At 67.2% G+C, this 57,671-nt stretch carries 45 protein-coding genes and 4 pseudogenes (1 of these 49 running past the window's edge); 31 read left to right on the plus strand and 18 right to left on the minus strand.

Going from position 1 to position 57,671, the window contains the following annotated elements:
• Positions 1-808: 808 nt before the first annotated feature.
• The 6 genes and pseudogenes from V3B30_RS20140 to V3B30_RS20165 form a co-directional block, all read left to right on the plus strand.
• Positions 809-3,148 (plus strand): annotated as a pseudogene (locus V3B30_RS20140) (GH92 family glycosyl hydrolase); the annotation flags it as partial.
• A gap of 96 nt (positions 3,149-3,244) precedes the next feature.
• Positions 3,245-4,294, plus strand: a complete 1,050-nt coding sequence (locus tag V3B30_RS20145; protein ID WP_057499695.1) for a LacI family DNA-binding transcriptional regulator — start codon at positions 3,245-3,247, stop codon at positions 4,292-4,294.
• A 60-nt stretch (positions 4,295-4,354) separates the two neighbouring features.
• Positions 4,355-5,668: an L-fucose:H+ symporter permease gene (fucP, locus tag V3B30_RS20150; RefSeq protein ID WP_262083115.1), complete on the plus strand. Its 1,314-nt coding sequence runs from the start codon at positions 4,355-4,357 to the stop codon at positions 5,666-5,668.
• Between the two features lie 7 nt (positions 5,669-5,675).
• Positions 5,676-6,671 carry a carbohydrate kinase gene (locus V3B30_RS20155; RefSeq protein WP_262083116.1) on the plus strand — a complete coding sequence of 332 codons (996 nt, stop codon included), beginning with the start codon at positions 5,676-5,678 and terminating at the stop codon, positions 6,669-6,671.
• Positions 6,668-7,894 carry an AGE family epimerase/isomerase gene (locus tag V3B30_RS20160; RefSeq protein WP_262083117.1) on the plus strand — a complete coding sequence of 409 codons (1,227 nt, stop codon included), beginning with the start codon at positions 6,668-6,670 and terminating at the stop codon, positions 7,892-7,894. The genes V3B30_RS20155 and V3B30_RS20160 overlap by 4 nt, the downstream gene beginning before the upstream one ends.
• Before the next feature lie 77 nt (positions 7,895-7,971).
• Positions 7,972-10,590 (plus strand): glycoside hydrolase family 2 protein, encoded by a 2,619-nt coding sequence (locus V3B30_RS20165; protein WP_329809769.1) that lies wholly within the window; start codon positions 7,972-7,974, stop codon positions 10,588-10,590.
• Between the two features lie 86 nt (positions 10,591-10,676).
• Here V3B30_RS20165 and mtnC read toward each other — a convergent pair whose 3' ends face one another.
• The 3 genes from mtnC to V3B30_RS20180 form a co-directional block, all read right to left on the minus strand.
• Positions 10,677-11,372, minus strand: coding sequence for an acireductone synthase (gene mtnC, locus V3B30_RS20170; protein WP_329809770.1), 696 nt, complete (start codon positions 11,370-11,372; stop codon positions 10,677-10,679).
• Positions 11,373-11,375: 3 nt separating this feature from the next.
• On the minus strand, positions 11,376-11,933 hold the full coding sequence (locus V3B30_RS20175; RefSeq protein WP_053511800.1) for an acireductone dioxygenase: 558 nt from the start codon (positions 11,931-11,933) through the stop codon (positions 11,376-11,378).
• Positions 11,934-12,019: 86 nt separating this feature from the next.
• Positions 12,020-12,661, minus strand: coding sequence for a methylthioribulose 1-phosphate dehydratase (locus V3B30_RS20180; protein ID WP_262083453.1), 642 nt, complete (start codon positions 12,659-12,661; stop codon positions 12,020-12,022).
• Between the two features lie 251 nt (positions 12,662-12,912).
• Between V3B30_RS20180 and V3B30_RS20185 the strand changes: the two genes are divergently transcribed.
• Positions 12,913-13,287 carry a hypothetical protein gene (locus V3B30_RS20185; RefSeq protein ID WP_262083454.1) on the plus strand — a complete coding sequence of 125 codons (375 nt, stop codon included), beginning with the start codon at positions 12,913-12,915 and terminating at the stop codon, positions 13,285-13,287.
• 65 nt (positions 13,288-13,352) lie between these two features.
• On the opposite strand, the gene V3B30_RS20190 is transcribed toward V3B30_RS20185, so the two are convergent.
• Together V3B30_RS20190 and V3B30_RS20195 are read right to left on the minus strand one after the other, a co-directional pair.
• Positions 13,353-14,780 (minus strand): amino acid permease, encoded by a 1,428-nt coding sequence (locus V3B30_RS20190; RefSeq protein ID WP_262083455.1) that lies wholly within the window; start codon positions 14,778-14,780, stop codon positions 13,353-13,355.
• Positions 14,781-14,862: 82 nt separating this feature from the next.
• The gene (locus V3B30_RS20195; protein ID WP_262083456.1) at positions 14,863-16,338 is read right to left on the minus strand and encodes an amino acid permease; all 1,476 of its coding nucleotides are present in this window, start codon (positions 16,336-16,338) and stop codon (positions 14,863-14,865) included.
• 133 nt (positions 16,339-16,471) lie between these two features.
• On the opposite strand from V3B30_RS20195, the gene V3B30_RS20200 reads away from it, so the two are divergent.
• Entirely contained in the window at positions 16,472-17,086 is a 615-nt protein-coding gene (locus V3B30_RS20200; RefSeq protein WP_262083457.1) for an NUDIX hydrolase, read from the plus strand.
• 78 nt (positions 17,087-17,164) lie between these two features.
• On the opposite strand, the gene serA is transcribed toward V3B30_RS20200, so the two are convergent.
• Positions 17,165-18,406 (minus strand): phosphoglycerate dehydrogenase, encoded by a 1,242-nt coding sequence (gene serA / locus V3B30_RS20205; protein ID WP_014037034.1) that lies wholly within the window; start codon positions 18,404-18,406, stop codon positions 17,165-17,167.
• Between the two features lie 169 nt (positions 18,407-18,575).
• Here serA and V3B30_RS20210 point away from each other — a divergent pair, with 169 nt between their 5' ends.
• The 3 genes from V3B30_RS20210 (at position 18,576) to V3B30_RS20220 (ending at position 22,163) form a co-directional block, all read left to right on the plus strand.
• Complete coding sequence (locus tag V3B30_RS20210; protein ID WP_262083458.1) at positions 18,576-19,964, plus strand: FAD-binding oxidoreductase; 1,389 nt, start codon at positions 18,576-18,578, stop codon at positions 19,962-19,964.
• A gap of 62 nt (positions 19,965-20,026) precedes the next feature.
• Complete coding sequence (locus V3B30_RS20215) at positions 20,027-20,326, plus strand: DUF2388 domain-containing protein (protein WP_100472140.1); 300 nt, start codon at positions 20,027-20,029, stop codon at positions 20,324-20,326.
• A gap of 40 nt (positions 20,327-20,366) precedes the next feature.
• On the plus strand, positions 20,367-22,163 hold the full coding sequence (locus V3B30_RS20220; protein WP_262083459.1) for a DUF4105 domain-containing protein: 1,797 nt from the start codon (positions 20,367-20,369) through the stop codon (positions 22,161-22,163).
• Here the strand turns inward: V3B30_RS20220 and V3B30_RS20225 are convergent.
• Positions 22,141-23,217, minus strand: coding sequence for an ATP-binding protein (locus V3B30_RS20225; RefSeq protein ID WP_100472142.1), 1,077 nt, complete (start codon positions 23,215-23,217; stop codon positions 22,141-22,143). The two genes, V3B30_RS20220 and V3B30_RS20225, sit on opposite strands and share 23 nt — an antisense overlap.
• Positions 23,217-23,933, minus strand: a complete 717-nt coding sequence (locus tag V3B30_RS20230) for a response regulator (RefSeq protein WP_262083460.1) — start codon at positions 23,931-23,933, stop codon at positions 23,217-23,219. Before V3B30_RS20230 ends, V3B30_RS20225 begins: the two co-directional genes overlap by 1 nt.
• Positions 23,934-24,062: 129 nt before the next feature.
• Between V3B30_RS20230 and V3B30_RS20235 the strand changes: the two genes are divergently transcribed.
• The 4 genes from V3B30_RS20235 (at position 24,063) to V3B30_RS20250 (ending at position 29,567) form a co-directional block, all read left to right on the plus strand.
• The gene (locus tag V3B30_RS20235) at positions 24,063-25,223 is read left to right on the plus strand and encodes an efflux RND transporter periplasmic adaptor subunit (protein WP_262083461.1); all 1,161 of its coding nucleotides are present in this window, start codon (positions 24,063-24,065) and stop codon (positions 25,221-25,223) included.
• A 36-nt stretch (positions 25,224-25,259) separates the two neighbouring features.
• Complete coding sequence (locus V3B30_RS20240; RefSeq protein WP_262083462.1) at positions 25,260-28,409, plus strand: multidrug efflux RND transporter permease subunit; 3,150 nt, start codon at positions 25,260-25,262, stop codon at positions 28,407-28,409.
• Positions 28,390-28,782: a nuclear transport factor 2 family protein gene (locus V3B30_RS20245; protein WP_262083463.1), complete on the plus strand. Its 393-nt coding sequence runs from the start codon at positions 28,390-28,392 to the stop codon at positions 28,780-28,782. Before V3B30_RS20240 ends, V3B30_RS20245 begins: the two co-directional genes overlap by 20 nt.
• Before the next feature lie 83 nt (positions 28,783-28,865).
• A complete protein-coding gene (locus tag V3B30_RS20250; protein WP_262083464.1) occupies positions 28,866-29,567 on the plus strand; it encodes an MliC family protein in 702 nt (233 codons plus the stop codon).
• A 164-nt stretch (positions 29,568-29,731) separates the two neighbouring features.
• Here V3B30_RS20250 and yeiP read toward each other — a convergent pair whose 3' ends face one another.
• The 5 genes and pseudogenes from yeiP to V3B30_RS20275 form a co-directional block, all read right to left on the minus strand.
• Entirely contained in the window at positions 29,732-30,298 is a 567-nt protein-coding gene (gene yeiP, locus V3B30_RS20255) for an elongation factor P-like protein YeiP (RefSeq protein WP_005409468.1), read from the minus strand.
• 49 nt (positions 30,299-30,347) lie between these two features.
• Positions 30,348-31,118, minus strand: a complete 771-nt coding sequence (locus V3B30_RS20260; RefSeq protein WP_262083465.1) for an SDR family oxidoreductase — start codon at positions 31,116-31,118, stop codon at positions 30,348-30,350.
• Between the two features lie 100 nt (positions 31,119-31,218).
• Positions 31,219-32,115 carry a hydroxymethylglutaryl-CoA lyase gene (locus tag V3B30_RS20265; RefSeq protein ID WP_008268685.1) on the minus strand — a complete coding sequence of 299 codons (897 nt, stop codon included), beginning with the start codon at positions 32,113-32,115 and terminating at the stop codon, positions 31,219-31,221.
• Positions 32,115-32,222 (minus strand): annotated as a pseudogene (locus V3B30_RS20270) (VOC family protein); the annotation flags it as partial. The pseudogene V3B30_RS20270 and the gene V3B30_RS20265, both read right to left, overlap by 1 nt.
• Positions 32,223-32,224: 2 nt before the next feature.
• Positions 32,225-33,013, minus strand: coding sequence for an enoyl-CoA hydratase/isomerase family protein (locus V3B30_RS20275; RefSeq protein ID WP_100472150.1), 789 nt, complete (start codon positions 33,011-33,013; stop codon positions 32,225-32,227).
• A gap of 119 nt (positions 33,014-33,132) precedes the next feature.
• Between V3B30_RS20275 and V3B30_RS20280 the strand changes: the two genes are divergently transcribed.
• Genes V3B30_RS20280 through V3B30_RS20290 form a run of 3 tightly spaced genes read left to right on the plus strand, consistent with a single transcriptional unit; the run spans position 33,133 to position 35,491 of the window.
• The gene (locus V3B30_RS20280) at positions 33,133-33,387 is read left to right on the plus strand and encodes a FeoA family protein (RefSeq protein WP_100472151.1); all 255 of its coding nucleotides are present in this window, start codon (positions 33,133-33,135) and stop codon (positions 33,385-33,387) included.
• Positions 33,384-35,246 (plus strand): ferrous iron transport protein B, encoded by a 1,863-nt coding sequence (gene feoB, locus V3B30_RS20285; RefSeq protein WP_100472152.1) that lies wholly within the window; start codon positions 33,384-33,386, stop codon positions 35,244-35,246. Before V3B30_RS20280 ends, feoB begins: the two co-directional genes overlap by 4 nt.
• Entirely contained in the window at positions 35,246-35,491 is a 246-nt protein-coding gene (locus V3B30_RS20290; RefSeq protein ID WP_262083466.1) for a DUF6587 family protein, read from the plus strand. The genes feoB and V3B30_RS20290 overlap by 1 nt, the downstream gene beginning before the upstream one ends.
• Before the next feature lie 82 nt (positions 35,492-35,573).
• Here the strand turns inward: V3B30_RS20290 and V3B30_RS20295 are convergent, their stop codons facing one another.
• The 4 genes from V3B30_RS20295 to V3B30_RS20310 form a co-directional block, all read right to left on the minus strand.
• Positions 35,574-36,035 carry a DUF4304 domain-containing protein gene (locus V3B30_RS20295; RefSeq protein WP_100472154.1) on the minus strand — a complete coding sequence of 154 codons (462 nt, stop codon included), beginning with the start codon at positions 36,033-36,035 and terminating at the stop codon, positions 35,574-35,576.
• Positions 36,036-36,215: 180 nt separating this feature from the next.
• Entirely contained in the window at positions 36,216-36,797 is a 582-nt protein-coding gene (locus V3B30_RS20300) for an NAD(P)H-dependent oxidoreductase (protein WP_262083467.1), read from the minus strand.
• Between the two features lie 55 nt (positions 36,798-36,852).
• A complete protein-coding gene (locus V3B30_RS20305) occupies positions 36,853-37,248 on the minus strand; it encodes a MerR family transcriptional regulator (RefSeq protein WP_262083468.1) in 396 nt (131 codons plus the stop codon).
• A 4-nt stretch (positions 37,249-37,252) separates the two neighbouring features.
• Positions 37,253-38,032: a 3-oxoacyl-ACP reductase gene (locus tag V3B30_RS20310; protein ID WP_262083485.1), complete on the minus strand. Its 780-nt coding sequence runs from the start codon at positions 38,030-38,032 to the stop codon at positions 37,253-37,255.
• Between the two features lie 120 nt (positions 38,033-38,152).
• On the opposite strand from V3B30_RS20310, the gene V3B30_RS20315 reads away from it, so the two are divergent.
• From V3B30_RS20315 to V3B30_RS20345, 7 genes are all read left to right on the plus strand, one after another.
• The gene (locus V3B30_RS20315) at positions 38,153-38,824 is read left to right on the plus strand and encodes a 4-hydroxy-tetrahydrodipicolinate reductase (protein ID WP_262083486.1); all 672 of its coding nucleotides are present in this window, start codon (positions 38,153-38,155) and stop codon (positions 38,822-38,824) included.
• A 315-nt stretch (positions 38,825-39,139) separates the two neighbouring features.
• Complete coding sequence (carA, locus tag V3B30_RS20320) at positions 39,140-40,267, plus strand: glutamine-hydrolyzing carbamoyl-phosphate synthase small subunit (RefSeq protein ID WP_094001949.1); 1,128 nt, start codon at positions 39,140-39,142, stop codon at positions 40,265-40,267.
• Positions 40,268-40,415: 148 nt separating this feature from the next.
• On the plus strand, positions 40,416-43,658 hold the full coding sequence (carB, locus tag V3B30_RS20325; protein ID WP_262083469.1) for a carbamoyl-phosphate synthase large subunit: 3,243 nt from the start codon (positions 40,416-40,418) through the stop codon (positions 43,656-43,658).
• Positions 43,659-43,666: 8 nt separating this feature from the next.
• Positions 43,667-44,131 carry a transcription elongation factor GreA gene (gene greA / locus V3B30_RS20330; RefSeq protein WP_026347191.1) on the plus strand — a complete coding sequence of 155 codons (465 nt, stop codon included), beginning with the start codon at positions 43,667-43,669 and terminating at the stop codon, positions 44,129-44,131.
• Positions 44,132-44,135: 4 nt separating this feature from the next.
• A complete protein-coding gene (locus V3B30_RS20335) occupies positions 44,136-45,053 on the plus strand; it encodes a phosphoglycerate mutase (RefSeq protein WP_262083470.1) in 918 nt (305 codons plus the stop codon).
• A gap of 162 nt (positions 45,054-45,215) precedes the next feature.
• A complete protein-coding gene (gene recJ / locus V3B30_RS20340) occupies positions 45,216-46,973 on the plus strand; it encodes a single-stranded-DNA-specific exonuclease RecJ (RefSeq protein WP_262083471.1) in 1,758 nt (585 codons plus the stop codon).
• A gap of 145 nt (positions 46,974-47,118) precedes the next feature.
• Positions 47,119-50,028, plus strand: a complete 2,910-nt coding sequence (locus V3B30_RS20345; RefSeq protein ID WP_262083472.1) for a VIT domain-containing protein — start codon at positions 47,119-47,121, stop codon at positions 50,026-50,028.
• A gap of 101 nt (positions 50,029-50,129) precedes the next feature.
• On the opposite strand, the pseudogene V3B30_RS20350 reads toward V3B30_RS20345, so the two are convergent.
• A pseudogene (locus V3B30_RS20350) lies at positions 50,130-50,261 on the minus strand (acyltransferase); the annotation flags it as partial.
• Between V3B30_RS20350 and V3B30_RS20355 the strand changes: the two are divergent.
• The 6 genes and pseudogenes from V3B30_RS20355 to lysS all read left to right on the plus strand — a co-directional run.
• Positions 50,257-50,594: pseudogene (locus tag V3B30_RS20355) on the plus strand (LytTR family DNA-binding domain-containing protein); the annotation flags it as partial. The pseudogenes V3B30_RS20350 and V3B30_RS20355 overlap by 5 nt on opposite strands.
• A gap of 16 nt (positions 50,595-50,610) precedes the next feature.
• A protein-coding gene (prfB, locus tag V3B30_RS20360; RefSeq protein ID WP_014037064.1) for a peptide chain release factor 2 occupies positions 50,611-51,736 on the plus strand; the annotation gives its coding sequence in 2 pieces (ribosomal slippage) (positions 50,611-50,685 and positions 50,687-51,736; 1,125 coding nt in all).
• Positions 51,737-51,781: 45 nt separating this feature from the next.
• A complete protein-coding gene (locus tag V3B30_RS20365) occupies positions 51,782-52,564 on the plus strand; it encodes a helix-turn-helix transcriptional regulator (RefSeq protein WP_019661470.1) in 783 nt (260 codons plus the stop codon).
• 675 nt (positions 52,565-53,239) lie between these two features.
• Positions 53,240-54,625 carry an NAD-dependent succinate-semialdehyde dehydrogenase gene (locus V3B30_RS20370; protein WP_262083473.1) on the plus strand — a complete coding sequence of 462 codons (1,386 nt, stop codon included), beginning with the start codon at positions 53,240-53,242 and terminating at the stop codon, positions 54,623-54,625.
• Between the two features lie 63 nt (positions 54,626-54,688).
• Entirely contained in the window at positions 54,689-56,329 is a 1,641-nt protein-coding gene (locus V3B30_RS20375; RefSeq protein ID WP_262083474.1) for an acetolactate synthase large subunit, read from the plus strand.
• Between the two features lie 185 nt (positions 56,330-56,514).
• Positions 56,515-57,671 carry the 5' portion of a lysine--tRNA ligase gene (gene lysS, locus V3B30_RS20380; RefSeq protein WP_100472166.1) on the plus strand. Its footprint extends 355 nt past the window's final position, so only the first 1,157 of its 1,512 coding nucleotides appear in the window; it begins with the start codon at positions 56,515-56,517; the stop codon falls past the right edge of the window.

Here is a 57,671-nt window from a genome sequence, read left to right on the forward strand (position 1 = left end):
GGATTGCGGGGACGCCGTAAACCCGTCCATGGGGGCTTGGCCGCGGCATCCATGCCGCGGACACCCCGCAATCCGACACCGCCCCGCCTTCGACAGTTTCCAGGTGACGGTTGGATTGTCCTGGGGAAAGGCATGGCGGACGGCATGGGGTCAGATCCGTTTTCCTCTGGAAAACGGATCTGACCCCGATTGATTTCGTTATCTGACAGAGATTCATCCACGCATGGCGTGGATCTACAGCAGATCGCGAGAAATCGTCGAAGGCGGGGGGGGGGGGGGGGGGGGGGGGGGGGGGGGGGGGGGGGGGGCGGCCCCCCCCCCCCGCGCGGGGGTTAGGGGGGGGCCCCGCCCCCCGCCCCCCCCCCCCCCCCCCCCCCCCCCCCCCCCCCCCCCCCCCCCCCCCCCCTACCCACGGATAGCCAGCTGTTGCTAGTGCTCCGGCTGTTGCCTTGGCTCGGAGCAGGTGCAGGGCGCAGTCCTGCCGAACACCCCCTCTGATGCTGCGCCGCAGAATGCATTCGGCTGAACCTGCATGCTCTACTTGAATCGATCTAAATTCACGGCCTCGTGGGTCGGGCGTCATTCCAGGGGGAGCTGTCTGCCAGTTGAGGCGGGGCTCAGCGGAACGGTGCCGGATGGCCCCGGCCGCCTGCCTTCGTGTCATCGACTACAGGAACCCGACATGCGTCCAGTGCCGTCCGCTCCCGCCGTCCCATTGTCTTCGCGCCCGCTGGCGCGCCTGGCCTGCCTGCTCGCACTGTCGGCGTCGCCGATGCTGCTGCAGGCCGCGCCGGCTGCGCTGGAGCGCGAGGTCAACACCTTCATCGGCAGCAAGGACGACGGCAATACGTTCCCGGGCGCGTCGGCACCGTTCGGCCTGATCCAGGTCAGCCCGATCGGCAGCCACTATTCGGGCTGGCGCTATGACGACGAGAAGATCCGCGGTTTCGGCCATTCCTTCATCTCCGGCGCCGGCTGCTGGGAGCAGGGCGGCCAGGTGTCGGTGCTGCCGGTCACGGGCTCGATCGGTCCGGGCGGCGATTTCGATACCGGCAACGCCAAGCAGTTCGATCACAAGGCCTACGCGGCGTCCTACACCCACGACGGTGAGGTCGGCCAGGCCGGCTACTACAAAGTGCGCCTGACCAGCTACGGCGGCATCGATGCCGAGGCCACCGCGCGCACCCGGGCCGCCGCCGAACGCTACACCTTCAGCCAGCGCAGTGGCGATGGCCACGTGCTGGTCAATGTCGGCCAGGCCAACGAGCGCCATTCGGTGATCGGCAGCGTGGTCGATGTGGTGGGCGACCGCGTGGTCGAAGGCAAGCTGGTCACCAAGAGTTTCTGTGGTGGCCATCAGTACACCACCTGGTTCCGCATCGAGTTCGACCGCCCGTTCAAGGCGCATGGCACCTGGGGCGAGGGCGGTGGCCTGCCGGGCGCGCGCCACAGCATGGAAGGCGAACAGAAGCCGAACGGTGCCTGGCTCAGCTTCGACCTGGCCAACGGCCAGTCGGTGACGGCGGTCAGCGCGATCTCGCACGTGGATGCCGAAGGCGCGCGCACCAACCTGCGCGCGGAAGGCATGCAGGGCGGGGCGCTGCTCGGTTTCGACCGCATGCGTGCGCTGTCGCAGCAGTCCTGGCGCGAGCAGCTGGGCCGGGTGCGTGTGCAGGGCGGTACGTCTGATGACCGCACCGTGTTCTACAGCGCGGCCTACCACGCGCTGCTGCAGCCGATGACCGGCAACGATGCCGACGGCCGCTATCGCGGCTATGACGATGGCATCCACCGCGCCGATGGCTGGACCTATTACGAGTACTTCTCGCTGTGGGATACCTACCGTGCGCAGAACCAGTGGTTGGCACTGACCCGCCCGGACGTGGCGCGCGATATTGGCCGTACCCTGCTGGCGATCGACGAGCAGGGCGGCTGGTTGCCGCGCTGGGGCTATGCCAACTTCGAGACCAACATCATGACCGGCGATCCGGTCACGCCGTTCATGGTCGACCTGTGGCGCTTCGGTGCGCTCAAGGGCCGTGAATCGCAGGCATGGGATGCGCTGCGCCGCAATGCTTTCGGCACGCCGCCGCTGAACTCGCGGATGGCGGGCCGTTCCGGCAACCCGACCTACCTGGACAAGGGCTATGTGGTCTACGACCGCGCGTTCCCGTCCAAGGGCATGGACGTCGATCCGCACCACGGTGGTTCGGCCACGCTGGAGTATGCGCTGGCCGACTGTGCGCTTTCGCAGATGGCCGATGGCCTGGGCCACGCGCAGGACGCGGCGACGCTGCGTGAGCGCGGCCGCAACTGGCGCAAGGTGTGGGACCCGCAGGTGCGTGACGCCGAGACTGGCTTCACCGGTTTCCCGCGCCCGCGTACTGAGGACGGCCAGTGGTACACGCCGGCCGATGGCCACTACAGCCCGCGCTCGCACCATGGTTTCCACGAAGGTACGGCGTGGCAGTACCAGTGGCTGGCGCAGCAGGACGTGCCGGGCCTGGTCGAAGCGATGGATGGCCGCGAACAGGCCGGCCGCCGCCTTGATGCGTTCTTCGCGATGGACGCGCTGCAGGCCGATCCGCTCAATGCCGCCCGCAAGGCGTGGGTGGTCGGGCCGTACAGCTACTACAACCAGTTCCGCTACAACCCGAACAACGAACCGGACCTGCACTCGCCGTGGCTGTACACACTGATCGGCCAGCCGTGGAAGACCGCAGCGGTGGTGCGTGCCGCGCAGCAGTTGTTCACCAATGCGCCCAACGGCGTGACCGGCAACGACGACCTCGGCACGATGTCGGCCTGGTACCTGTTCAGCGCCATCGGCGTGTACCCGGCGGTGCCCGGCAGCGGCCAATTCCTGCTGCACACGCCGCGCTTCAGCAAGGTGGAAGTGGACCTGGGCAATGGCCGCACGCTGCGCATCGACGCGCCGGGCGCCGATGGCCGACGCCTGCAGTACGTGCAGGGCGTGAAGGTCGATGGCCAGGCGCATGCGCCGGTGTGGCTGGACTGGAGCCAGCTGCAGCAGGGCCCGCGCCTGCAGTTCGCGCTCGACGCGAAGGCGCCGGAGCAGGGCTGGGGCACGGCGGTGAAGGACCTGCCGGTGTCCTGGTGCGCGGCACCGGGCAGCCAGCTGCGCTGAGCCGGACTGTGCCGTTCGCGGTGACCCAGCGAACGGCACGGCACGACACGGCCCTGATCCATTAGGCTTGAGCCTCCAGCGGAGTCCGGGAAGACGATGAACGACAACGGCAGCAGTCCCAGCAAGCGCGCCGGCAAGGCGGTGACGGTGACCGACATCGCGCGTGCGATCGGCGTGTCACGGGCCACCGTGTCGCTGGTGCTGCGCGGCAGCCCGCTGGTCAACGTCGATACCCGTGCCAAGGTCGAGGCCGAGCTGCGTCGCCAGCGCTATGTCTACAATCGCGCGGCGGCCAACCTGCGTCGTCGCACCTCGTCGAGCATCGCGCTGGTGATCAACGATCTGTCCAACCCGTTCTTCGCCGAATTCGCGTCCGGCGTGGACGAGGCGCTGGGCGGGCGCGGTTACGTGACCCTGCTCGGCAGCACCGGCGAATCGCCGGAGCGTCAGCAGGCGGTGCTGTCCACGTTGATGGAGCACACACCGGCCGGCCTGATCCTGTCGCCGGCCGAAGGCAGCGACACCACGCTGCTGCGGCAGGCGTTGGGCGCCAATGCCAACGTGCTGCTGTTCAACCGCGAACTGGAAGGGGCCGATTGGGACTTCCTCACCCTGGACAACCAGCACGGTGCCTATCTGGCCACCCGCCACCTGATCGAGCGCGGCCATCGCCAGATCGCCTTCTTCGGCGGCCACGCTGCATCGAGCTCGTGCCACCAGCGCCGTGCCGGTTTCCAGCAGGCGCTGGCCGAGGCCGGCCTGTCGCTGCCACCGGGCTGGATGATCGAATCGGCACCGAACCGCCTGGAAGCCGCGGCGCGCACCGATGAGCTGTTTGCCGACGGCCATCGCCCGAGTGCGGCGGTCTGCTACAACGACACCGTCGCGCTGGGCCTGATGCTGGGCTTGAACTCGCGCGGCATCCGCCCGGGCGGCGACTTCGCGGTTACCGGTTTCGACGATATTTCCGAGGCTGCGGTGGCGGTGCCGCCGTTGACCACGCTCACTGCCGATCCGCGCGAGCGGGGCCGGCAAGCTGCCGCGCTGTTGCTGCAACGACTGGATGAACCGGACGCGCCGCCACGGCGCACGGTCGCGCCGGTGCAGTTGCGCATCCGCGAAAGCAGTGCCGCACGACCGAACTGATTGCTTCCATATTCCCCTTCCACGCAACAACGACCTTCCGCGCATCGAGGCGCGTACCGCATGCCGATCTCCGCAACGCCCCGTGTATCGGGTTCTTCGGGCAACGCACCTGCCGTCACCAACGGCAAGGCGCTGGCCGTCGTCACCACGATCTTCTTCATGTGGGGCTTCCTGACCTGCCTCAATGACATCCTGATCCCGCACCTGAAGGCGGTGTTCGAACTGAACTACGCCAAGGCGATGCTGGTGCAGTTCACCTTCTTCGGCACCTATTTCCTGATGTCGCTGCCGGCGGGTCGGCTGGTGGCGGCGCTGGGTTACAAGAAGGGCATCGTGGCCGGCCTGGTGATCGCCGGCATCGGCGCGCTGGGCTTCTGGCCGGCGGCCGAGCTGCGCGTGTATGGCGCCTTCCTCGGCGCATTGTTCGTGCTGGCCACGGGCATTACCGTGCTGCAGGTCGCTGCGAACCCCTACGTCGCACTGCTGGGCCCGGAGCAGACCAGCTCCAGCCGCCTGACCCTGGCGCAGGCGCTGAACTCGCTGGGCACGGCCATCGCGCCGATTTTCGGTGGCATGCTGATCCTGTCCAACACGGTCAAGAGTGCCGATGACATCGCGGCGCTGCCGGCCGCCGAGCAGCTGGCCTACCGTGCCGCCGAGGCGCAGGCCGTGCAGGGCCCGTACGTGGGCCTGGCGGTGGCGCTGGTGCTGCTGGCGCTGTTCGTGTTCCTGTTCCGCCTGCCGGCGCTGAGTGATGCCACCGAGCAGGCCGACCAGGGCCACCATCACAGCTACCTGGATGCGCTGCGCAAGCGCCACCTGCTGCTGGGCGTGCTGGGCATCTTCTTCTACGTTGGCGCCGAAGTGTCGATCGGCAGCTTCCTGGTCAACTACCTGTCGATGCCGAACATCGGCGGTTTCAGTGAGCAGCAGGCCACGCATTACGTGTCGGCCTACTGGACGATGGCGATGATCGGACGCTTCGCCGGTTCGGCGCTGCTGGCGCGCTTCTCGCCCAGCCGTCTGCTGGCGATCTTCGCGCTGGTCAACGTGGGCCTGCTGGTCACGACCATGCTGAGCTCCGGCAACGTCGCGCTGTATTCGGTGGTGGCGATCGGCCTGTTCAACTCGATCATGTTCCCGACCATCTTCGCGCTGAGCATCGAGCGCCTGGGCCCGCTGACCAACAAGGGCTCCAGCCTGTTGATCATGGCCATCGTCGGCGGTGCCGTGGTGCCGTACCTGCAGGGCGTGCTGGCCGACCACATCGGTGTGCAGGCCAGCTTCCTCCTGCCGTTGCTGTGCTACGGCTACATCATTTTCTACGGACTGGTCGGCGCGCGTACGCCGGCCTCCGCAACGCAGGGAGGCTGAGTCCGGAATGGGTGCCATTGTCTGCTTCGGCGAAATTTTGATCGATCTACTAGCGCAGCCGCCGGCCTCGGCCGATACGCCGCGCGCGTTCCTGCAGTACGCCGGCGGTGCGCCGGCCAACGTCGCTGTCGCCGCCGCGCGGCTGGGTGCGAAGACCCAGTTCGTCGGCATGCTGGGCCGTGACATGTTCGGTGACTTCCTGGCCGACAGCCTGGTCGAACATGGCGTCGGCACGGATTACATCGTGCGCACCGATGCGGCGAAGACTGCGCTGGCGTTCGTTGCCCTGGACGCCAGTGGCGAGCGCAGCTTCAGTTTCTACCGCCCGCCGGCGGCTGACCTGCTGTTCCGCGACAGTGATTTCCAGGCGGAGTGCCTCGACAGCGCGCAGTGCTTCCACGTCTGCTCCAACAGCCTGACCGAGCCGGCCATCGCCGAGGCGACCTTCGCCGGCATGGACCGTGCCCGTGCGGCCGGTGCGGTGGTCAGTCTCGATCTGAATCTGCGCCCGGCACTGTGGCCCGCCGACGTCGATCCGACGCCGCGCCTGTGGCAGGCGCTGGAGCGTGCAGACCTGGTCAAGCTGTCGCGCGAGGAGCTGGACTATCTGGCAACGCCGCTGGGCGCCGATGGCGAGGCGGCGGTGCTGCGGCGCCTGCTGGCCGCGCAGGCGCGTTGGGTGATCGTCACCGACGGCGCGGCCACGCTGCACTGGTACACCCGCGACAACCACGGCACGGTCACCAGCTTCCGCGTGGCTACGGTCGACACAACGGCGGCCGGTGATGCCTTCGTCGGTGGCGTGCTGGTCGGCCTGCTGGAGCGGGGTGGGGCGGGTGCTGGTTTCGCCGCGTTCTGCCAGGACCCGGAAGCGATCACCGCCACGCTGCGCTTCGGTGCGGCGGTCGGTGCGCTGGCTGTTACCCGCAAGGGCGCGTTCGCCGCGATGCCCTCGCTCGATGAAGTGCAGCAGCTGCTGCAGGCCCAGGACATTACCGCATGAGCACCTCGCCCGATTTCCGTTCGCCCGCGTTCCTGCGCGCGCATATCGCCGACACGATGGCGTTCTACCACCCGCGCTGCATCGATCCGAACGGCGGCTTTTTCCATTATTTCCGTGACGACGGCAGCATCTACGATGCCAACCACCGCCACCTGGTGAGCAGCACCCGTTTCGTCTTCAACTATGCGATGGCCTACCGCGAGTTCGGCAATGCTGAATACCGCGAGGCCGTCGAGCACGGCGTGCGCTACCTGCGCGAGGTGCACCGCAACCCGGTCACCGGTGGCTACGCCTGGACCCTGCGCGACGGCAAGGTCGAGGACGACATGAACCACTGCTACGGCGTGGCCTTCGTGCTGCTGGCCTACAGCTGCGCGCTGAAGGCCGGCGTCGAGCAGGCCCGCGAGTGGATGGACGAGACCTGGCAGCTGCTGGAAGCGCGCTTCTGGGAGCCGCAGCACGGCCTGTACAAGGATGAAGCCGATGGCCAGTGGAACTTCACCGGCTACCGTGGTCAGAACGCCAACATGCACATGTGCGAGGCAATGCTGGCGGCCTTCGAGGCCAGTGGCGAGCAACGCTATGTCGATCGCGCGCTGCAGCTGGCCGACAACATGACCCGGCGCCAGGCCGCCAAGGCCGGTGGCCTGGTCTGGGAACATTACGATGTGAACTGGGAAATCGACTGGGACTACAACCTGGACGATCCCAAGCACCTGTTCCGCCCGTGGGGCTTCCAGCCGGGCCACCAGACCGAGTGGGCCAAGCTGCTGCTGATCCTGGATCGCCACGTGCAGGCCGACTGGCTGGTGCCGACCGCGCAGCACCTGTTCGATGTGGCGGTGGCGCGCAGCTGGGACGACGCCCGGGGCGGCCTGTACTACGGCTTCGCACCGGAATCGCGTCGGCAGCCCGGCATGGACGGCGCCCCGATCGGCGGCGACAGCTTCGTCTGCGACGACGACAAGTACTTCTGGGTGCAGGCCGAAACGCTGGCGACCGCCGCACTGATGGCCCAGCGCACCGGGGACGACCGCTACTGGCAGTGGTACGAGCGCATCTGGACGTACGCGTGGGAGCACTTCGTCGACCACCAGTACGGCGCCTGGTTCCGCATCCTCGATGCCGACAACCGCAAGTACAGCGACGAGAAGAGCCCGGCCGGCAAGGTGGATTACCACACCATGGGCGCGTGCTACGAAGTGTTGAACGTGGTGCGTTGAGGCGGGTGTCGCCACACGCATGATGAATCGGAATCGGTAGCGCCGGGCCGCGCCCGGCGGAAAAACAGGAGTATCACGTGCATCGCCTTTCCCTCGTTGTCCGTCTGCTCCTGCTGCTGGTCGCAGCCTCCGCCATCCCGGCAACTGCGGCTCCACTGCAGGCACAGTGGCAGTTCCGCATGCTGCCGGGTGATGCGCAGGGTGCTGCGCATCCGGGTCTTCAGCAATGGCGTGCGGCGAAGGTGCCGGGCAGCGTACACACCGACCTGCTGGCCCATGGGTTGATCCGCGATCCCTATGTCGGTGCGCCCGAGGCCGAGCTGCAGTGGATCGGCCTGACCGCCTGGGAGTACCGCGCCCGCTTCGACGTGGATGCGGCGACGCTGGCCAAGCCCAATGCCGAGCTGCGCTTCGATGGGCTGGACACCTATGCCGAAGTCAGCCTCAACGGCAAGCCGCTGCTGCGCGCGGACAACGCGCACCGTACCTGGCGTGCACGCGTGGAAGGGCGTCTGCGGGCGAATGGCAATGAACTGCAGATCGTGTTCCGCTCGCCGATCCGAACGCTGCTGCCAGGCGTGCAGGCAATGCCGCACAAGATCGCTGGCAATTACCCGTCGCCGTATGGCGATGAGCCGAAGGACGCGATGGTGGGCAACTTCGCGCGCAAGCCGGCCTACCACTTCGGCTGGGACTGGGGCCCGCGCTATGTCACCGCCGGGGTCTGGCGCGGGGTCGACCTGCAGGCCTGGGACGCGCACCGCCTGACCGATCTTGCCGTGCGAACCGATGCATTGAGTGCGGAGCAGGCGAAACTGGCGGTGCTGCTGCAGGTGGAGCAGGGAGCTGCTGCGGGTTCGGCCTTGGTGAATGTGGATGTGCGTGATCCGGATGGCCGCAACGTGGCCCAGGTGCAACGCACGGTGTTGCTGAAGCCCGGCCAGAACGCGGTTGAGCTGCCGGTTGAGCTGGCCACGCCGCGGCGCTGGTGGCCGGTGGGCCATGGTGCGCAGGATCGCTATACCGTGCGGGCTCGCCTGGATGATGGCGCCGACGCAGCGCTGGCGCGCGAGCAGCGCATTGGCCTGCGCACGGTCGAACTGCGCCGCGAGGAAGACCGCAAGGGCGGGCAGGGCTTTGCCTTCGTCATCAACGGCGTGGAGATCTTCGCCAAGGGCGCCAACGTCATTCCGTTCGATGCCTTCCCCGCACGCGTCGATGCCGCACGCCTGCGTCAGGTGCTGACCGCCGCGCGCGACGCCAACATGAACATGCTGCGCAACTGGGGCGGCGGCTACTACGAGGACGATGCGTTCTTTGACATCGCCGATGAGCTGGGCCTGCTGGTCTGGCAGGACTTCATGTTCGGCGGCGGCATGCAGCCAGGCTACGATCCGGCCTTCCGGGCCAGCGTGGTGGCCGAAGCACGCGACAACGTGCGCCGGCTGCGCCATCACCCCAGCATCGTGCTGTGGTGTGGCAACAACGAGGAAGAAACCGCCTGGAAGGACTGGGGCCACGGCCGCGACCTGAAGGCGGCCGACCCTGCATTCGCGGCGAAGGTCTGGCAGGGCTATGCCGACCTGTTCGGCAACGACCTGCGCCAGGTGGTGGGTGAGGAGGGGCTGGGCGTGCCGTACTGGTCCAGCTCTCCCAGCAACGACCTGGATGAAAAGGCCAACGATTCAACGCGTGGCGACAAGCACTACTGGCAGGTCTGGGGCAATCCGGCGCTGCCGGTGCAGGCCTACCTGCGCGAAACCCCGCGTTTCATGTCCGAGTACGGCCTGCAGGCGTGGCCGTCTGTGGCGACGGTGGACCAGATCGCCACCCGTGCCGAACAGCGCATCGACAGCCCGGTGATCCGCGCGCACCAGAAATTCATGGCCGGCGAGGGCAACAGCCGCCTGCTGCACTACATCGAACTGGGCTACGGCACGCCGAAGGACTTCGAGGACTTCATCTACCTGAGCCAGGTGATGCAGGCCGATGGCATCGCACTGGCGGCGTTGCATCATCGCGCCTCTCGGCCGTACACGATGGGTTCGCTGTACTGGCAGCTCAACGATGTCTGGCCGGGCGCCTCTTGGTCCAGCGTGGACTACTTCGGCCGCTGGAAGGCGCTGCACTTCGCCGCGCGGCGCTTCTTTGCGCCAGTGACGGTGGCCGCGCTGCGCGACGAGGGCCGTACGCGGGTGCGCCTGCTCAACGACGGTGCCGCACTGGATGCACGCTGGCGGCTGCGGGTGATGGACGTGGAAGGGAAGGTGCTGCGCCGTCGCGAGGAAGCGGTGACGCTGGCGGCGGCGGGTGTCACCTCGATCGGTGATTTCCGCGATGCCGAATTGTTGGCCGGTGCCGATCCCAAGCGTACGGTGGCGGTGTTCGAACTTCTGCAGGATGGCAGGGTGAGTGCACGCCAGGTGGTCGGGTTCGTCGAGGCCAAAGACCAGCAGCTGCCGAGGCAGGCGTTGAGGAGCACGCTGTCCATCGAAGGCGACCACTACCGTCTGCGCCTGGAAAGCGCGGCGTATGTGCGCGCGACGTGGATCGATTTCGGCGCGCTGGATGTGCAGGTCGGAGACAACCTGCTGGACCTGCTGCCGGGCGAAACCCGCGATATCGAAGTGCGCGGCCCGGTGGATCTGGTTACCCTGCGCGAAGCGCTGAAGGTGAAGACCCTCAACGACCGTTGAGCAAAAAAGGGGACGGAGGGGATTAAGTCGTTTGTGGCCCATGTGTGCCACAAACGACTTAATCCCCTCCGTCCCCTTTTTCTTGCTTACAGCTGGATCTGCTGGAAATTCTCGACCCGCTCGTGGCCGTTGGCGGCCTGGCCGGTACGCGGCATCGGGTAGTCGTCCAAGCGATCGATCAGCCGGGTCTGCAGCCCGGCTTCGCGGGCCGCATCCAGCTCCTCGACCACATCGGACAGGAACAGGATCTCGCCGGCCGGTACGCCGATCGCCTGCACGATGCGGCGGTAGCTGTCGGCCTCGCGCTTGCCACCGATCTCGGTATCGAACCAGCCCGACACCAGCGGGCTGAGGTCTCCGGCGTCGCTGAAGCCGAAGAACAGCTTCTGCGCCGGTACCGAACCGGAGGAGTACACGTACAGCGGCAGGCCGGAAGCGTGCCAGCCCTTCAGCACAGGCGCCACTTCCGGATAGAAGTGCGCGGTGTAGTCGCCGCGTCGGTAACCTTCGTCCCAGATCAGCCCCTGCAGCGCCTTCAGTGCGGTGTGCTTGCGGTCCTGGTCGATCCAGCCCTGCAGCGTCTCGGCCACCAGGCTGTCCTGGCAGGCGCCACCGATCTCGGTGGCCACCGCATCCAGCCAGCGGCGGACGTCCGGCTGCTGGCCGTGCTCGGCGACGAACGCGGGCAACGCCTTGCGCGCATAAGGGAATAGCACGTTCTTGACGAACGAGATGCTGCTGGTGGTGCCTTCGATGTCGGTCAGGATGACGCGGGGCTGCATGGATCAGGACGCCTGGGTAGGTACGTAACGGGGGAATTTCTGCGCAATGTCGGTGCCGGTGAAGTGACCGACCCAGCCATCCGGCTCGGTGAAGAAGCGGATTGCCACGAAGCTCGGCTCGTCGCCCATGTCGAACCAGTGAGTGGTGCCATCGGGCACGGCGATCAGGTCGTCCTTCACGCACTCGATCTCATAGACCTTGTCACCCACGTGCAGGGTGAACAGGCCGGAGCCTGCGACGAAGAAGCGCACCTCGTCTTCCTTGTGGAAGTGCTCGTCGAGGAACTTCTTGCGCAGCTCGGCGCGGTTCGGGTTGTCCGGGGCGATCGAGGCCACGTCCACGCTCTTGAAGCCGCGCTCGGCAACCAGGCGGTCGATATCGGCGCGGTAGGCGGCGAACACTTCATCCTGGCTGGCGCCCGGTGCGACCGGTGCGGTGGCCTGCCAGCGCTCGAAGGTGACGCCGATCTTCTGCAGCTCGGCGGCAATGATCGCGCCATCCTGGGTGTCCAGCAGCGGCGATTCGGGGCGGGTGTCGTCGTAGATGCGCAGTCGGCTCATGGCGGCAGCTTGAACGTCTCGGGGGAAGACAGGGTAGCAGGGTGGAGGCAGGGCGCAGATTCCGGATCGGCATCTGCGTTGCGGGTTCAGCCGCGGAGCTTGCGCAGTTCCAGTTCGCAATGCAGCAGGAACTCGAACGCTTCCAGGTGGCGGCGCGCCTCGGCCATGTCGCGGCCCCAGGCGTACAGGCCATGGCCGTCGATCAGGTAGCCCCACAGGTTCTGCCGGTCGAGCAGGTCATCGACCTGCTTGGAAAGCACGTTCATGTCCTGGGTGTTGGCGAACACCGGCACGTCGATGGCCATCTCATGGGTGCTGTTGCCGGCGAAGGCCTTCAGCAGCTCATAGCCTTCCAGGCGGATGTGGCCCTGCGGCGCGTACAGGCGCGAGGCGACGGTCTGCACCGGCGAATGGGTATGCAGCACGCAGCCGATCTCCGGGAAGCGGCGATACAGCTGGGTGTGCAGCAGTGTCTCGGCGGACGGGCGCAGCGGGCGGCCGACGGCCAGGCCGTCGAAGTCCACGACCATGATGTCGTCCTCGATCAGGCGGCCCTTGTCCTTGCCGGAGACGGTGATCGCGGCGTGGCGGTCGTCCAGGCGGTGGGAGAAGTTGCTGCTGGTGGCCGGGGTCCAGCCGGCGTGGGCCAGTTCGCGGACGTTGTCGATCAGCAGCTGGGCCAGTTCGCTCAGGCGCGCGGTGTCGTAGGGGAAGGTGGGGGTGTCCATGGTCGCCATTTTACGTGATCCGGCCCATGGCTGGGCCTGCGGCGTGGTGCCGGGCTGCTGCGCTGGAAACGCGATGCGGTGTGTCGGCAGCCGGTGGACTGCGTTTGGATCGTGGCAGGCACAGCGCAGGCTGAATGGGGGAGTCCGTGCTCGCGCTGGAACCGGTTCCTGTCGTGGACAGCCCTTGTGCGGCGACACACCATCGGGTTGCCGCAGGAGTTCCGGCGAGCACCAAGGAAAGGAGTACTTCGATGATCACGCGCGCGATGGGGATGATGGGGGTGATCGGTGCCATGCTGGCCAGCAGCGGCTGTGCGATGGAATGGGTGAAGATGGATGCCAGTGCGGGGCCATTCGGTCCCGCCCACTCCAGTTGCATGGCGCGGGCCGGCGATCACTGGCCGGTGAGGAACGAGGTGGCAACGCGCACTGTCTACGAGGACCGCAAGGTGCCCTGCAGGCTCGATGAAGTCTGCACGATCGACGGCAAGTACAACCTCGTGCCGATGCCGAAAGAGGAGAGTTACATCGTGGACGTCAATGCGTCCGACCGCAGCAGCGAGTTCAGGGCCTGCATGGCCGGTGCCGGCTGGCAACAGGAACTCATCTGGTTCAATCGCCGCTAGGCGAGGCGCGCAGCCTGCACCAGCGGGCTGCGTGGCAGGGCCACCAGGGCCCTGCCACGCTTGTTTTACTTCGTGCGCAGGCGGCTGTGCCTGAAGCCGTAGCAGAAATAGATCACGAAGCCGACGAACGTCCACACACCCATCAGCATCCAGTTGTGCAGCGTCATCGCCGACAGCAGCGCCAGGCAGCTCAGCACGCCCAAGCTGCAGATCAGCCACGCCATCGGCATGCGGAACGGACGCGGCAGGTCCGGCTGGGTGCGGCGCAGGATCAGCACGCCCGCGCACACCGCCGCGAACGCGATCAGCGTGCCCATCGAGGTCAGCTCGCCCAGGATGTCCAGCGGGAACAGCGCCGCCAGCAGCGCGATGCCGATGCCGGTGATCACGGTGTTGATGTGCGGGGTGCGGTACTTCGGGTGGATCCTGGTGAACACCGGCGGCAGCAGGCCGTCGCGCCCCATGATCATGAAGATGCGCGGCTGGCCGATGATCATCACCAGCACCACCGAAGACAGGCCGACCAGCGCGCCGACCTCGACCACCCAGCGCAGCCAGTCCAGCTGCGGATGCGCCGCCACGGCAGTCACCACCGGCTCGTCGGTGCCCAGCAGCTGGAACGGCACCAGGCCGGTCATCACTGCGGCCATTGCGATATACAGCACGGTGCAGATCACCAGCGACAGCATCATGCCGATCGGCATGTCGCGCTGCGGGTTCTTCGATTCCTGCGCGGCCACCGACACCGCCTCGAAGCCGATGTAAGCGAAGAACACCATCGCCGCGCCACGCAGCACGCCTTCCATGCCGTACTTTCCGGGGCCTTCGTTGGCGGGAATGAACGGGGTCCAGTTGCTGGTATCCACGTACTTCCAGCCGACCACGATGACCAGCACGATCAGGCCGGTCTTCAGCACGACCATCGCCATGTTCATCGCCGAGGACTTGCTGATGCCGACGTAGCACAGCCAGGTCAGCAGCAGCACCAGCGCAGCGGCTGGCAGGTTGGCGATCGCACCGGTCGGGCGCAGCTGCGCGTCGAGTGGCGCGCTGACCAGCGTCGCCGGTAGATGGATGTCAAACTGGCTGAGCAGGCTGAGGAAATAGCCGGTCCAGCTGACCGCCACGGCGGATGCGGAGACGCCGTATTCCAGCACCAGCATCCAGCCGATGAACCAGGCCGAGAGCTCGCCGAAGGTGGCATAGGTATAGGTGTAGGCGCTGCCGGAGACCGGCACCATCGAGGCGAACTCGGCGTAGGCCAGCGCGCAGAAGGCGCAGCAGACCGCCGCCAGCACGAACGACAGCATGATGGCCGGGCCGGCGTGGTTGGCGGCGGCCTGGCCGGTGATGACGAAAATGCCGCCGCCGATCACGGCGCCGATGCCGAGGGCGGTCAGCCCCCAGGGGCCGAGGTGGCGGCGCAGGCTCAGGCCGTTGGCGTCTTCATGGGCGGCATGCGGGTGCTTGGTGGCCCACAGTTGCTTGAACATGTGTGGTGGTCTTGTCGAAGCGCGCCGCTATGGGCGCGCGGGGAAAACGGACGGGCCGGCGCGAGGCCGGCCCGTAGGCGGATCAGGGCGACTTGGCCAGCTTGCTGTTGCGGATGCCGTAGCCCAGGTAGATCAGCAGGCCGAGCAGCGTCCAGCCGACGAACAGGTGCCAGTGCACCACAAATGCCTGCCAGAACAGGAACAGGCAGGTGGCCGCGCCCAGTGGGCAGATGATCCAGACCATCGGCACGCGGAACGGGCGATGCAGGCCCGGCTTGGAATAGCGCAGCACCAGCACGCCGATGCAGACCGTGGCGAAGGCCAGCAGGGTGCCCATCGAGACCAGTTCGCCCAGCACGTTCAGCGGCACCAGGCCGGCCAGCGCGGCGGCGATCACGCCGACAACGATCGTGGCGACATACGGGGTGCGGAAGCGGGCGTGGACCTTGCCAAAGAACTTCGGCAGCAGGCCGTCGCGGGAAATGGTGTAGGCGATGCGGGTCTGGCCCATCATCATCACCAGCACCACCGAGGACAGGCCGGCGATGGCACCAATCTCCACGAACGTCTTCAGCCAGGACAGGGTCGGGTAGGGCTCCAGCGCAGTGGCCACCGGCTTGTCGGTGCCCAGCAGGTGGTACGGCATCATGCCGGTCAGCACGGCACAGACGATGATGTAGACGAGGGTGCACACAGCCAGCGAGCCGAGCAGGCCGATCGGCATGTTGCGCTGTGGGTCCTTGGTCTCGCCGGCGGCGGTGGAGACCGCATCGAAGCCGATGTAGGCGAAGAACACGATGGTGGCCGCGCGGAACACGCCGCTCCAGCCGAACTCACCAGGCACGCCGGTATTTTCCGGGATGAACGGCTGCCAGTTGCCCGGGTCGATGTGGGCTGCGCCGATGCCGATGAACAGGCAGATGACGGTGACCTTGATCGCCACGATGATCGCGTTGACGAAGGCCGACTGGGTCACGCCCACGTATAGCAGGCCCGATACCGCCGCCACGATCAGTACCGCCGGCAGGTTGAACAGCTTGCCCGAGGCGGTGAACTCGCTGCCGGTCCAGGCGATGGGAGCGGCACTGAGCGCATCCGGGAACGGCATGTGCAGGGTGGTGGTGATGAAGCTGATCAGATAGGCCGACCAGCCCACGGCGACCGAGGCCGAGGCGAACAGGTACTCCAGCACCAGGCACCAGCCGATGAACCAGGCCATGCCCTCGCCGAGGGTGGCGTAGGAGTAGGAATAGGCACTGCCTGAAACCGGCATCATCGCCGCGAACTCGGCATAGCACAGGCCCGCGAGGGCGCAGGCGAAGCCGGCGATCACGAACGACAGCATGACGGCCGGTCCGGCATGGTTGGCCGCGGCCTGGCCGGTCAGCACGAAGATGCCTGCGCCGATCACCGCACCCACGCCAAGCAGGATGAGGTGTTTAGCCGTGAGGGTCCGTTTCAACGTGGCTTCGCCGTCCAGGCTGCCTTCGATGGGTTCGCCAGCATCGACGTGCCCGGCCGGTTCAACCGGCTTGACCCTCAACAGAGCTTTCAGCATGCAGTACTTCCTAGTGATCGGATTGGGTGGGCCGCCGATACGTTGCCGGCAACCCTGGAATGGTGAAGGCCGCGCGAACGGCCCGCTGTACCTTAGCCAAAGCTGAAGCCAACGCACAAGCGCAATCGCAACAATGAACGGCGATAATGAGCAGTATTTTTCCAGACCGCCCCCATTCATGCGCCAGACCGCCGAAACCCTTGCCGTGCTTGATGATCGCCTGCGTGGCCTGCTGCGGGACTATGCCCGCCGCGAACCTGCCCACGACGCACTGGCTGCCGAATTCGGCACATTGTTGGATGCTCCGGAAGATCCGTTCCGCCGCGAACGACTGGCCGGCCACTTCACCGCCAGCTGCTGGCTGGTCAGCGCCGATGGCCAGCGCCTGCTGCTGACCCATCACCGCAAGCTGCAGCGCTGGCTGCAGCTGGGCGGCCACGCCGACGGCGACCGGGACCTGGCCCAGGTGGCGCTGAAGGAGGCCGAAGAAGAATCGGGGCTGAGCGGCCTGGTGTTGGAAGATCCGGCCATCTTCGATCTGGACAAGCACTGGATTCCGGAGCGCAAGGACGTGCCGGGGCACTGGCACTACGACGTGCGTTTCGTGATCCGCGCGCTGGGTGGCGAAGCCTTCGTGCTCAGCGAGGAGTCACTTGACCTGGCCTGGCGGCCGGTGACCGAGGTCGCGGCCGATCCGGAATCTGACGAATCCATGCAGCGCATGGCCCGTCGCTGGCTGGCACGTTGAGGGAAAAGGAGACGGAGGGGATTAAGTCGTTTATGCCGCATGTGCCGCAAACGACTTAATCCCCTCCGTCCCCTTTTTTCAGTACAGGATGCGCGTGCGCAGCGTGCCCGGAATTGCGGCCAGCTCGTCGCGCACCGCAGCAGCCTGTTCCTCGCTGGCGGTGATGTCGATCACCACGTAGCCCACCTTCGGGTCGGTGCGCAGGAACTGGCCGTCGATGTTGACGTTGTGGCGCGAGAAGATCTCGTTGACCTTGGACAGCACGCCCGGCACGTTCTGGTGGATGTGCAGCAGGCGCAGGCTGTCGGCATGCTCGGGCAGGGTCACTTCCGGGAAGTTGACCGCCGACAGGGTGCTGCCGTTGTCGCTGTAGCGCACCAGCTTGGCCGCCACTTCCACGCCGATGTTGTCCTGCGCTTCCAGCGTGCTGCCGCCGACGTGCGGGGTCAGGATCACGTTGTCGTGGCGGGTCAGTGGCGATTCGAAGATATCGCCGTTGCCCTTCGGCTCGACCGGGAACACGTCCAGCGCGGCGCCACCGACGTGGCCGCTGGCCAGGGCCGCGTCCAGTGCATCGATGTCGACCACGGTGCCGCGCGCGGCATTGATCAGGTGCGCGCCCTTGCGCATCTTCGCCAGCTCGGTGCTGCCGATCATCCACTGCGTGGACGGGGTTTCCGGCACGTGCAGGGTGACGATGTCGGCGCGCGCCAGCAGGTCGTCCAGGCTGGCCGCTGCACGGGCATTGCCGAGTGCCAGCTTGGTTTCCACGTCGTGGAAGATCACCTGCATGCCCAGCGATTCGGCCAGCACGCCGACCTGGGTGCCGATGTGGCCGTAACCTATGATGCCCAGCGTCTTGCCGCGCACTTCATGGCTGCCGCTGGCCGACTTGGACCAGCCGCCGCGATGGCATTCGGCGTTTTTCTGCGGGATGCCACGGGTCAGCATGATCGCCTCGGCGATCACCAGTTCGGCCACGCTGCGGGTGTTGGAGTAGGGCGCGTTGAACACCGGAATGCCGGCCAGTTCGGCCGCGTCCAGGTCGACCTGGTTGGTGCCGATGCAGAAGCAGCCCACCGCAATCAGGCGCTTGGCCTCGGCCAGCACTTCGGCACTGAGCTGGGTGCGCGAGCGGATGCCGACGATGTGCGCCTCGGCGATGCGCGCCTTCAGTTCGTCCTCGGGCAGCGCCTTGGTGTGCGCTTCGATCTGGCTGTAGCCAGCGGCGCTGAACACCTCCACGGCGGTCTGGCTGACCCCCTCCAGCAACAGCACGCGGATATCCTGCTTCGGGAACGAGGTCTTCTTCGGCGACATGGGGCAGCACGGCCAGTGGGACAGGGGCTGACCACTATGCCAGATCATGCCGCCCATGGTGCAGTGCGCAATTGGTTGCATCCGTAGCTATCTGGGCCGCTGCAGGGCTGGACGCTGGCGCGCGCCACTGGCACGCTTGCCCGTTCTTCACGCACCGCGCTGGACCGTCATGACCGATTCCCGCATTGCCTCGCTGCAGCAGGCCTGTCCCGGCCTGAAGCTGAAGACCGAGCCGGCCGACCTGGAGCATTACGGGCGCGACTGGACCCGGCGCTGGATGCCGGCGCCACTGGCGATCGCACTGCCGGCCACGGTCGAAGAAGTGCAGGCGGTGATGCGCTGGAGCACGGAAGAGGGCGTGGCCGTGGTGCCGTCCGGTGGCCGCACCGGCCTTTCGGGTGGCGCAGTGGCCGCCAACGGCGAGCTGGTGCTCAGCCTGGAACGGATGAACAAGGCGCTGGCCTACGACGCGGTCGATCGCACCCTGGTGGTGCAGGCCGGCATGCCGCTGGAAGCCGTGCACAACGCCGCGCTGGAGCACGGCCTGATCTACCCCGTGGATTTCGCCGCGCGCGGGTCCTGCACGATCGGCGGCAACATCGCCACCAATGCCGGCGGCATCCGTGTGATCCGCTACGGCAACACCCGCGAGTGGATCGCGGGATTGAAGGTGGTCACTGCCGACGGCCAGCTGCTGGAACTCAACAAGGGCCTGATCAAGAACTCCAGCGGCTATGACTTCCGCCAGCTGCTGATCGGTTCGGAAGGCACGCTGGGCGTGATCGTCGAGGCGACGGTGAAGCTGACCGATCCGCCGCCGGCCAGCAATGTGATGCTGCTGGCCGTGCCCAGCTTTGAAGTTCTGATGCAGGTGTTCGCCGCGTTCCGCGCGCGCCTGCAGCTGCAGGCCTTCGAGTTCTTCACCGACCGGGCGCTGGAGCACGTGCTGGCGCATGGCGCGCAGGCGCCGTTCGACGAAGTCCATCCGTACTACGTGGTCACCGAGTTCGCGGCCAACGACGAGGCGCAGGAAGCTGCGGCGATGGCGGCCTTCGAGGACTGCATGGGCAACGGCTGGGTCAGCGACGGCGTGATCAGCGCCAGCGATGCCCAGGCGGCCCAGCTGTGGCGCCTGCGCGAAGGCATCACCGAATCGCTGGCGCGCTACAAGCCCTACAAGAATGACGTCTCGGTGCGGATCTCGGCGATGCCGGCGTTCCTGGCCGAGGCGCAGGCGTTGATCGGGCAGGCCTACCCGCACTTCGACGTGGTCTGGTTCGGCCATATCGGCGATGGCAACCTGCACATCAACGTGCTCAAGCCGGACGACACCAGCGACGCCGATTTCGTGGCGCAGTGCGAGCACGTGACCAAGCTGTTGGCGCAGGTGCTGATGCGCTTCGATGGCAGCATCTCGGCCGAGCATGGCATCGGCCTGGTCAAGAAAGGCTACCTGGACAGCACCCGCGGCCCGGCCGAGATCGCCCTGATGAAGGCGGTCAAACGCGCGTTCGATCCCCAAGCGCGGCTGAATCCCGGCAAGCTGTTCGACGTCTGAACCGGGCAAATCCTTCACGTACCCGTTACGCTCCACGCACCTTCACAACCGGCTTCGAACCGATGACCCGTCCGCTCCTGCTGCTTGCCCTGCTGTCCCTGCCGCTGGCCGGCTTCGCTTCCAGTTTTGCTGGCACCTCGGCCGGCTCGGCCACCGGTGCGTCCTCCGGTTCCTCGGGCAGCAGCTCGGGTGATGACAAGGTGGTGCTGGCTGCGCGCGACGATGCCGCCGCATTCGTCGCCAGCGACGGCCAGATCCGGGGTGCGCGCCTGCAGGCGGCGCTGGTCCACCTGCGCGAACAGAGCGTCGCCGCGCAGCAGCAGAGCGACCTGGAACTGGCCCGCGCGCTGCTGGCCCGTTGATCCCGCCTCCGGGTAGTGCCGGCCGCTGGCCGGCAACGCCATGATATCTGCACCCAACGCAGCCAGGCATGGCCTGGCCCTGCTGCTGGTGGCTCCGGCCGTACACGCCAGCGGAGACCTGCGCCTGGATCCAGCAGGGTTGAGCCCTGCACAGCAGCAGCTCGCCAGCCAGACCCTGGCCGACGTGCAGTCATTGCTGCCGGAGGGCCTGCTGCGTGCCTTGCCGGCCCAGGTGCAGGTGCACTGGAGTGATGAGCTTCCCGCCGCGGTGCATGGCCGCGCTTTTGCTGGCCGCATCACGTTGCGCCGCGACCTGCTGGATGACGGCATGCCCGGCAGCCGCCGCGCGCGCCGCAGTGCGCTGGTGCATGAACTGACCCACGTCGCCGACCGTGGCGGTGCGAACTGGTCGCACAGCAGGCGCTGGCGTGACCTCGCGGGCTGGCAGCGCAAGCCCTGGCACCTTGGCCGTGGCGACAACGATTTCCGTGACCGCAGCCCGGATGTCTATGAGCTGACGAACCCGGCCGAGTACCTGGCAGTGAACGCCGAGCATTTCGTGCTCGACGGCGAGTTCGCCTGCCGGCGCCCCGCGTTGGCGAAGTGGTACCAGGCCCATTTCGGAACACCGCCGTCGCTGCCACAGCCGCAGTGCACTACGACGCTGCCCTTGCTGCAGGCCGAATCGGAGGAGGGCGCTGCATCGCTGCTGCAGCTCGACCCGGCGCGCGTCTACGCGGTGGACTACCTGTTCGCCGAAGGCAGTGCGCAGCCGATGAGCCGCTGGGGCCACAGCATGCTGCGGCTGGTGGTCTGCCGGCCGGGCCGCGCGCTTGGGCCGGACTGCCGCTTGGACCTGGAATATCACCGCGTGCTGTCGTTCCGCGCGTTCGTTGGTGACGTTCAGATTTCCAACTGGCGTGGGCTCACCGGTGGCTATCCGTCGCGGCTGTTCGTGCTGCCACTGCAGCAGGTGGTGGACGAGTACACCAAGGTCGAGCTGCGCGGGCTGCAGTCGCTGCCGTTGCAGCTGGAACGCAGCGAAATTGCCAGCCTGCTCGAGCGCACCGCACAGGTGCATTGGAGCTATGACGGGCGCTACTACTTCGTCAGCAACAACTGCGCGGTGGAAACGGCCAAGCTGCTGCAGGCCGGGGTGCCGCGCCTGGGCCAGGCCGGATTGGCCCAGTTGAGTCCGCGCGGGCTGAAGCGTCGGCTGTCCCGGCTGCATGTGCTCGACGAGCAGGTGCTGGCTGACCGCGATTCAGCACAGGCGCAGGGCTATTACTTCGCCTCGGCGCGCGACCACTACCAGCAGTTGTTCGGCGTGGCCGCGGCCCAGCTGGCGTTGCCTGCGCGCGATGTGCGCGGCTGGTTGGCGCTGCCTGCGCAGCAACGGGCACCGTGGCTGCTGCAGGGGGACCTGCGTGCCAGTGCCGGCCTGTTGCTGCTGGAGCAGGCCGCGCAGCGGCGCGCCGAACTGCGTGCGCGCGATGTGCTCAAGCGGCAGCTGCTGGGCGCGCCGGACAGTACTGAGACCCGCAGCCTGCGAGGACTGCTGGAGCAGAGCGGGCAATGGCTGCGCCCTGGAACGCTGCTGCAGGAGGGCGGCTACGGGTTGCCGCTGGGTGACGAGCAGGCGCTGTTGTCCCGGGCCGTGGCCATTGGCAGTGCGCGGGCGGTCCCGGCGTGGCAGGCGCTGCGCGTGCAGCTGCGCCTACAGCTGCCGAACCGGCAGCGCGAGGAAATGGATGCGATCGACGCCAATCTGGATGCACTCGGTGCACACCTGCGCGAGCAGGCCGCAGCACCGCCTACTGGCGCGGCAGCTCGATGACAAAGCGGCTGCCGCCCGCGCTGCCCGGCATGCAGTAGACGCGGCCACCGTGCGCGTCGGCGATGGCCTTGACCACCGCCAGGCCGAGCCCGCTGCCGCCGCCCTGGCGCGAACGCGAACCGTCGGCACGCATGAACGGGGTGAAGATATCCGCGTGCAGTTGCGGGTCGATGCCCGGGCCCTCGTCTTCGATCGATACCTGCACGTGGCCGGGCGTGTCATGCACCGCAATCCGCACCTTTCCCGGACAGGCATAGCGCCGCGCGTTCTCCAGCAGCGCCAGCAACGCCTGGCGCAACCGCGTGGGATCACAGTGCGCGTTGTGTTCCTCGCGGCTGGTTTCCAGTTCCAGCACGAAGCCTGCAGCGCGGAACTGCGGATCGACCAGGGTCATCACCGAATGCACCTCGGCGACCACGTCGGTGCGCGCGCGGCGCACGTCCAGCCGCGCATTGTCGGACAGGCTCAGCACGCGCAGATCCTCGATCAGTCGTGACAGCCCTTCGACCTGGGCAAGGAGGCTGCGGAACTGCGACTCGTCCGGCTGGAATACACCCTCGGCCAGCCCCTGCAGGCGCCCGCGCAGGATCGTCACCGGCGTGCGCAGCTCATGGGCGATGGCCGCGTGCCACATCGCGCGCTCGCTCTCCATGTGCTGCAGGCGGCGCGCCATCGCATTGAAGTCCTCGACCAGGGTCGCCACTTCGCCCGGCGAATTTTCCTCGACGCTGGCGCGTGCGCCCAGGTCGCCGCCAGCGAGCGCGCGCACGCTGTCCACCAGTGAATTCAATGGTGAGAGGATGCGGTGGGCCAGGCGGAACGAAGCGGCGATGGCCAGCGCCAGCCCGGTCAGGATCACGCCCACCATCCATGCCAGTTCCGGCCCGGTCGGCAGCCAGCTCTCCGGCTCCTCGGCACTGCCGGGGAAGAACTCGATCAACACGGCGTACAGCAGCCACGACGACAGGATCATCATCACGATGACGCCGATCACCATCAGCGACATCGAAACGATGATGTGGCGGCTCAGCCCGGAACGGCGCAGGGGGCGCATCAGCGGTCGGCCATCAACCGGTAGCCGACGCCACGCACGCTGGCCGGGACGTTGACCATGCCCACTTCGTCCAGCTTGCGGCGCAGCTTGCTGACGTGGCTGTCGACGGTGCGTTCCAGCGCTTCGCTTTCCGGCAGGCATTCGTGCATCAGTTCGCTGCGGCTGAAGATGCGCGTCGGGGCCAGCGCCATGCAGTGCAGCAGCTTGAACTCAGTGAGGGTGAGCAGCACTTCGTGGCTGTAGCCTTCGCCCTCCACGTGCACGGCATGGGTGGCCGAGTCGATCAGCAGCGGGCCGACGCGCAGCGCGGTGGGCGCGTCCACGCGCGAGGCGCGCAGCGTACGCCGCAGCACGGCGCGTACGCGCGCAGCCACCTCGGCCGGGTTGAACGGCTTGACTACGTAGTCATCAGCGCCCATGCGCAACGCGGTCAGCTTGTCCAGGTCCTGGTCCAGTGCGGTCAGCATGATCACCGGCGTCTCGCCGCGCTGGCGCAGCTGGGTCAACACGCTCCAGCCGTCCAGGCGTGGCAGCTGCACATCGAGCAGGACCAGGTCGGGGCGGGCGCTGCGATGGAGGTCCAGTGCGCTGTGGCCATCGGCGGCGCGCAGCGTGCGCAGCCCTTCGCGTTCCAGGTAGGCGGTGAGAATGTCGGCGATCTCGGCCTCATCCTCGACGATCAGGACGAGGGCGGCGAGGGCAGGGGAGGCATGCATGCTGGGGCGGGGCCGAAAGGTGCTTGCCTCCATCGTATCTCCACAGTACCTCCATCGAAACCCCATCATCGCCACGCACACTGCGCGCTTCAGAACCTATCCGCCGCCTGCGCGGCATTGTGCACAGCAATGAGAACCTTCAGGACTCCGGCCGCGTTGATCGCGGCCCTCGCCCTGGCCATGACGGCCTGCTCCTCCCCCGAAGCCACCCCCGAAGCCACCCCCGAAGCCACGCCACGCGTCAGCGTGATCAGCGTCGGCCCGCAGGTGGTGCAGCGCGATGATGAACTGCCCGGCCGCGTGGCTGCGGTGCGCACCGCCCAGATCCGCGCGCAGGTCGGAGGCATCGTACAGCGGCGCCTGTTCGACCAGGGTGCGGAAGTCAGTGCCGGCCAGGCCCTGTTCCAGATCGACCCGGCCGCGTTCCGGGCCGACGTCGATTCGGCCCTGGCTGCCCTGCAGCGCAGCGAGGCGGCGCTGGCCCGCAGCCGCGTGCAGTCGCAGCGCCTGCATGCCCTTGCCGCCGCGCAGGCGGTCAGCCAGCAGCATCGCGACGACGCCAGCGCCGAGTACGAACAGGCGCGCGCGGCGGTGAATGAGGCGCGTGCGATCCTGTCCCGTCGCCAGCTCGACCTGCGCTATGCCACGGTCAGCGCACCGATTGCCGGCCGTATCGATCAGGCATTGGTGACCGAAGGCGCACTGGTCGGCGTGGCCGATGCCGATCCGATGGCGGTGGTGCAGCAGATCGACCAGGTCTACGTGGATGTACGCCAGCCGGCGGCGCAGCTGGAGTCGCTGCAGCGCAGTGCCGCCGGTCGTGGCGAGCTGCCGGTGACGATCATCGGTGCCGCCGGCAAGCCGCTGCCCGAGCGCGGCCAGCTGCTGTTCTCCGGCATCAACGTCGATGCCCGTACCGGTGATGTGATCCTGCGCATCCTGGTCGACAACCCGCAGCGCCAGCTGCTGCCCGGCATGTATGTGCGCGCGAGGGTGCCGCGCGGTGCCCCGGCCAGTGCGTTGACCGTGCCGCAGCAGGCGGTGCTGCGCAGCGCCGGTGGCCAGGCCTACGCCTGGGTGGTCGGCGCCGACGGCAAGGCGGTGATCCGCACGCTGGAGGTGGACGGCAGTGTCGATCGCCAGTGGCTGGTGCGCGCCGGCCTGAAGGCCGGCGAGAAGGTGGTGGTCGAGGGCCAGGAACGCCTGCAGGAAGGCGTGGTGGTCGATGCACGCGACTGGCAGAAGCCGGTCGCCAGCGCCGGTGCGGTGCAGGCCGGCAGCCAGGGCTGAGCCTTTCCCGGGCCGGCCCCTCCAGGAAAATCCAACATGGCACGTTTCTTCATCGATCGCCCGGTGTTCGCCTGGGTGCTGGCGATCTTCATCATCCTGGCCGGCGTGCTGGCGATCCCGCGGCTGGCGGTGGAGCGCTATCCGGCGGTCGCACCGCCCAGCGTCAGCATCTATGCCAGCTATCCGGGTGCGAGCCCGCAGACGTTGAACGATGCGGTGGTTGGCCTGATCGAGCGCGAGCTGTCCAGCGTCAAGCACCTGCTGTATTTCGAGTCGTCGGTGGACACCTCCGGCGAAGCCTCGATCACCGCCACCTTCAAGCCCGGCACCAACCCGGAGCTGGCACAGGTGGACGTACAGAACCGGATCAAGGCGATCGAACCGCGCCTGCCGCGCAGCGTGCGCCAGAACGGCCTGTTCGTGGAGGCCGCCGATTCCGGCTTCCTGATGCTGGTCGGCCTGCGTTCACCGGATGCCAGCGCCAGCGAGGCGGCGCTGGGCGACTTCATGGCGCGCAACATCATTGAAGAGCTGCGGCGCATCGATGGCGTCGGCCGCGTGCAGTTGTTCGGTGCCGAGCAGGCCATGCGCGTGTGGCTGGACCCGACCCGGTTGACCGGCTATGGGCTGACCATCGGCGATGTGGCTGCCGCCATCGAGCAGCAGAATCTGGAGATTTCGCCGGGACGCATCGGCGATTCGCCGGGTGTGCCGGGCCAACGCATCACCGTGCCGCTCAGCGCCGAAGGCCAGTTGTCCACGCCGGAACAGTTCGCCGCCATCGTGCTGCGGGCCGGTGCTGACGGTTCACGCGTTGTGCTGGGTGATGTCGCCCGCGTCGAACTGGGTGCACAGAGCTATGCCTGGGGCACCCGCGAGGACGGCCATCCGGCCACCGCCGCCGGCGTGCAGCTGCGCCCTGGCGCGAATGCGGTGCGCACGGCGGCGGCGGTACGTGAGCGCATGGCCGAACTGGCGCCGCTGTTGCCGCGCGGGGTGGAGGCGAGCATTCCGTTCGACACCGCTCCGTTCGTCAAGATCTCGATCCAGAAGGTGGTGCAGACGCTGCTGGAGGCGATGCTGCTGGTGTTCGCGGTGATGTACCTGTTCCTGCAGAACTGGCGCTATACGCTGATTCCGGCGCTGGTCGCACCGATCGCGCTGCTCGGCACCTTCGCGGTGATGCTGGCCCTGGGCTTCTCGATCAACGTGCTGACCATGTTCGGCATGGTGCTGGCGATCGGCATCATCGTCGATGATGCGATCGTGGTGGTCGAGGGCGTGGAGCGGATCATGGCCGAGGAGGGCCTGCCGCCGCGCGAGGCCACCATCAAGGCAATGCGCGAGCTCACCGGCGCGGTGATCGGCATCACCCTGGTGCTGACTGCGGTGTTCATTCCGATGGCTTTCGCCAGCGGTTCGGTGGGGGCGATCTACCGCCAGTTCACCGTAGCGATGGCGGTATCGATCCTGTTCTCGGCCCTGCTGGCATTGAGCCTGACGCCGGCGCTGTGCGCGACGCTGCTGCGGCCGAACACCCATGGCCATCACGGACGCGGCGGCTTGTTCGGCGCCTTCAACCGCGGCTTCGAGAAGATGACCGGGCGCTACCAGCGTGGCGTGGCGTCGGTAATGCAGCGCAGCGGGCGGGTGATGGGCGTGTTCGCCGCGCTGGTGGTGGCGTTGTTGCTGGGCTTGCACTGGCTGCCGGGCGCATTCCTGCCGGAAGAGGACCAGGGCTATTTCATGACCTCCATCCAGCTGCCGGCCGAAGCGACGGCCGAGCGCACGCTGGCCGTGGTCGAAGCCTACGAACGCCATGTGGCCTCGCGCCCGGGCATCGGCTCCAACCAGTCGATCCTTGGCTACAGCTTCTCTGGCTCCGGCCCAAGCGCGGCGTTGACCTACACCATGCTGAAGGATTGGGGCGAGCGCGCAGGCGCCACCGCGGCCGGTGAAGTGGAGGCCGCGCAGAAGGCGATGGCCACTGTGGCCGAGGGCGAGGTGATGAGCGTGATGCCCCCGGCGATCGACAGCCTGGGACGTTCGTCCGGCTTCTCGCTGGCCCTGCAGGCGCGTACAGGGCAGAGCCAGGCAGAGCTGCGCGCGGCCCTGCAGCAACTGCTGAAGCTGGCCGAGGCCAGCCCGCTGCTGTCGGAAGTGCATGCCGATGGCCTGCCTGCAGGCACCAGCGTGCGGCTGGACATCGACCGGGCCAAGGCCGAGGCAATGGGCGTGGGCTTCGAACACATCAGCAGTACGCTGTCGGCGGCAATGGGCTCGCAGTACGTCAATGATTTCCCCAACAAGGGCCGGTTGCAGCAGGTAATCCTGCAGGCTGATGCGCCGCATCGCATGGAACTGGAGGACGTGCTGGAGCTGTACGTGCGCAACAGCGAGGGCGGCATGGTGGCGTTGTCGGAACTGGTGACGCCGCACTGGACCGAGGCACCGCTGCAGCTGCAGCGCTATCTCGGTTTCCCGGCGTTGAACCTGTCCGGCGCACCGGCTTCCGGCGTATCGACCGGCCAGGCCATGGCGGAGATGGAGCGGCTGGCCGGAAAACTGCCGTCCGGTTTTGCCCTGCAGTGGACCAGCCAGTCGCTGCAGGAGCGGGAATCGGGGGCACAGGCGCCGTGGCTGTTGCTGCTGTCGATGCTGGTGGTATTCCTGGTGCTGGCGGCGCTGTACGAGAGCTGGTCGATCCCGCTGGCAGTGATGCTTGTGGTGCCGCTGGGCCTGCTCGGTGCGGTTGCTGCGGTGTTGATGCGGGGCATGCCCAACGACGTGTTCTTCAAGGTCGGCATGATCACCGTGATCGGGCTGTCGGCGAAGAACGCGATCCTCATCGTCGAATTCGCGCGGCAGCTGCAGCAGCAGGGGCGCGGACTGGCCGAGGCGGCACTGGAGGCGGCGCGGCTTCGCCTGCGGCCGATCGTGATGACCTCGCTGGCGTTCGCGCTGGGTGTGGTGCCGCTGATGCTGGCGCAGGGCGCGTCGAAGGAAACCCAGCAGGCGATCGGAACCGGCGTGTTCGGCGGCATGGTCAGCGCGACCGTGCTGGCGGTGTTCTTCGTGCCGGTCTTCTATGTAGTGGTGCAGGGGGCGCGGCAGTGGATCGCGCAGCGCCTGCGCAGGCGCCGGCCGATGCCGGAAGGAACCGTGGATGGAACGGGACATCGTTGAAGATCTGCATGAGCGGCAGTTGATGGTGCTGGAGCAGCGCCTGTGTGCAGCGCTGCTGGAAAACGATCACGATGCGCTGACCACGCTGGTATCGCCGGCATTGTTCATGATGGATGGGCAGGGCGGGCGCTTGCTCGATCTGCCATGGCTGGGCGATTGGCTGGCCGGGAACCTGCAGGTGTGCAGCCTGCAGTCGTACGCAGTGGAAACGCTGCTGTGCGGACGCCTGGCGTTGCTGTCCAGCGACGTGCGATTGTCCGTGCGGCAGCAGGGCCGGGAGCGTGAACTGAAGCTGCGCCTGCTGCGGGTGTGGGCCTGCAGTTCCGGGGCGAGCGGCGCGCAGCTTCTGTCGATGGCGATGCTGGCCCCTTGAGCGCGGTCAGGCCACTTTCAGGCCCCGCTCACCGGCAGGTGGTAGGGTCGAGCCTCTCTGTAGTGTCGACAAGGAGTCGAGCCATGCGTGTAGTTCCCAGTCTGTTGGCAGCCTCCCTCGGGTTGGTGCTGGCCGCGTGCCAGCCGGCCCAGCCGCCCGCCGCCAGCGGCAATGATGCCGCGCCGCCGGCCGCGCCCGAACCAGCGGCCAGCACCGGCGCCGGTACCGGCAGCGAGACCACGTACAAGTGCGGTGATCTGAGCGTGCGCGCCACCTTCAACGGCGAGGATGCGGCCACGGTGGTGATCGGCGAGCGTACTTTCGCCATGACCTCGGAGCGTGCGGCGTCCGGCGCCAAGTACGGCGATGGCCAGGGCAACAGCTTCTGGACCAAGGGCAGCGATGACAGCCTGTTGAGCCTGAAGGGCGAGGCCGATCGCGAGTGCCATGCGGTCGAAGCCACTGAAGGCGACGGAAGTGCCGGCAACGCCGCGTTCCGCGCCACTGGCAACGAACCGGGTTGGCTGGCCATCGTTGACGGCGACACGCCCGGCCTGCAGGTGGAAGTCGATTACGGCGAGCGTCGCTTCGATGTGGCCAAGCCCACCGAAGGCGCTGACGGCTGGAGCGGCAAGGCGTCCGACGGTACCGACGTCAAGCTCAGCTTCCAGCGCACCACCTGCCAGGATGACATGAGTGGCGAAGCGTTCGATGCCAAGGTGAACCTGACCATCGGCACCCGCCAGTATCACGGCTGCGGCAACTTCGGCGCGAAGCAGCCGTAAGCCCTCCGTAGAGCCGAGCCCACGCTCGGCTGCAGTGCCTGTGCAGAGCACAACGCAGCCGGGCGTGGGCTCGGCTCTACACAACTACTACTACCGATGCGCCGCCCGCTGCCTGCGGCGAGCACGCCGCAAGCAGGGACAGGCAAGCGACCAGCGCGAGGCGCTTAGTCGGCACGGCCGGCGAATTCGCCGGTGGCGGTGTTCACCAGCACGCGTTCGCCGTTGACGATGTACTCCGGCACCATGATCTCGATGCCGGTGTTGAGCTTGGCCGGCTTCGGGCGCTTGGTGGCGGTGCCGCCCTTCAGTTCCGGCGGGGTCTCGATCACTTCCAGCACCACCGAAGCCGGCAGCTGGATCGCCACCGGCTGCTCGTCGATCACCTGCACGTAGATACCGGTCAGGCCGTCGGTGATGTAGCCGGCGTCGTCGCCGATCACGTCCGCGTCCAGGGTGTACGGGGTGTAGTCCTCGTCATCGAGGAACACGAAGGCATCGCCGTCCTTGTACGAATAGGTGGACTGGCGGCGCAGCAGTTCGACCTCGACCAGGTTGTCGTCGGCATCGAAGCTGGCATCGAGCTTGTTGCCGCCCGGCACGCTGTACATGATGAAGCGGAAGCGGACGTTGCCGCCGCGACCCTGCGGCGAGCTGCGCTCGATGTCGCGGATCTGGTACACGCCGTTGTTGTACTCGACGACGTTGCCCTTCTTGATGTCGTTGGCTTTCATGATGATGTTGGTCGTTGGGGGAGGGCGCCGTCCCGGCGCCCGGGGGGAATCACTTCGGAGCGAGGCGGGTAGCGCCGTCCAGGCGGATGGTCTCGCCGTTGAGGTAGGTGTTGCCGAGGATGAAGCCGACCAGGCTGGCGAAGTCTTCCGGCTTGCCCAGGCGCGACGGGAACGGGATCGAGGCGGCCAGCGACTGCTGCACGGCTTCGGGCATGCCATCGACCATCGGCGTCCAGAACACGCCGGGCGCAATCGTATTGACGCGGATGCCGAAGCGCGACAGTTCGCGCGCCATCGGCAGCGTCATCGACACCACGCCGCCCTTGCTGGCGGCATACGCGGCTTGGCCGATCTGGCCTTCATAGGCGGCGATGCTGGCGGTGTTGATGATCACGCCGCGCTCGCCATCGGTGCCGGCGTCGTTGTGCTGCATGCGGTTGGCCGCGGCCTTGGCCACGTTGAAGCTGCCGACCAGGTTGACCATCACCGTGCCCTGGAAGCCAGCCAGCGGCATCGGGCCGTCCTTGCCCAGCACGCGGCCGGCGCCGAGGATGCCGGCGCAGTTCATCGCCACGTTCAGGCCACCAAGGAACTCGTGGGCCTGGTCGATGGCTGCCGAGACGGCCGCTTCATCGCTGACGTTGACGTTGAAATAGCGGGCCGTGTCGGCACCCAGCCCGGCAACGGCGGCAGCACCCTTGTCGTCGTTGAGGTCGAACAGGGCCACCTTGCCGCCCTGGGCGACGAGGTGCTGGGCCACGGCCAGGCCGAGACCGGAGACGCCGCCAGTGATCACGGCACGTACGGAAGACAGCTGCATTGCACGGTCCTGCAGGTTCGAGAACCGCCGATTCTAACGGAAGCCGCGACCGCCGCTGTTGTGCACTGCGCCGCCGCTGCAGGGCGGCGCAGTGAGGCGGTCAGCCGGCGGCAGCCAGCGCCTGGCCGGTGCGGCTGGCGGTGGCGCGTCCGAGCAGACCGGCCAGCCAACGGCCGGTTTCGGCCAGTGCCGGCAGGTCCACGCCGCTGTCCAGGCCCAGGCCCTGCAGCAGGTAGACCACGTCCTCGCTGGCGACATTGCCGCTGGCGCCCTTCGCGTACGGGCAACCACCGGCGCCGGAGACGGCGCTGTCGACCACGCGCACGCCTTCTTCAAGGCAGGTGGCGATGTTGGCGATGGCCTGGCCATAGGTGTCGTGGAAGTGCACGGCCAGTGCGGCCATCGGAATCTCGGCGGCAACCGCCTGCAGCATGGCCCGTGCCTTGCGCGGGGTGCCGACGCCGATGGTGTCGCCCAGCGAGATTTCGTAACAGCCCATCTGGTGAAGGGCGCGCGCCACCCGCACCACGTCGGCCAGCGGCACCTCGCCCTGGTAGGGGCAGCCGAGCACGGTGGAGACGTAGCCGCGCACGCGCACGCCATCGGCGGCGGCACGGCGCAGGATCGGCTCGAAGCGGGCCAGCGACTCGTCGATGCCGGCATTGGTGTTGGTGCGGTTGAACGCTTCGGAGGCCGCGGTGAACACCGCCACTTCCTCCACTCCCACTGCGCGGGCGCGGTCGTAGCCCTGTTCGTTCGGCACCAGCACCGGGTAGTGGATGCCCGGCCGGCGTTGGATGCCGGCATAGACCTCGGCGGCGTCGGCCAGCTGCGGGATCCACTTCGGGCTGACGAAGCTGGTCGCCTCGATGCTGCGCAGGCCGGTGGCAGACAGGCGGTTGATCAGTTCGATCTTGTCGGCGGTGGACACCGACTGCTTTTCGTTCTGCAGGCCGTCACGCGGGCCGACCTCGACGATGCGGACGTAGTCGCTCATGCGGCCACCTCCATCACCATGCCGATCTGCAGTGGCGCCAGTGCCTGTGGGAAGAAGGTCTTGCTGCGTGCCAGGTCGGCGTTGGTCAAACCAAGATGATCGAGCATGTTCAGGCTTCCGTGACCCAATGGGGGGCGCGCTTGTCGAGGAAGGCGCCCAGGCCTTCCTGGCCCTCGGCGGACACCCGCAGGCGCGCGATCAGGGCGGCATTGTCGCGATCCAGGGCGTCGCGGTCATGGCTGTCACGGACCTGCCTCACCAGCTGTTTGGCGGTGGACGAGGCGATCGGGCCGGCCTTGTCGAGCAGGGCCAGCTGGCGCTCCAGCGCTTCGTCCAGGCGTTCGGGCTCGACCAGTTGGTGGACCAGGCCGATGCGCAGCGCGGTTTCGGCGTCGAAATGCTCGCCGGTGGCGAACCAGCGACGGGCCTGGCGCGGGCCGATGGCCTCGATCACATAGGGGGAGATCACCGCCGGCAGCAGCCCCAGGCGGCTTTCGGTCAGGCCGAATCGGGCCGAGGTGGTGGCAATGGCGATGTCGCAGCAGGCGACCAGGCCGACGCCACCACCAAAGGCTGCGCCGTGGACCCGGGCCAGGGTCGGCTTGGGCAGTTCGTCCAGGGTGCGCATCAGCCGGGCCAGGGCCAGAGAGTCCTCGCGGTTGTCGGCCTCGCTGGCCGCGGCCATGCCGCGCATCCACTGCATGTCGGCACCGGCCGAGAAGGACGCACCGTGCCCGGCCACCACCACCGCGCGTACCGCGTCATCGCGCCCGGCTGCCTCCAGGGCGGCGGTCAGCCGCGCGATCAGGCCGGCATCAAAGGCGTTGTGCAGCTCCGGCCGGTTCAGCCAGAGGGTGAGGACAGCGCCACGGCGCTCGATCTGCAAAGCATCGTTCATGGGATTCCAGGGTCACTCCATACCTGTATGGATCATAGCGGGCCATTGGTCATGGGCCATGACGCGACGCGGGAATGTTAGAATCGAGAACCATTTACATCCAGCAGAGAATGCGCTAGATGACGCTGTCCGAACTGCCGCTGCACACCTCGGCCGTGGTCGAGTCCGTGCAGGACCTCCATGCCAACGATGCCATCGCCCGTCGCCTGCGCGAACTGGGTTTCGTGCAGGGCGAGGAAGTGCGCCTGGTGGCCAAGGGTCCGGTCGGTGGCGAGCCGCTGCTGGTGCAGGTCGGGTTCACTCGGTTCGCACTGCGGATCAGTGAAGCCAAGCGCGTCGTGGTCGACGCCAATCGCCAGGAGCGTCGCGCATGACCGCTGCAGCCTCTACCGCACCCCTGCGCATCGCGCTGGTCGGAAACCCCAACAGCGGCAAGACCGCGCTGTTCAACCAGCTGACCGGCAGCCGGCAGAAGGTCGCCAACTACACCGGCGTCACCGTCGAACGCAAGGAAGGCCGCCTGCGTGCGCCGTCCGGCCGTGAATTCGCGGTGCTCGACCTGCCGGGCGCCTACAGCCTGCACCCGGCCAGCCTGGACGAAGCGATCACCCGCGACCTGTGCCGGGGCTTCTACCCGGGCGAAGCCGCTCCTGACGTGCTGCTGTGCGTGATCGACGCCACCAACCTGCGCCTGCACCTGCGCTTCGCGCTGGAACTGCGTGAGCTGGGCAAGCCGATGGTGGTGGCGCTGAACATGGTCGATGCGGCCCAGCGCCGCGGCATCCAGGTGGATGTGGCCGCGCTGGAGCGCGAGCTGGGCGTGCCGGTGGTGGAGACCGTGGCGGTGCGCAAGCAGGGCGCCAAGGCCCTGGTGGAGCGTCTCGACGCCATGGTGCCGCACCTGGATGCGCCGGTGCCGGGCCCGGAAGGTGGCATCGATTACCACGCCAAGGTGCGCGGGATCCTGTCGGTGGCCGTGCGCATGCCGGCGCGGACCGCAAAGATCGACGACACACTGGACCGCTGGCTCCTGCACCCGGTGTTCGGCCTGATCACCCTGGTTGTGGTGATGTTCCTGATCTTCCAGGCGGTGTTCGCCTGGGCGACGCCGCTGATGGATGGCATCGAGGCCGGCTTCGCCTGGCTCGGTGAGCTGGCCGCCAGCGTGTTGCCGGCAGGGCCGCTGACCAGTCTGCTGACCGACGGCATCATCGCCGGCCTGGGGGGCGTGGTGGTGTTCCTGCCACAGATCCTGATTCTGTTCGCCTTCATCCTGGCGCTGGAAGAGTCCGGCTACCTGCCGCGTGCGGCGTTCCTGCTCGACCGGATGATGGCGGCGGCCGGCCTGTCGGGGCGGTCGTTCATCCCGTTGCTGTCCAGCTTTGCCTGCGCGGTGCCCGGCATCATGGCCACGCGCAGCATCCAGGACCCGCGTGACCGCCTGGCCACGATCCTGGTGGCACCGCTGATGACCTGCTCGGCACGCCTGCCGGTCTATGCACTGCTGATCGGCGCGTTCATTCCTGCCGGCAGGATCGGCATCTTCAATCAGCAGGGCCTGGTGCTGTTCGGCCTGTATGTGGCCGGTATCCTCAGCGCGCTGGTGATGTCGTGGGTGATGAAGAAGTGGCGCCGCGACAAGAGCGAGCACCCGTTGATGCTGGAGCTGCCGTCGTACCGCATTCCGCATCCGCGTGACCTCGCCGTTGGCCTGTACGAGCGCGGCATGATCTTCCTCAAGCGCGTCGGCGGCATCATCCTGGCGCTGACCATCCTGTTGTGGTTCCTGCTGTCGTTCCCGGGCGCGCCCGCCGACGCGACGATGCCGGCCATCGATTACAGCTACGCCGGCCAGATCGGCCATGCGATGACGGCGATCTTCGCGCCGCTGGGCTTCAACTGGCAGATCTGCATCGCGCTGATTCCGGGCCTTGCTGCGCGTGAAGTGGCGGTGTCCTCGCTGGCGACGGTGTATGCGCTGTCGGCTGCCGATGACGACGCGGCGATCTCCGCATTGTCGCCGGTGGTGGCGGATGGCTGGTCGCTGGCTACTGGCCTGGCCTTGCTGGTGTGGTTCATCTACGCCCCGATGTGCATCTCGACGCTGGCCACCATCAAGCGCGAGACCAACTCGTGGAAGCAGATGGGCTTCGCCGCGTTCTACCTGTTCGCGGCGGCCTACGTTGCCGCGCTGATCACCTACCAGGTGACCAAGGCGCTGGGAGGCGGCTGATGGACCGTGGATTGCTGCTGCAGTACATGATCGTCGCGGTGGCCGTGCTGGTCAGTGCGTGGGTGGTGCTGAAGAAGCAGTTCCCGGGCACCGTGCGCAGGCTGCGCGGGGCACTGGCACTGGCGCTACTGAAGCCGGGCCGCGCCGCCTGGCTGCAGGCGCTGGGGCGGAAGATCGCACCGCCGGCCACGGGTGGCGGTGGTGCCTGTGGCGGTTGCGACAGCTGCGGGCCGACCGGGAAGTAGCGTCGAGCTTGCTCGACTGTGGCCGCCTGGGGGCGAACTTTCGCCCGGTGGGTGCGAACCTTGGTTCGCACGCTTCCGGGATTCAGACCTCTCTGCGGATGATCGCGCGGAAGCTTCCATCCTGATTCAATCGCCGTACCGATTTCCGGTTTCCATGGGCCGCCGCGAAACCCGCCACATCGGCAAGGGCGTCGAGCAGCAGGCATTTCATGCCATCGCGATTGCCGGCCTGCAGAAGATCTTCAAGATCCTGCTGGATGAAGGCCCGGCGAAGGCCTGGCGTTTCTTCGATCCGCCAGTCGACATGGGGCGTGGGAATGCTGGAGCGATACCGGAAAGCCGTTTCAAGATCATCAGGCGCGAGGGGATACTCGAGCAGCTCTGGAAAGTAGAGCCCGGCATTCACATAGAAGCCCCGGCTTTCGCTGGCGCGTTGGTGATTCACAACCAGCAGGGCGTCATCCAGCAAGCGGTAGCGGGTCGTCGACGTCCCGGCAAAGCCGGTCTTCCTGGCGCATTTGCTGAAGACGGTCGAGGATTTCATGGGCTTTGCCTGGGCCGGAAGAAGGGCCCACAGCCTTGAGGCGCAGTGCCTTGGGGTCAATTGGCAAACGCGACACGTGCAACGAGCGCCCCAGGTGGGCAAGAACCTTCCAGGTGGGTGCGAACCCTCGCCCCAGGTGGGTGCGAACCTTGGTTCGCACGCCTTGCCGATGGCCTGAATCTACCGAACCCGCGCTCCCAGCTCTGCTGCCAACGCCAGCCATCGCTCCCGCTGCGCCGGGCTGCTGCTGCGTACCGCACCGAGACGGCTGACCCGCACCGGGCGGATGCCGCAGAACTCCAGGATGGCGACTCGGATCTGGCTGATGCCCGGGTCGCGGTAGATCCAGCGGTAATACCAGGGCGGCGTATCCAGCGTGGTGATCACCCGTGCGCTGCGCCCGGCCAGCAGCCGGTCCCACCACACCGAATCGCGCCGGTAGCGGAAGGCGTAGCCCGGCAACAGCATGCGATCGAAAAAGCCCTTCAGCAGCGCCGGCATCGCACCCCACCAGGTGGGATAGACCAGCACCAGGTGATCGCAGGCATCGATCGCATCCGCCGCGTCCTGCAGGTCGGCTTCCAGCGGCTGGATCTGGCGGTAGCCATGCCGCAGCACCGGATCGAACTCGAGTTCACCCAATGCGATCAGGCGCACCCGGTGGCCAGCATTCTCGGCGGCAGTGGCGTAGCGCTGGGCAAGGGCGCCGCACAGGCTGTCGCGGTCGGGATGGCCGAGCAGGATCAGGATGGAGCGGGACACGGCAACCTCGGGCAATGGAAAGAGCGCGAGGTTGGGCTGTGCCCCAGGGGCAGAGTCAAACGCCAGCGGTGCAGCCGCTGGGTTCCAGGATGCAGTCGCCGCTGCCGGAGTGGAGCCACTGCCGCAGTTCGTCGCTGACCTGCTGCAGGTCGAGCTCGACCTGCGCCAGCCGTGCCCGCTCGCTGGCAATGCGGTTGCGCTGCTGCTCAAGCAGGGCCAGCACGGCCGGCCAGTCGAGCCGTCCAACCCGGCCCTGCACGCGGGAGACGGCGGCCAGCGTGATGCCCAGCGCCAACGCCTGGCGGATCAGCTGCACCCAGGCCACGTCCTGTTCGCTGTAGTCGCGATAGCGGTTCAGGCGTGGCACCGGCGGCAGCAGTCCGCGCGCCTCGTAGAGGCGGATGGCCTTGGCGCTGGCCCCGGTCAGGCGGCTGACCTCGGAAATGCGCATTGGCTCAGTCCCGCACCAGCCCGCCATCGACCACCAGATTCTGCCCGGTCACCGCGCGCGACCAGGGGCTGGCGAAGAACAGCGCGGCATCGGCGAACTCGGCCGGCGTGGTGACGCTGCGCAGTGGCGTGTTTGCGGCGATGTAGTCGAACACTGCTTCGGGCGTGGCGGCGCTGGCATCGGTAGTGCGCAGCAGGCCGCCCGACAGCATGTTCACGGTGATGCCATGCGGGCCGAGGTCGCCGGCGAGGGTGCGGGTCAGCGACAGCAGCGCGGCCTTGGCGGCGGTGTAGTCGTGGTAGGGCACCACTGGGTTCTGGAACAGGTTGGTGCCGATGTTGATCACGCGCCCGAAGCGACGGGCCTGCATGCCGGGCAGGGCGGCCTGCACAGTGTTCAGCGCGCCACGCACGCTGCCCTCGAACTGTGCCTGGAACGCCGGCCAGCCGATGTCGGCGGCGCCGTCGCGGGCATCGCCATTGAACGAGAAGGTGGCCAGTGCGTTGTTGACCACGGTGGTGACGCCTTGGCCGAAGTGGCCCAGCGCCTGCTGCAGCATCGCATCGACCTGGCCGCGGTCGGTGACGTCGGCCGGCAGCGCGATCGCCTGTCCGCCGAGCTCGGCGGACAGCGCACGTGCGGCACCTTCGCTGCGGTGATAGTTGACGATGACGCGCGCGCCCTGCCCAGCGAACGCGCGGGCGATGTACTGGCCGAGGCCGCGGCCGGCACCGGTGACCAGCACCAGCTGTTCGCTGATCTGCATGAGGGGGCTGCCATCCATTGCATGAAAGGGCATGCAGCGTAGCAGTGATGGCGCTTGCCGGAGCAGGCGTGCTGCCGCTAGCCTGCAGGCATGAACCAGACTTCCCTGCGATTGCTCATTCACGGTGCCTCCGGGCGCATGGGCCAGGCCCTGCTGCGGCTGGCCGCCGAACATCCCGATACCCTGCAGATCGTGGCTGCAGTGACCGGCCGTGCGCCGGCCCAGCGCGTGGTCGACGGCGTGCCGTTCTTCGCGGCCAGCGAACTGCCCGGTGCGCCGGTGTTCGACGTAGCGATCGACTTCAGCCTGCCGGAGGGCTTCGACCCCGTGCTGGCGCTGTGCGTGGAGCGGGGCGCCGGCCTGGTCTCGGGTACCACCGGCATCTCCAGCACGCAGCGGCAGGCGCTGGAGGCCGCGGCGGCGTCCATCCCGCTGGTCTGGGCGTCGAATTTCAGCCTGGGTGTGGCGGTGCTGGACGAGCTGGTCGAACGCGCCGCGCAGGCGCTGGCCGGCTGGGACTGTGACATCGTCGAGTCGCACCATACGCAGAAGAAGGACGCGCCGTCGGGTACTGCGCTGACACTGGGGGCGGCCGCGCAGCGGGGCGGGGCGGAGCCGCATTACGCCAGCCTGCGTGCCGGTGACATCGTCGGCGAGCATCTGGTGCAGTTCACCGGGCTGGGTGAGCGCATCGAGCTGGTGCATCGGGCCACCAACCGCGACATCTTCGCCCGCGGTGCGCTGTTCGCCGCCCGCCAGCTGCAGGGCCGGGCGCCCGGCAGCTACCGGGTGCGCGACCTGCTGCAGTAAGGCGGGCTGATTCCTGGGGTCGGATCCCTTTCCAGCGGAAAGGGCTCTGACCCCATTTGCGGGCATCCGGGCCAGAGCCTTTCCCTGCCGGGAAAGGATCCGACCCCGGCCGGATTGAAATGAATGCGCAATCGCCTGTTCATGAAGCGCGATAACCGCTGGCGCGAGCGCCCCGGCAGCGCTACAATTCGCACTCGCCGAATCACGAAAGCCGGACCGGTCCCAGACCGTACGTCCGCGCTTTTTTGCAACCGGATTTCCGTGAAGCGCAGGCGTGACTTCGGCAGCCCCCTCGGTAGCCAAAGTGAGATTCCCGTGACCCAAGCCGCAATCCTCGTCCTCGAAGACGGCACCGTATTCGAGGGCGAATCCGTAGGCGCGCCCGGCCTGTCCGTCGGTGAGGTGGTGTTCAACACCGCCATGACCGGCTACCAGGAAGTGCTGACCGACCCGTCCTACGCCCGGCAGATGGTCACGCTGACCTATCCGCATATCGGTAACACCGGCATGACCGACCAGGACAATGAAGCGTCCAAGGTGTGGTCGGCCGGCCTGATCGTGCGCGACGTGCCGCGCCGTCCCAGCAACTGGCGCAGCCAGGTGTCGCTGCAGGACTGGCTGATCCAGCGCGGCGTGGTCGCCATCGCCGGCATCGACACCCGCAAGCTGACCCGCATCCTGCGCGAGAAGGGCGCGCAGAACGGTGCGCTGATGGCCGGCGATATCGACGTGGAAAAGGCACTGGAAGCCGCCCGCAAGTTCCCCGGCCTGAAGGGCATGGATCTGGCCAAGGTCGTCACTACCGAGAAGACCTACACCTGGACCGAGGGCCAGCTGGACCTGGACGCCAACGCCTTCGTCAGTGTGCCGGCGAAGTTCAAGGTCGTGGCCTACGATTTCGGCGTGAAGACCAACATCCTGCGCATGCTGGCCGAGCGTGGCTGTGAAGTGACCGTGGTGCCGGCACAGACTCCGGCCGCCGAAGTGCTGGCACTTAAGCCGGACGGCGTGTTCCTGTCCAACGGCCCGGGTGACCCGGAACCGTGCGACTACGCCATCGAAGCGATCAAGACCTTCATCGACGTGAAGATCCCGACTTTCGGCATCTGCCTGGGCCACCAGCTGCTGGGCCTGGCCTCAGGCGCGCAGACCATGAAGATGGGCCACGGCCACCATGGTGCCAACCACCCGGTGCAGGACCTGGACAGCGGCCGGGTGATGATCACCTCGCAGAACCACGGCTTCGCGATCGATGAAGCGACCCTGCCGCCGACCCTGCGCGTGACCCACCGCTCGCTGTTCGATGGCACCAACCAGGGTGTCGCCCGCACCGACGTGCCGGCGTTCTCGTTCCAGGGCCACCCGGAAGCGTCGCCGGGCCCGACCGATGTCGGTCCGCTGTTCGACCGCTTCGTGGTGCTGATGGAGCAGGCCAAGGCGTGATCAGTACGCCGCCGGCCCCCCGGTGGCGTCGCGATGGACCGTAAACCCCGCAACGCTGCTGCCGCTGGCGCGGCGCTGCGGATCAAGATTCCTGATCGACAGCGTGCGATCACCCCCCTTGTCACGCTGTACTGACTTAGAGAAGAAAATGCCCAAGCGCACTGACCTCAAGACCATCCTCATCATCGGTGCTGGCCCGATCGTCATCGGCCAGGCCTGCGAGTTCGACTACTCCGGCGCCCAGGCCTGCAAGGCCCTGCGTGACGAGGGTTACCGCGTGGTGCTGGTCAACAGCAACCCGGCCACGATCATGACCGACCCGGAGATGGCCGATGCCGTCTACATCGAGCCGATCAACTGGCAGACAGTCGAGAAGATCATCGCCAAGGAAAAGCCCGATGCACTGCTGCCGACCATGGGTGGCCAGACCGCGCTGAACTGCGCGCTGGACCTGGCCGACAACGGCGTGCTGGAGAAGTACAACGTTGAACTGATCGGCGCCAAGCGCGAAGCGATCCGCATGGCCGAAGACCGCGAGCTGTTCCGCGTGGCCATGGGTGAGATCGGCCTGGAATGCCCGACCGCCGCCGTCGCCCACACCCTGGACGAAGCGCTGGAGATCCAGACCCGCGTCGGCTACCCGACCATCATCCGCCCCAGCTTCACCCTGGGCGGCAGCGGTGGCGGCATCGCCTACAACCGCGAAGAGCTGGTCGAGATCGTCAGCCGCGGCCTGGAACTGTCGCCGACCACCGAAGTGCTGGTGGAAGAGTCGGTGCTGGGCTGGAAGGAGTTCGAGATGGAAGTGGTCCGCGATACCGCGGACAACTGCATCATCGTCTGCTCGATCGAGAACCTGGACCCGATGGGCGTGCACACCGGTGACTCGATCACCGTGGCCCCGGCGCAGACCCTGACCGACAAGGAATACCAGCGCCTGCGCGATGCCTCCATCGCCGTGCTGCGCAAGATCGGCGTCGATACCGGTGGCTCGAACGTGCAGTTCGGCATCAACCCGAAGACCGGCCGCGTGGTCGTCATCGAGATGAACCCGCGCGTGTCGCGTTCCTCGGCGCTGGCCTCCAAGGCCACCGGCTTCCCGATCGCCAAGGTCGCCGCCAAGCTGGCCGTGGGTTACACCCTGGACGAACTGAAGAACGAGATCACCGGTGGCCTGACCCCGGCCTCGTTCGAGCCGTCGATCGACTACGTCGTCACCAAGATCCCGCGCTTCGCCTTCGAGAAGTTCCCGGCCGCCGATGCCCGCCTGACCACCCAGATGAAGTCCGTGGGCGAGGTGATGGCGATGGGCCGCACCTTCCAGGAGTCGGTGCAGAAGGCCCTGCGTGGCCTGGAAACCGGCAAGGTCGGCTTCGACCCTACCGGCCTGGACCTGAGCAACGAAGAAGACCTGCAGACCCTGCGTCGCGAGCTGAAGGCCCCGGGCCCGGAGCGCCTGTTCTTCGTCGCCGATGCGTTCCGCGCCGGCATGAGCGTGGAAGAGATCTACGCGCTGTCGTTCATCGACCACTGGTTCCTGGACCAGATCGAGGAAATCATCGCTGCCGAGGCTGAAGTCGCTGCCGGTGGCATCGACGCGCTGGACGCCGCACGCCTGCGCAAGCTCAAGCGCGCTGGTTTCTCCGACGCGCGTCTGGCGCAGCTGACCGGCACCAACGAAGCCGCCATCCGCGCGCTGCGTCGTGCGCACAAGGTGCGCCCGGTCTACAAGCGCGTGGACTCCTGCGCCGGTGAGTTCTCCACCGGTACCGCCTACCTGTACTCGACCTACGAGGACGAGTGCGAGGCCGCGCCGAGCAACCGCGACAAGATCATGATCCTGGGCGGTGGCCCGAACCGCATCGGCCAAGGCATCGAGTTCGACTACTGCTGCGTGCACGCGGCACTGGCGCTGCGCGAGGATGGCTATGAAACCATCATGGTCAACTGCAACCCGGAAACCGTGTCGACCGACTACGACACCTCCGACCGCCTGTACTTCGAACCGCTGACCCTGGAAGACGTGCTGGAAATCGTCGAACTGGAACAGCCGAAGGGCGTGATCGTTCAGTACGGCGGCCAGACCCCGCTGAAGCTGGCGCGCGCGCTGGAAGCCAACGGCGTGCCGGTGATCGGCACCAGCCCGGACTCGATCGATCTGGCCGAAGACCGCGAGCGATTCCAGCAGCTGGTGGACACGCTGGGCCTGAAGCAGCCGCCGAACCGCATCGCCCGCAACGACCAGGAAGCCCTGCTGCTGGCCCGCGAGATCGGCTACCCGCTGGTGGTGCGCCCGAGCTACGTGCTGGGCGGCCGCGCGATGGAAATCGTCTATGGCGAAGCCGACCTGGCCCGCTATGTGCGCGACGCGGTGAAGGTGTCCAACGATTCGCCGGTGCTGCTGGACCGCTTCCTCGACAATGCCGTGGAGTGCGACGTCGACATCATTGCCGATGCCCAGGGCAACGTCCTGATCGGCGGCGTGATGGAGCACATCGAAGAAGCCGGCGTGCACTCGGGCGATTCCTCGTGCTCGCTGCCGCCGTACTCGCTGTCGGCTGAAACCCAGGCCGAGCTGCGCCGCCAGGTGGTGGAACTGGCCAAGGCCCTGAACGTGGTCGGCCTGATGAACACCCAGTTCGCGATCCAGACCAGTGATGAAGGTGCCGACACCATCTACCTGCTGGAAGTGAACCCGCGTGCCTCGCGCACCGTGCCGTTCGTGTCCAAGGCCACGGGCATGCCGCTGGCCAAGATCGCCGCCCGCTGCATGGCCGGCAAGAGCCTGGCCGAGCAGGGCGCGACCAAGGAAATCGTGCCGGACTACTACTCGGTGAAGGAAGCGATCTTCCCGTTCGCCAAGTTCCAGGGCGTCGACCCGATCCTTGGGCCGGAGATGCGCTCCACCGGTGAGGTGATGGGCGTGGGCCGCACCTTCAACGCCGCCTTCGCGCGTGCGCAGGAAGCCGGTGGCATCAAGGCACCGCCGGTCGGCAAGGCCTTCGTCTCGGTGCGTGATCCGGACAAGAAGCGCGTGCTGCCGGTCGCCAAGGCGCTGCTGGCGCGTGGCTACAGCCTGGTCGCCACCCGCGGCACCGCCGCGTGGCTGCAGCAGCACGGCATGGACTGCGAGATCATCAACAAGGTGGTCGAAGGCCGTCCGCACATCGTCGATTCGATCAAGAACGGCGAGATCGTCTACATCGTCAACACGACTGAAGGTCGCTCGGCGATCAACGACTCGTTCTCGATCCGTCGCGAGGCGCTGCAGCATCGCGTCACCTACTCGACCACCATTGCCGGCGCCAAGGCGCTGGTGGATTCACTGGAATTCCGCGGCACCGGCCCCGTCTGGTCGCTGCAGGAGCTGCACAAGGAGTTGAATGCATGAGAGCCCCCATCACGATGAAGGGCGCGCAGAAGCTGCGCGACGAACTGGATCACCTGAAATCGGTCAAGCGCCCGAAGGTGATCGCCGCGATCGCCGAAGCGCGTGAGCATGGCGACCTGAAGGAGAATGCCGAGTACCACGCCGCGCGCGAGGAACAGGGCTTCATCGAAGGCCGCATCAAGCAGCTGGAAGGCGAGCTGTCGCACGCCGAGATCATCGACGTGAGCAAGCTCAATGCCGGCTCCAAGGTGGTGTTCGGCGCCAGCGTGACCCTGGCCGACGTGGAAACCGACGAAGAGAAGAAGTACCAGATCGTCGGTGACCTGGAAGCGGACATCAAGCTGGGCCTGATCGCCATCTCCTCGCCGGTGGCGCGTGCGATGATCGGCAAGCTGGAAGGCGATTCGATCGTGATCGATGCCCCGGCCGGCCAGCGCGAGTACGAGATCGTCAGCGTCAGCTACGTGGACTGACACGGTGGCAACGGCGACCCTGCTGTTGCCGGCGCGCAGCCGCTTTGCCGCGGCTGCGCTGCCGGACGATGTGGCGCGTGCGCTCGGCCGCGCCACGGCCGTGCAGGTCGCACCGGGCGAACGCGCGCAGCTGACGCGCCATTTCACGGTTAACGCGCCGCACTGGCCGGTGGCCGCGTTGACCCGCCAGCGTGACGTTGGCGATGCCGCCGGCGCCAGCTGGCTGCGCGCCGATCCGGCCTGCATGGTGCCGGACATGCATGGCGCGCGGATGATGGCCTACGGCGAAACCCTGCGGCCGACGCTGGCTGACTGCCTGGCCCTGCTGCCGGTGCTGCAGCCGTTGTTCGCCGATGCCGGGTTCGTGCTCGACGCACCGGATCCTGCGCGCTGGTACCTGCGGCTTCCGATCGACCTGGCCCTGCCGGACTTCGACAGTCCGGACGAGGTGCTGGGCGATGACCTGTTCTCGCACCTGCCGGAAGGCGAGGGCGGTCGCCGCTGGCGGGCGCTGATGACCGAAGCGCAGGTGCTGCTGCACAACCATTCCTGGAACCAGCAGCGCGCCGCGCAGGGACAACAGCCGATCAATTCGCTGTGGTTCTGGGGTGGCGGCGTGATGCCGGTGTCGGTCAGCACGGCGCATGCGCAGGTGCGCAGCCGCGATGCCCTGTTGCAGGGCCTGGCCCTGGCGGCTGGCGTAGCCGTGGATGGCGAGCAGGCGGTGGATGCGCTGGTCGATCTGCGCCAGCTTCGCTCTTTACAGCAGCTCGGCAACGATGCGATCCGCCCGCTGCTGGCCGCGCTGAAGCGTGGCGAGCTGCAGCGGCTGGTGCTGGATTTCGAGGATGGCCTGCAGTTCCAGCTGGACCGCGGCCAGCGCTGGCAGTTCTGGAAGAAGCCGCGGCAACTGCACGACTGAACACCTGATTGGATCCGGTAGGTAGGGTCGACTGTCAGTCGACTGCACTTCGCTCGGATGCGGGAAGTCCCACGCGTTGCGCGTTGGTCGACCCACAGTCGACTCTACCGGCCGTTGGCTGTGGGGGTATCATCCTCCTGTCTTCCGTAACCGGCGATGCCGATGTCCCTTGCCGCCGATGCCGCGCAGCCCAGCTCTGATACGCCGATGATCCGCCGCCGCGATGCGGTCGTGCCCGGCAGCTGGCCGGAGGGCACGCTGCCGTTGCTGGCGCGTCTCTACGCCAATCGTGGCGCAGGCACACCGGAACTGGCGCTGCCGAAGCTGGGCAGCCTGCATGCGCCCGAGCTGCTGACCGGCATCGATGATGCGGTAGGCCTGCTGGTCGAGGCCATCGCCAATGACAAGCGCATCCTGGTGGTTGGCGATTTCGATTGCGATGGCGCCACCGCCTGTGCGGTCGGCGTGCGAGGCCTGCGCATGCTCGGCGCGCAGCACGTCTTCCACGCGGTGCCGAACCGCATGGTGCACGGCTACGGCCTGTCGCCGTCACTGGTGGAGGAGCTGGCCGAGCTGAAGCCGGACCTGCTGGTCACGGTCGATCACGGTATTGCCTGCCACGCGGGCGTGACTGCGGCCAAGGCACGTGGCTGGCAGGTGCTGGTCACCGATCACCATCTGCCGGGCCCGCAGTTGCCCCCGGCCGATGTCATCGTCGATCCCAATCTGGACGGCGATGCCTTTCCCAGCAAGTCGCTGGCCGGCGTCGGCGTGATCTTCTACGTGCTGATGGCGCTGCGCCGGCAGATGCGCGAGGCCGGTGTCTTTGCCGATGGCAAGGGCCCGGACCTGACCACGCTGCTGGACCTGGTGGCGGTCGGCACCGTTGCCGACCTGGTAGCGCTTGATCCGAACAACCGTGCGCTGGTCAGCGCGGGCCTGCGCCGGCTACGCGCAGGGCAGGGCTGTGTCGGTCTGCGTGCGCTGATCGAAGCCAGCGGCCGTGACGTCGCGCGACTGACCGCCACTGATATCGGCTTCGCGCTCGGCCCGCGCCTGAACGCTGCGGGCCGGCTGGAGGACATGGCACTGGGCATTGCGCTGCTGCTGACCGAAGACCCACGCCAAGCGCGCGAGATCGCGCAGACGCTGGAGCAGATCAATTCGGAACGGCGCGCGGTGCAGCAATCGATGACCGATGACGCCGAGCAGGCGTTGGCCCGCGTGGTGCTGGACATGGCAGGGCAGCGCCCTGTGGCGGCCTGTTTGTTCGATGCCGACTGGCACCCGGGCGTGGTGGGACTGGTCGCGTCGAAGATGAAGGATCGCCTGCATCGCCCGGTGGTCGCCTTCGCCCCGGCCGAACCGGGCGCCGACACGCTGCGTGGCTCCGCGCGCTCGATTCCCGGCCTGCACATCCGTGACGCGTTGGCACTGGTCGACGCGCGCCATCCGGGCCTGATCGACCGCTTTGGTGGCCACGCCATGGCGGCCGGCCTCAGCCTGCGGCTTGATCATGTTGACGCCTTCAAGGCGGCCTTTGTTTCGGTGGTGCTGGAAATGCTCGACCCGGCGGCACTGCAGCAGCAGGTGCTCAGCGACGGCGAACTGGCCGCCGACGAGCTCGACCATCGCCACGCCGACGCGCTGCGCTTGGCCGGGCCGTGGGGGCAGGGCTTCCCCGAGCCGCTGTTCGACGGCCACTTCGAGGTGGCCAACTGGCGCGTTCTGAAGGAGCGCCACCTGAAGCTGGAACTGCGGCTGCCAGGCGTACCCGGCACGATCAACGCGATTCATTTCGGTGGCTGGCACGGCAACGCGCCGGGCCGCCACCTGCATCTCGCCTACCGGCTCGCCTGCGACGACTATCGCGGCGGCAGCGCCATCCAGCTGATCGTGGAGCACTGCCTCCCTGCATGAAAAAAAGGGACGGAGGGGATTAAGTCGTTCTTGCCTTGTTTGCCAATTGCGACTTAATCCCCTCCGTCCCCTTTTTGGGGGCCTCGCCAACCCCATTCCGGCTGTTCGTGCGTTCAACGGTCCACGATCCCACTGGAGCCCTGTCATGGTCTTCGCCCGTTGCTGCAGCGTGTTGATGCTTGCCCTCGCGATCTGGCCCACCGGCGCGCAGTCGCCACGCATTGCCCGGCCGCATGCCACCACCCCGTTGCTGATCGCCCCCGCCGCCGAACAGCCCGTGCAGCTGCAGCGCGCCCTCATCGAAGGCGAGGTCCAGGCCGGCGTCGCCCAGACCCGGATCACCCTGGAGTTCCACAACCCGAACCGGCGCGTGCTTGAGGGTGAGCTGCAGTTCCCGCTGGCCGATGGCCAGCAGATCAGCGGCTTCGCACTGGACATCAACGGTGAACTGCGCCACGCCGTGCCGGTGCCCAAGGACCGTGGCCGCCAGGTGTTCGAGGAAATTGCCCGCCGCGGTGTCGACCCGGGCCTGCTGGAACAGACCGCCGGCAACCAGTTCCGCCTGCGTATCTATCCGCTGCCGGCCGGTGGCAGCCGACGTGTGCAGTTGGTGATTCGCGAGCCGCTGGCCTTCGCCGGCCAGGGCTGGCAATGGACATTGCCGTTGCAGTTTGCCGCCGGTGCGGCTTCGGTCGAATTGAAGCTGCAGGCTCCCGGCGCGGCCACCGCGGGTACGGCTCCGTTCCGTATCAATGCAGGCCATCTGCACTGGCAGGGCAGGGGTACGCAGTTGCCGGCCCAGCTGCAATGGAGCCTGCCGGCGGCACGTCAGGCACAGTTGCACGTGGCACGCTGGCAGGATGGTCACTACCTGCTGGCACAGCTGCCGGTGGCGGTCAGCCACACGCGGCGCACGCTTCCCAGCGAAATCGGCCTGTTGTGGGACGGTTCCGGGTCCTCCGGTCAGCGCGACCAGGCGCGTGAGTTCGCATTGTTGGATCGCTATTTCGCCGCGATGGGTGACGGCACGGTCGCATTGACCGTGCTGCGAGACCGCGCCGAACCGGTGCGTCGATTCCGTATCCGCGCCGGCAACTGGAACGAGTTGCGTGCAGCACTGCAGGCCGTACGCCCGGATGGCGCCAGCGCGCTGGCGCAGTGGCAGCCGCAGCCGAACGTGAAGGAATACCTGCTGGTCAGCGATGGCCTGCTGACCTATGGGCCGGAAGCATTGCCAGCACTCGCGCTGGAGCAGCGCCTGTTCACGGTCAGCAGTGCCGGTGCGCGAACCGATGCAGTGCGCCTGCGCGGCTGGAGCGAAGCGCATGGCGGACGCTTCGTCGCGCTGGGTAATGATGTTGATGCGGCCGCTCGCGAACTACTGTCGTCGCCGTTGGACGTGCAGGTCGATGCGGGCCGTGGCGTACAGGATGTTGTGATCGATCGCCGCAGCGAGGCCGAAGGCTGGCTGTGGCTGCATGCTCGCCTTGCGGCGGACGGCGTGCCGATGCGGGTGCGCGTGGGCGGCGGTGAATGGCAGGCACTGCCGGCAACCCAGAAGAGTGATGACGGTGAACTGCTGGCCGGCTTGTGGGCGCAGGCCCGTCTGCAGCAGCTCGGCGCCGACCGCCGAGGCAACCGCGAAGCTATGCAATTGCTGTCACAGCAGTTCGGCCTGGTCGGTCCGGACACCTCGTTGATCGTGCTGGAAACGCTGGATGACTACCTGCGCTACGCGATCCGCCCGTCCGGCAAACTGCGCGCGGAGTACGATGCCCGTTTCGCACGGCAGGTGAGCGATCGCGCCGCTGCCGATCGCCAGCGCTTGGACCAGGTTGCCGCACGTTGGAAGGAGCGCCAGCAGTGGTGGAACCGTAGCTGGCCGAAGGGAGCGCCTCCGCAGTTGAAGGGCGGGGCGCTGGAAGTTGCATCCGCGGACTATGCGATGGACTCGGCGCCGGTGGCGATGCTGGCCGCGCCGGCCCCCGCGGCACCGCCCGCCCCCGCGCCGATGGCGGCGGCCGAGCAACGCATGGAAGCCAGCAGCGCGCGTGCACGTCGCTCGGCGTCTGCATCCAACAAGGCGCTGGATCTGATCACAGTGACCGGCAGCCTTGAGGCCACGCCCGCTGCCGCCAACGACGGCCAGCTCGGCATCCAGCTGGTGGCCTGGCGGCCGGACTCGGCCATCGCCCGTCGCCTGCGCCAGGGTCCGCCGTCGCAGCTCTATGACCGCTATCTGGCTGAGCGCGATGCCCACGCCGACAGCAGCGCGTTCTTCCTCGATGTGGCCGATCTGTTGCTGGAGCGGGGCCAGCGCGAACTGGCACTGCGCGTGCTGTCGAACCTGGCCGAGATGGACCTGGACAACCGCCACCTGCTACGCGTGCTCGGCTACCGGCTGATGCAGGCTGATGCCCTGGCACTGGCGGTGCCGGTGTTCGAGCAGGTGCTGGCGATGGGCCAGGAAGAGCCGCAGAGCTTCCGCGATCTTGGCCTGGCACTGGCGGCTGCGGGCAAGCCGCAGCAGGCGCTGGCGCCGCTGTACCAGGTGGTGGTGCGGCCGTGGGACAACCGTTTCGATGGCATCGCCCTGATCGCGCTGGATGAGCTGACCAACCTGGTGGCACGCAGCACGCCGCGCCTGGACACCCGCAGCATCGACCCGCGCCTGCTGCAGGCGATGCCGCTGGACCTGCGCGCGGTGCTGTCGTGGGACGCCGACAACAGCGACATGGACCTGTGGGTGACTGACCCGAACGGTGAGCGCGCGTACTACGGCAACCGCCTGACCTATCAGGGTGGGCAGATGTCGCAGGACTTCACCGGCGGCTATGGGCCCGAGCAGTTCTCGCTGCGCAACGCCAAGCCCGGCAAGTACAAGGTGGAGGCGAACTATTTCGGCAGCCGCCAGCAGCTGGTGACCGGTGCGACGACCCTGATGCTGCGCCTGACCACGCACTGGGGCACGCCGAAGCAGAAGGACCAGATGGTGACGATGCGGTTGAAGGACCGCGCCGAGACCGTGCTTGTGGGCGAGTTCGAGGTGAAATGACCGATCCTGGCTTTTGTAGCGTCGAGCTTGCTCGACTGCCTCAAGGTAGAGCCGAGCCCATGCTCGGCTCATGGCAGAGGTAGCCGGGCATCGGCTCGGCGCTACAAGGACACGGCGCGTGCGATCGTCGACGCTGGCGGATGGGCGCGCAGGCCAAACAGAGGTCGCAGCCAGCGCAAGCGTCGGATCAGCAGCTCGTGGATCAGCAGGCAGCCGCCGACGGTGCCGGCCACTGCGGACGTGGAGTACGCCCAGGCGGCGGGGAACTACGTGAACCTGCGGGTACGCGGCCACGACTACCCGCTGCGGATCACCATGGCGGTACTGGAGCAGCGGCTGGACCCGGGCGTGTTCCTGCGCCCGCACCGCAGCTGGCTGATCCCTCGGGGCCAGCTGCGCTCGATCGAGCCGCTGGACGGGGGCGAGGCCCTGCTGCATATGGCCATGGAGCCAAGGTGCCCTGCAGCCGGCGCCAGCTGCCGTTGCTGCGGCAGGCGCTGGGGGCAGGGTCAGGCCCTCATTCCGGGCACCCGCGGCCTGCGGTATCATTGCCAGTCATCTTTTGAATGCATAACCGCCGACATGATCGAACTGAATCCTGTCCGCCAGCGCATCACCGATCTGACCGATCGCGTGCTGTCGCTTCGGGGGTATCTTTGACTACGACGCCAAGAAAGAGCGTCTTGAAGAAGTAACGCGGGAGCTGGAAAGCCCCGACGTTTGGAACAACGCCGAATACGCCCAGAACCTGGGCCGCGAGCGTTCCAGCCTGGAAAAGACCGTGGGCGGCATCGCCTCGGTGCTCGATGGCCTGAACGACGCCACCGAACTGCTGGAGCTGGCCGAGTCCGAGCAGGACGAGGACACCGCACTGGCCGTGGTCGCTGACCTGGACAAGCACCAGGCGCACGTGGAGAAGCTGGAGTTCCAGCGCATGTTCTCCGGCGAGATGGACAATGCTGCGGCGTTCGTCGACATCCAGGCCGGTGCCGGTGGTACCGAAGCACAGGACTGGGCCGAGATCCTGCTGCGCATGTACCTGCGCTGGTGCGAGTCGCGCGGCTGGAAGACCGAGCTGATGGAAGTGTCCGGTGGCGACGTCGCCGGCATCAAGTCGGCCACGCTGCGCGTGGAAGGCGACTATGCCTATGGCTGGCTGAAGACCGAGACCGGCGTGCACCGCCTGGTGCGCAAGTCGCCGTTCGACTCGGACAACCGCCGCCACACCAGCTTCACCTCGGTGTTCGTGTCGCCGGAGATCGATGACAACATCGACATCACCATCAACCCGGCCGACCTGCGTACCGACGTGTACCGTTCGTCCGGTGCCGGTGGCCAGCACGTGAACAAGACCGAGTCGGCGGTGCGTATCACCCACATCCCGACCAACATCGTTGTGGCCTGCCAGACCGGCCGCAGCCAGCACCAGAACCGCGACAACGCGATGAAGATGCTGGCCGCCAAGCTGTACGAGCTGGAGATCCAGAAGCGCAACGCCGAAAAGGACGCCGTGGAAGCCACCAAGTCCGACATCGGCTGGGGCAGCCAGATCCGCAACTACGTGCTCGACCAGAGCCGCATCAAGGACCTGCGGACCGGCATCGAACGCTCGGACACGCAGAAGGTGCTCGACGGCGACCTGGACGAGTTCGTCGAGGCCAGCCTGAAGGCCGGCCTGGCCGTGGGCTCCAAGCGCGTCGATGCCTGATCGACCCGCCTGCGCGGATATCATCGCTCTCCGTGACGGGGAGCGATGATGCGCAGCGAAAGTGAACGCAAGGAACTCGGTGGCTTCCTCAAGGCCTGCCGTGCTCGTGTCGACCCCGCCACGCTCGGCCTCCCGGCCGGGCGCCGGCGTACCCCGGGCCTGAAGCGCGAGGAAGTCGCACTGGCGATCGGGGTCAGCGTCAGCTGGTACACCTGGATCGAGCAGGGCCGCGAAGTGCGCGCCTCGCCCGAGGTATTGGAGCGGCTGGCGCAGGTGCTGCGCATGAGCGACGACGAACGCGCCTATGCGTTCGCGCTGTCCGGCTACGGCGTGCCGCTGGAATCACCGGACGAGAGCGTGACCGACGGCCTGCGCCAGCTGGTGGAAGCGATGCAGCCGATCCCGGCCTACGTACGCAATACCCGCTTCGACATCCTGGCCTGGAACCCGGCCATCGCCGACCTGTTCGTGGACTACAGCCAGTTGGCGCCGCATGAGCGCAACACGTTGCGGCTGATGTTCCTGTACCCGCCATACCGCACGCTGATCCTCAACTGGGAAGAAATGACCCGCGGCCTGTTGGCCGGCTTCCGCGCGGCGATGGCGCAGGCACCGGACAAGGCACCCTTCCTGGCGCTGGTGGAAGACATCGCCGCGCATAGCGAGGAGTTCCGCCAGTGGTGGCCGGAGCACGACGTGCGCCGGTTCGATGAAGGCGCGAAGAAGCTGAACCATCCCACGCGCGGGTTGCTGGACCTGCAATACGTGGCGCTGGTGCCGGAGAGCCGGCACGATCTTTCCCTGGTGACCTACCTGCCGCGGAAGTAGGGGGTTGTTCGGCAGGGCTTGCAGCCCTGCACCTGGTTCGAGCCGAAGCAACGGCAACAGCAGCAGCGAGCTATCCGTAGGTTGGCGGGGCGGTGTCGAAGTGCGGGGACGCCGCAAGTACGTCCGTGTAGGCTTGCCAGCCGCTTGCTCGTGTGCGCAGTCCTGCGCACACGGCAAGACCGGGGTTGGGCGTCCTGCCCAACCCGCCCGAGGCATGCCTCGGGCCCATGCGGCTGACACCCCGCACTCCGACACCGCCCCACCTCTGACAATTTCCCGTGATCTGGTAGATCCACGCCATGCGTGGATGGTTTTCGATCTCAATTGGAGATATTTGATTCCGAAAGAGATTCAGCCACGAATGGCGTGGATCTACTGTGGCGACCTTACTTGTGTCTGGGGCAGAGCCCCCTGAGTCAGGGGGCGGCCGCGAAGCGGCGGGGGGCTGGGAGCTGGTAAGTGGGGCCCGCGGTTCGCGTAGCGAAGCGTGGGAGCGGCAGCGCGCATGCGATGGCGCGTACCCAGGGCGCAGCCCTGCCAGGACAACCCACCCCATTCAGGCAGGTAAGTACAGGTCACAGGATAAGCAGACGCCTTGTTGCTGCCATCGATCAGGTCCACATTCCTGTGCAGGAGACGGGCCGCCGCCCGTTGTCGAGACACCAGGAGACCTGCATGTCCGCTGCCCCCACTACCGCCATTTCCCGCGATCCGGCCACCGGCCTGCAGATCGCCAGCCATCCCTTCGCGACTGATGCCGAGCTGGAAGCGATCCTCGACCGCAGCCAGGCTGGTTTCGCCGCCTGGAGCGCCAGCAGCCTCGAACAGCGCGCGCAGGTGTTGCGCGCGATGGCGGGCGTACTGCGCCGTGACCGCGAAAAGCTGGCCGCGCTGGCCACCGCCGAGATGGGCAAGGTGCAGGCCGAATCGCTGGCCGAGATCGAGAAGTGCGCCGTGCTGTGCGACTGGTACGCCGACCACGGTGCGCAGTTCCTGCGCGACGAATCGACCCAGGTACCCGACGACAAGGCCTACGTGTCCTACCTGCCGCTGGGCGTGGTGCTGGGCATCATGCCGTGGAACTTCCCGTATTGGCAGGTGATGCGCGCGGCGGTGCCGATCCTGATGGGCGGCAACGGCTTCCTGCTGAAGCCGGCCGAGAACATCGTCGGTACCGCGCAGCTGCTTGACGCGGCCTGGCGGGACGCCGGTCTGCCGGAAGGCACCTTCATTGCCGCCAACATCAGCCGCGAGGGCACCAGCCATGCGATCGCCGATGACCGCATTGCGGCGGTGACGCTCACTGGCAGCGTGGCCGCCGGCCGCAGCATCGCCGCCCAGGCCGGGCAGGCGTTGAAGAAAGTGGTGCTGGAGCTGGGCGGCTCAGACCCGTTCATCGTGCTGGCCGACGCCGATCTGGACGCTGCCGTCGATGCGGCGGTGGCCTCGCGCTTCCAGAACACCGGGCAGGTCTGCATTGCCGGCAAGCGCATCATCGTTGAAGACGCGGTGTACGACCGTTTCGTGGCGCAGTTCTGCCAGAAGGTGCAGGCGCTGACCATCGGCGACGGCCGTGAAGCCGGCAACCGTATCGGCCCGATGGCACGCCAGGACCTGCTGGAACAGCTGGACGCGCAGGTACGCGCCTCGGTGGACGCGGGCGCGAAGCTGTTGGTCGGCGGCCATCAGCTGGATCGCCCGGGCGCGTTCTACGCGCCCACCGTGCTGGCCGACGTGGAGCCCGGCATGCAGGCTTTCGATACTGAAACCTTTGGTCCGGTGGCCTCGATCAGCCGCGCCCGTGATGCCGACCATGCGGTGGAACTGGCCAACCAGAGCGAATTCGGCCTCAGCGGCAACCTGTGGACCGGCGACCGCGCCCGTGCGATGCAGCTGGCGCGCCGGCTGCAGACCGGCGGCGTGTTCGTCAACGGTTTCTCCGCTTCGGACCCGCGCGTGCCGATCGGCGGCGTGAAGAAGAGCGGCTTCGGCCGTGAGCTCTCGCACTTCGGCATCCGCGAGTTCGTCAACGCGCAGACGGTGTGGTTCGACAAGCGTTGACGCGCAGCTTCCATCCTTCCTGCAACGATCCATCATCAGTCCAGCGAAAAGGACGGCATTCCAATGTCCAAGGGTTCAGATCTGCTCGTCGCCGCGCTTGAGAACGAAGGCGTCGAGCGCATTTTCGGTATTCCCGGCGAAGAGAATCTCGACGTGGTCGAGTCGCTGCGCCATTCCAGCATCGAGCTGGTCATCACCCGCCACGAGCAGGCAGCGGTGTTCATGGCGGCCACCTACGGCCGCCTGACCGGCAAGCCCGGCGTGTGCCTGGCCACGCTCGGCCCGGGCGCGCTCAACTTCACCACCGGCGCCGCCTACGCGCTGCTGGGCGCGTGGCCGGTGATCATGATCACTGGCCAGAAGGGCATCGTGGCCAGCAAGCAGGCGCGTTTCCAGATCGTTGACATCGTCAGCACGATGAAGCCGTTGACCAAGCAGGCGCGGCAGATCGTCTCGGCGCGCACCATCCCGACGATCGTGCGCGAGGCATTCCGTACTGCGCTGGAAGAGCGCCCTGGCCCGGTGCTGCTGGAGCTGCCCGAAGACATCGCGGCCGATGAGGTCGGGGAGGTGGCGCTGATTCCGCCGCACGCGGTGGATCGTCCCATTGCCAGTCCGGAAGCACTGGATCGCGCGGCGGACATCATCCGCAACGCCAAGCGTCCGCTGCTGATGATCGCCTCGGCGGCATCGCGGCCGCAGTCCAGCGACGCGCTGTCGGCGTTCGTGCTGCGCGCGGGCATTCCATTCTTCACCACGCAGATGGGCAAGGGTGCGGTAGCCGGTGGCTCGGGCCTGTACATGGGCACCGCCGCGCTCACCGAGCGTGACTACGTGCACATGGCGATCGACCAGGCCGACGTGATCGTGACCGTCGGCCACGAGGTCACCGAGAAGCCGCCGTTCGTGATGCGCCCGGGTGGGCCGACCGTGATCCATATCGGTTACTCGCAGGCGGCGGTGGAGCAGGTGTACTTCCCGCAGGTGGAAGTGATCGGCGATATCGGCCGTTCGCTGACCCAGCTTGCCGACCGTATCGAAGGTGCAGTGCCGAACGCCGACGCGCTGCTGCCGCTGCGCGCGACCATTCTGGAACACCTGGCTGACCGTGCCGAGGACGCTGGATTCACCCCGCAGCGCCTGGTGCATGACGTGCGCCAGGTGATGCCGCCGGACGGCATCGTGGCGCTGGACAACGGCATGTACAAGATCTGGTTTGCGCGCAATTACCGCACCCAGGTGGCCAATACGCTGCTGCTGGACAACGCGCTGGCGACGATGGGCGCTGGCCTTCCGTCGGCGATCATGGCCTCGATCCTGTATCCGCAGCGGCGGGTGCTGGCGGTGTGTGGCGATGGCGGATTCATGATGAACAGCCAGGAGCTGGAGACCGCGCGCCGGCTGGGCCTGAACCTGGTGGTGCTGATCCTCAACGACGGCGCCTACGGGATGATCCGCTGGAAGCAGGCGGTGGATGGCTTCACCGACTACGGCATGACCTTCAGCAACCCCGATTTCGTGAAGTACGCCGAGGCCTATGGCTGCAAGGGCCACGAAGTGACGGCCATCGAGCAGTTCATCCCGACCCTGGAAGCGGCCTTCAACGAGGGTGGGGTGCACCTGGTGTCGGTGCCGGTGGACTATTCTGAAAACCAGCGGGTACTGGTGGACGAGTTGCGTCAGGCGTTCCCTGGAAACAGGTAGCTATCCAGGGGCCAGGCAGGGGCCTGGATGGGGTCAGATCCCTTTTGCCTCGCAAAAGGGATCTGACCCCAGGCTGCTACCGGGGCAGGGGGCCGCCAGGGCCGGGGCAGGGCGGTTTTGGTATGCTGGGCAACCGGCTGCGCCGGGCGCAACATCCCCCCTCACTATACGATTCCCGCAGATCCATGAGCGAAGCTACCGATACCCCCCCCGTCGACGAAAACAAGTTGATCGCCGAGCGCCGTGAGAAACTCAAAGCGCTGCGTGGGCAGGGCATCGCGTACCCGAACGACTTCCGTCGCGAAGACTTCGCCGGCCGCCTGCAGGAAGAATTCGGCGACGCTGAAACCTGGACCGCCGAGGCCCTGGAAGGCAACGGCCGGCAGGTGAAGATGGCGGGCCGCCTGATGGCCAAGCGCATCATGGGCAAGGCCAGCTTCGCGCAGATCCAGGATGAGTCCGGCCGCATCCAGCTGTTCCTGCAGGGTGCCGTGCTGGGCGATGCCTACACCGCCTTCAAGGGCTGGGACGTGGGCGACATCATCGCCGTCGAAGGCGGCCTGACCCGTACCAAGACCGGCGAGCTGTCGGTCAAGGCCGAATCGATCCGCCTGCTGACCAAGTCGCTGCGCCCGCTGCCGGACAAGTGGCACGGCCTGGCCGACGTCGAGCAGCGCTACCGCCAGCGCTACGTCGACCTGATCGTGACCCCGGAGTCGCGCGCGGTATTCATCAAGCGCTCGAAGATCATCCGCGCCATGCGCGCGTGGCTGGACAACCGCGACTTCCTGGAAGTCGAGACGCCGATGATGCATTACATCCCCGGCGGCGCGGCGGCCAAGCCGTTCACCACCCACCACAACGCGCTGGACCTGGACCTGTACCTGCGCGTGGCACCGGAGCTGTACCTCAAGCGTCTGACCGTGGGTGGTCTGGAGCGCGTGTACGAGATCAACCGCAACTTCCGCAACGAAGGCGTCAGCACGCGCCACAACCCGGAATTCACCATGATGGAGCTGTACGAGGCCTATGCCACGTACAACGAGATCATGGACCTGACCGAAGGCGTGATCCGTGACGTGGCCAAGGCGGTCAACGGCGGCACCGAGGTGGAGTGGGACGGCGCGAAGATCGACCTGGGCCCGGCGTTCCGCCGCTGGCGCATGGACGAGGCGGTGCGCCACCACAACCCGGAAATCTCCGCTGCGGACTGCACCGACCGTGACGCGCTGCTGCGGCATTGCGAGCGCTTGAAGATCCGCGTCAAGCCGTCCTACGGCTGGGGCAAGCTGCTGCTGGAGATCTTCGAGGCCACTGTCGAGCACACCCTGATCCAGCCGAC

It is taken from the genome of Stenotrophomonas sp. SMYL41 (assembly GCF_036319965.1).
In the GTDB taxonomy this organism is placed as follows: domain Bacteria; phylum Pseudomonadota; class Gammaproteobacteria; order Xanthomonadales; family Xanthomonadaceae; genus Stenotrophomonas; species Stenotrophomonas maltophilia_R.

Excerpts from the sequence above, each read along its gene's own strand:
- V3B30_RS20235 (WP_262083461.1), top strand. The coding sequence starts at position 24,063 with ATGAGAACCTTCAGGACTCCGGCCGCGTTGATCGCGGCCCTCGCCCTG.
- V3B30_RS20275 (WP_100472150.1), bottom strand. The coding sequence starts at position 33,013 with ATGAACGATGCTTTGCAGATCGAGCGCCGTGGCGCTGTCCTCACCCTC.
- V3B30_RS20220 (WP_262083459.1), top strand. The coding sequence starts at position 20,367 with ATGATATCTGCACCCAACGCAGCCAGGCATGGCCTGGCCCTGCTGCTG.
- V3B30_RS20210 (WP_262083458.1), top strand. The coding sequence starts at position 18,576 with ATGACCGATTCCCGCATTGCCTCGCTGCAGCAGGCCTGTCCCGGCCTG.
- feoB (WP_100472152.1), top strand. The coding sequence starts at position 33,384 with ATGACCGCTGCAGCCTCTACCGCACCCCTGCGCATCGCGCTGGTCGGA.
- V3B30_RS20245 (WP_262083463.1), top strand. The coding sequence starts at position 28,390 with ATGGAACGGGACATCGTTGAAGATCTGCATGAGCGGCAGTTGATGGTG.
- V3B30_RS20155 (WP_262083116.1), top strand. The coding sequence starts at position 5,676 with ATGGGTGCCATTGTCTGCTTCGGCGAAATTTTGATCGATCTACTAGCG.
- V3B30_RS20145 (WP_057499695.1), top strand. The coding sequence starts at position 3,245 with ATGAACGACAACGGCAGCAGTCCCAGCAAGCGCGCCGGCAAGGCGGTG.
- carB (WP_262083469.1), top strand. The coding sequence starts at position 40,416 with ATGCCCAAGCGCACTGACCTCAAGACCATCCTCATCATCGGTGCTGGC.
- V3B30_RS20295 (WP_100472154.1), bottom strand. The coding sequence starts at position 36,035 with ATGAAATCCTCGACCGTCTTCAGCAAATGCGCCAGGAAGACCGGCTTT.
- V3B30_RS20200 (WP_262083457.1), top strand. The coding sequence starts at position 16,472 with ATGAACGGCGATAATGAGCAGTATTTTTCCAGACCGCCCCCATTCATG.
- V3B30_RS20240 (WP_262083462.1), top strand. The coding sequence starts at position 25,260 with ATGGCACGTTTCTTCATCGATCGCCCGGTGTTCGCCTGGGTGCTGGCG.
- yeiP (WP_005409468.1), bottom strand. The coding sequence starts at position 30,298 with ATGAAAGCCAACGACATCAAGAAGGGCAACGTCGTCGAGTACAACAAC.
- V3B30_RS20365 (WP_019661470.1), top strand. The coding sequence starts at position 51,782 with ATGATGCGCAGCGAAAGTGAACGCAAGGAACTCGGTGGCTTCCTCAAG.
- V3B30_RS20250 (WP_262083464.1), top strand. The coding sequence starts at position 28,866 with ATGCGTGTAGTTCCCAGTCTGTTGGCAGCCTCCCTCGGGTTGGTGCTG.
- V3B30_RS20195 (WP_262083456.1), bottom strand. The coding sequence starts at position 16,338 with ATGCTGAAAGCTCTGTTGAGGGTCAAGCCGGTTGAACCGGCCGGGCAC.
- recJ (WP_262083471.1), top strand. The coding sequence starts at position 45,216 with ATGTCCCTTGCCGCCGATGCCGCGCAGCCCAGCTCTGATACGCCGATG.
- V3B30_RS20185 (WP_262083454.1), top strand. The coding sequence starts at position 12,913 with ATGATCACGCGCGCGATGGGGATGATGGGGGTGATCGGTGCCATGCTG.
- V3B30_RS20345 (WP_262083472.1), top strand. The coding sequence starts at position 47,119 with ATGGTCTTCGCCCGTTGCTGCAGCGTGTTGATGCTTGCCCTCGCGATC.
- V3B30_RS20190 (WP_262083455.1), bottom strand. The coding sequence starts at position 14,780 with ATGTTCAAGCAACTGTGGGCCACCAAGCACCCGCATGCCGCCCATGAA.
- V3B30_RS20175 (WP_053511800.1), bottom strand. The coding sequence starts at position 11,933 with ATGAGCCGACTGCGCATCTACGACGACACCCGCCCCGAATCGCCGCTG.
- V3B30_RS20230 (WP_262083460.1), bottom strand. The coding sequence starts at position 23,933 with ATGCATGCCTCCCCTGCCCTCGCCGCCCTCGTCCTGATCGTCGAGGAT.
- V3B30_RS20375 (WP_262083474.1), top strand. The coding sequence starts at position 54,689 with ATGTCCAAGGGTTCAGATCTGCTCGTCGCCGCGCTTGAGAACGAAGGC.
- V3B30_RS20160 (WP_262083117.1), top strand. The coding sequence starts at position 6,668 with ATGAGCACCTCGCCCGATTTCCGTTCGCCCGCGTTCCTGCGCGCGCAT.
- fucP (WP_262083115.1), top strand. The coding sequence starts at position 4,355 with ATGCCGATCTCCGCAACGCCCCGTGTATCGGGTTCTTCGGGCAACGCA.
- V3B30_RS20315 (WP_262083486.1), top strand. The coding sequence starts at position 38,153 with ATGGGCCAGGCCCTGCTGCGGCTGGCCGCCGAACATCCCGATACCCTG.
- V3B30_RS20215 (WP_100472140.1), top strand. The coding sequence starts at position 20,027 with ATGACCCGTCCGCTCCTGCTGCTTGCCCTGCTGTCCCTGCCGCTGGCC.
- V3B30_RS20260 (WP_262083465.1), bottom strand. The coding sequence starts at position 31,118 with ATGCAGCTGTCTTCCGTACGTGCCGTGATCACTGGCGGCGTCTCCGGT.
- V3B30_RS20265 (WP_008268685.1), bottom strand. The coding sequence starts at position 32,115 with ATGAGCGACTACGTCCGCATCGTCGAGGTCGGCCCGCGTGACGGCCTG.
- V3B30_RS20280 (WP_100472151.1), top strand. The coding sequence starts at position 33,133 with ATGACGCTGTCCGAACTGCCGCTGCACACCTCGGCCGTGGTCGAGTCC.
- V3B30_RS20180 (WP_262083453.1), bottom strand. The coding sequence starts at position 12,661 with ATGGACACCCCCACCTTCCCCTACGACACCGCGCGCCTGAGCGAACTG.
- V3B30_RS20290 (WP_262083466.1), top strand. The coding sequence starts at position 35,246 with ATGGACCGTGGATTGCTGCTGCAGTACATGATCGTCGCGGTGGCCGTG.
- V3B30_RS20370 (WP_262083473.1), top strand. The coding sequence starts at position 53,240 with ATGTCCGCTGCCCCCACTACCGCCATTTCCCGCGATCCGGCCACCGGC.
- mtnC (WP_329809770.1), bottom strand. The coding sequence starts at position 11,372 with ATGCAGCCCCGCGTCATCCTGACCGACATCGAAGGCACCACCAGCAGC.
- serA (WP_014037034.1), bottom strand. The coding sequence starts at position 18,406 with ATGTCGCCGAAGAAGACCTCGTTCCCGAAGCAGGATATCCGCGTGCTG.
- V3B30_RS20305 (WP_262083468.1), bottom strand. The coding sequence starts at position 37,248 with ATGCGCATTTCCGAGGTCAGCCGCCTGACCGGGGCCAGCGCCAAGGCC.
- V3B30_RS20225 (WP_100472142.1), bottom strand. The coding sequence starts at position 23,217 with ATGCGCCCCCTGCGCCGTTCCGGGCTGAGCCGCCACATCATCGTTTCG.
- V3B30_RS20310 (WP_262083485.1), bottom strand. The coding sequence starts at position 38,032 with ATGGATGGCAGCCCCCTCATGCAGATCAGCGAACAGCTGGTGCTGGTC.